This window comes from Bradyrhizobium oligotrophicum S58 (assembly GCF_000344805.1).
Lineage (GTDB): Bacteria > Pseudomonadota > Alphaproteobacteria > Rhizobiales > Xanthobacteraceae > Bradyrhizobium > Bradyrhizobium oligotrophicum.
The window spans coordinates 7040965-7098149 of record NC_020453.1; the positions used below are offsets into that span (position 1 = coordinate 7040965).

General features: G+C 66.5%; 55 protein-coding genes (2 of these 55 only partly in view). 26 read left to right on the plus strand and 29 right to left on the minus strand.

The window, feature by feature from the left end; all coding sequences use genetic code 11:
• Window positions 1–1083, plus strand: the 3' portion of a protein-coding gene (locus tag S58_RS30565; protein WP_015669298.1) for an aspartate aminotransferase family protein. It extends 261 nt beyond the left edge of the window; only the last 1083 of its 1344 coding nucleotides appear in the window; its start codon lies beyond the left edge, outside the window; the stop codon is at window positions 1081–1083.
• A gap of 79 nt (window positions 1084–1162) precedes the next feature.
• Here S58_RS30565 and S58_RS30570 read toward each other — a convergent pair whose 3' ends face one another.
• A complete protein-coding gene (locus tag S58_RS30570; RefSeq protein WP_015669299.1) occupies window positions 1163–1888 on the minus strand; it encodes a Fic/DOC family protein in 726 nt (241 codons plus the stop codon).
• Window positions 1878–2141, minus strand: coding sequence for a hypothetical protein (locus tag S58_RS30575; RefSeq protein ID WP_015669300.1), 264 nt, complete (start codon window positions 2139–2141; stop codon window positions 1878–1880). The genes S58_RS30570 and S58_RS30575 overlap by 11 nt, the downstream gene beginning before the upstream one ends.
• A gap of 222 nt (window positions 2142–2363) precedes the next feature.
• On the opposite strand from S58_RS30575, the gene S58_RS30580 reads away from it, so the two are divergent.
• The 3 genes from S58_RS30580 to S58_RS30590 all read left to right on the plus strand — a co-directional run bounded on the left by S58_RS30580 (window position 2364) and on the right by S58_RS30590 (window position 5694).
• Window positions 2364–2915, plus strand: coding sequence for a phage holin family protein (locus S58_RS30580; RefSeq protein WP_015669301.1), 552 nt, complete (start codon window positions 2364–2366; stop codon window positions 2913–2915).
• Window positions 2916–3261: 346 nt separating this feature from the next.
• Complete coding sequence (locus S58_RS30585; RefSeq protein WP_015669302.1) at window positions 3262–4824, plus strand: EAL domain-containing protein; 1563 nt, start codon at window positions 3262–3264, stop codon at window positions 4822–4824.
• A gap of 15 nt (window positions 4825–4839) precedes the next feature.
• Window positions 4840–5694, plus strand: coding sequence for a TIGR01459 family HAD-type hydrolase (locus tag S58_RS30590; protein ID WP_015669303.1), 855 nt, complete (start codon window positions 4840–4842; stop codon window positions 5692–5694).
• 128 nt (window positions 5695–5822) lie between these two features.
• Here S58_RS30590 and S58_RS30595 read toward each other — a convergent pair whose 3' ends face one another.
• The gene (locus S58_RS30595; protein WP_015669304.1) at window positions 5823–6656 is read right to left on the minus strand and encodes an oxidoreductase; all 834 of its coding nucleotides are present in this window, start codon (window positions 6654–6656) and stop codon (window positions 5823–5825) included.
• A 52-nt stretch (window positions 6657–6708) separates the two neighbouring features.
• Between S58_RS30595 and S58_RS30600 the strand changes: the two genes are divergently transcribed.
• Window positions 6709–7338, plus strand: coding sequence for a TetR/AcrR family transcriptional regulator (locus S58_RS30600; protein WP_015669305.1), 630 nt, complete (start codon window positions 6709–6711; stop codon window positions 7336–7338).
• Between the two features lie 163 nt (window positions 7339–7501).
• Here S58_RS30600 and S58_RS30605 read toward each other — a convergent pair whose 3' ends face one another.
• Window positions 7502–7897 carry a response regulator gene (locus S58_RS30605; RefSeq protein WP_006613531.1) on the minus strand — a complete coding sequence of 132 codons (396 nt, stop codon included), beginning with the start codon at window positions 7895–7897 and terminating at the stop codon, window positions 7502–7504.
• Window positions 7898–8165: 268 nt separating this feature from the next.
• Here S58_RS30605 and S58_RS30610 point away from each other — a divergent pair, with 268 nt between their 5' ends.
• The 6 genes from S58_RS30610 to S58_RS30635 all read left to right on the plus strand — a co-directional run bounded on the left by S58_RS30610 (window position 8166) and on the right by S58_RS30635 (window position 16863).
• Window positions 8166–9146, plus strand: a complete 981-nt coding sequence (locus S58_RS30610; RefSeq protein WP_015669306.1) for a bifunctional riboflavin kinase/FAD synthetase — start codon at window positions 8166–8168, stop codon at window positions 9144–9146.
• Window positions 9147–9365: 219 nt separating this feature from the next.
• Complete coding sequence (ileS, locus tag S58_RS30615; protein ID WP_015669307.1) at window positions 9366–12365, plus strand: isoleucine--tRNA ligase; 3000 nt, start codon at window positions 9366–9368, stop codon at window positions 12363–12365.
• A 194-nt stretch (window positions 12366–12559) separates the two neighbouring features.
• The gene (gene lspA, locus S58_RS30620; protein WP_015669308.1) at window positions 12560–13057 is read left to right on the plus strand and encodes a signal peptidase II; all 498 of its coding nucleotides are present in this window, start codon (window positions 12560–12562) and stop codon (window positions 13055–13057) included.
• Window positions 13058–13227: 170 nt separating this feature from the next.
• The gene (locus S58_RS30625) at window positions 13228–13923 is read left to right on the plus strand and encodes a hypothetical protein (RefSeq protein ID WP_015669309.1); all 696 of its coding nucleotides are present in this window, start codon (window positions 13228–13230) and stop codon (window positions 13921–13923) included.
• A gap of 175 nt (window positions 13924–14098) precedes the next feature.
• Window positions 14099–15484 (plus strand): M16 family metallopeptidase, encoded by a 1386-nt coding sequence (locus tag S58_RS30630; protein ID WP_173424441.1) that lies wholly within the window; start codon window positions 14099–14101, stop codon window positions 15482–15484.
• An 8-nt stretch (window positions 15485–15492) separates the two neighbouring features.
• Window positions 15493–16863: a M16 family metallopeptidase gene (locus S58_RS30635; protein ID WP_042340323.1), complete on the plus strand. Its 1371-nt coding sequence runs from the start codon at window positions 15493–15495 to the stop codon at window positions 16861–16863.
• 67 nt (window positions 16864–16930) lie between these two features.
• Here the strand turns inward: S58_RS30635 and S58_RS30640 are convergent, their stop codons facing one another.
• The 4 genes from S58_RS30640 to S58_RS30655 form a co-directional block, all read right to left on the minus strand.
• The gene (locus tag S58_RS30640) at window positions 16931–17692 is read right to left on the minus strand and encodes an anti-sigma factor family protein (RefSeq protein WP_015669313.1); all 762 of its coding nucleotides are present in this window, start codon (window positions 17690–17692) and stop codon (window positions 16931–16933) included.
• 11 nt (window positions 17693–17703) lie between these two features.
• Window positions 17704–18231, minus strand: a complete 528-nt coding sequence (locus S58_RS30645) for an RNA polymerase sigma factor (RefSeq protein WP_015669314.1) — start codon at window positions 18229–18231, stop codon at window positions 17704–17706.
• A gap of 62 nt (window positions 18232–18293) precedes the next feature.
• A complete protein-coding gene (locus S58_RS30650; protein ID WP_015669315.1) occupies window positions 18294–19745 on the minus strand; it encodes a YncE family protein in 1452 nt (483 codons plus the stop codon).
• A 12-nt stretch (window positions 19746–19757) separates the two neighbouring features.
• Window positions 19758–20282, minus strand: a complete 525-nt coding sequence (locus tag S58_RS30655; protein ID WP_015669316.1) for a DUF305 domain-containing protein — start codon at window positions 20280–20282, stop codon at window positions 19758–19760.
• A gap of 1090 nt (window positions 20283–21372) precedes the next feature.
• Between S58_RS30655 and arfB the strand changes: the two genes are divergently transcribed.
• The 5 genes from arfB to S58_RS30680 all read left to right on the plus strand — a co-directional run bounded on the left by arfB (window position 21373) and on the right by S58_RS30680 (window position 24924).
• The gene (gene arfB, locus S58_RS30660) at window positions 21373–21789 is read left to right on the plus strand and encodes an alternative ribosome rescue aminoacyl-tRNA hydrolase ArfB (protein ID WP_015669317.1); all 417 of its coding nucleotides are present in this window, start codon (window positions 21373–21375) and stop codon (window positions 21787–21789) included.
• 218 nt (window positions 21790–22007) lie between these two features.
• Entirely contained in the window at window positions 22008–22325 is a 318-nt protein-coding gene (locus S58_RS30665; RefSeq protein WP_015669318.1) for a c-type cytochrome, read from the plus strand.
• Between the two features lies 1 nt (window position 22326).
• Window positions 22327–22722, plus strand: a complete 396-nt coding sequence (locus S58_RS30670; RefSeq protein ID WP_015669319.1) for a VOC family protein — start codon at window positions 22327–22329, stop codon at window positions 22720–22722.
• A gap of 48 nt (window positions 22723–22770) precedes the next feature.
• Window positions 22771–23319 carry a hypothetical protein gene (locus S58_RS30675; RefSeq protein ID WP_015669320.1) on the plus strand — a complete coding sequence of 183 codons (549 nt, stop codon included), beginning with the start codon at window positions 22771–22773 and terminating at the stop codon, window positions 23317–23319.
• A 36-nt stretch (window positions 23320–23355) separates the two neighbouring features.
• Window positions 23356–24924, plus strand: coding sequence for a GMC family oxidoreductase (locus S58_RS30680; protein WP_015669321.1), 1569 nt, complete (start codon window positions 23356–23358; stop codon window positions 24922–24924).
• A gap of 223 nt (window positions 24925–25147) precedes the next feature.
• On the opposite strand, the gene S58_RS30685 is transcribed toward S58_RS30680, so the two are convergent.
• Window positions 25148–25459, minus strand: a complete 312-nt coding sequence (locus S58_RS30685) for a ribbon-helix-helix domain-containing protein (protein ID WP_015669322.1) — start codon at window positions 25457–25459, stop codon at window positions 25148–25150.
• A gap of 207 nt (window positions 25460–25666) precedes the next feature.
• Between S58_RS30685 and mutL the strand changes: the two genes are divergently transcribed.
• Window positions 25667–27523, plus strand: a complete 1857-nt coding sequence (mutL, locus tag S58_RS30690; protein ID WP_015669323.1) for a DNA mismatch repair endonuclease MutL — start codon at window positions 25667–25669, stop codon at window positions 27521–27523.
• A gap of 224 nt (window positions 27524–27747) precedes the next feature.
• Here mutL and rsmD read toward each other — a convergent pair whose 3' ends face one another.
• Together rsmD and S58_RS30700 are read right to left on the minus strand one after the other, a co-directional pair.
• Window positions 27748–28302: a 16S rRNA (guanine(966)-N(2))-methyltransferase RsmD gene (rsmD, locus tag S58_RS30695; protein WP_015669324.1), complete on the minus strand. Its 555-nt coding sequence runs from the start codon at window positions 28300–28302 to the stop codon at window positions 27748–27750.
• 9 nt (window positions 28303–28311) lie between these two features.
• Window positions 28312–30519: a pseudouridine synthase gene (locus S58_RS30700; protein ID WP_015669325.1), complete on the minus strand. Its 2208-nt coding sequence runs from the start codon at window positions 30517–30519 to the stop codon at window positions 28312–28314.
• Between the two features lie 131 nt (window positions 30520–30650).
• Between S58_RS30700 and S58_RS30705 the strand changes: the two genes are divergently transcribed.
• Window positions 30651–31097 (plus strand): nucleoside deaminase, encoded by a 447-nt coding sequence (locus S58_RS30705; RefSeq protein ID WP_015669326.1) that lies wholly within the window; start codon window positions 30651–30653, stop codon window positions 31095–31097.
• A 3-nt stretch (window positions 31098–31100) separates the two neighbouring features.
• Here the strand turns inward: S58_RS30705 and S58_RS30710 are convergent, their stop codons facing one another.
• The 8 genes from S58_RS30710 to S58_RS30745 all read right to left on the minus strand — a co-directional run bounded on the left by S58_RS30710 (window position 31101) and on the right by S58_RS30745 (window position 40187).
• The gene (locus S58_RS30710) at window positions 31101–32351 is read right to left on the minus strand and encodes a cytochrome P450 (protein ID WP_015669327.1); all 1251 of its coding nucleotides are present in this window, start codon (window positions 32349–32351) and stop codon (window positions 31101–31103) included.
• A gap of 62 nt (window positions 32352–32413) precedes the next feature.
• Window positions 32414–33127, minus strand: a complete 714-nt coding sequence (locus S58_RS30715) for a class I SAM-dependent methyltransferase (protein WP_015669328.1) — start codon at window positions 33125–33127, stop codon at window positions 32414–32416.
• Window positions 33124–33615, minus strand: a complete 492-nt coding sequence (locus S58_RS30720; protein ID WP_015669329.1) for a hypothetical protein — start codon at window positions 33613–33615, stop codon at window positions 33124–33126. The genes S58_RS30715 and S58_RS30720 overlap by 4 nt, the downstream gene beginning before the upstream one ends.
• 52 nt (window positions 33616–33667) lie before the next feature.
• Window positions 33668–36895, minus strand: a complete 3228-nt coding sequence (locus tag S58_RS30725) for an adenylate/guanylate cyclase domain-containing protein (protein WP_015669330.1) — start codon at window positions 36893–36895, stop codon at window positions 33668–33670.
• A 131-nt stretch (window positions 36896–37026) separates the two neighbouring features.
• Entirely contained in the window at window positions 37027–38310 is a 1284-nt protein-coding gene (gene purD / locus S58_RS30730; protein ID WP_015669331.1) for a phosphoribosylamine--glycine ligase, read from the minus strand.
• Between the two features lie 72 nt (window positions 38311–38382).
• On the minus strand, window positions 38383–38697 hold the full coding sequence (locus S58_RS30735) for a transcriptional regulator (RefSeq protein ID WP_015669332.1): 315 nt from the start codon (window positions 38695–38697) through the stop codon (window positions 38383–38385).
• A gap of 4 nt (window positions 38698–38701) precedes the next feature.
• Window positions 38702–39250 carry a hypothetical protein gene (locus tag S58_RS30740; protein ID WP_015669333.1) on the minus strand — a complete coding sequence of 183 codons (549 nt, stop codon included), beginning with the start codon at window positions 39248–39250 and terminating at the stop codon, window positions 38702–38704.
• 13 nt (window positions 39251–39263) lie between these two features.
• Window positions 39264–40187 (minus strand): alpha/beta hydrolase, encoded by a 924-nt coding sequence (locus S58_RS30745; RefSeq protein ID WP_042341032.1) that lies wholly within the window; start codon window positions 40185–40187, stop codon window positions 39264–39266.
• A gap of 197 nt (window positions 40188–40384) precedes the next feature.
• Between S58_RS30745 and xseA the strand changes: the two genes are divergently transcribed.
• Entirely contained in the window at window positions 40385–42001 is a 1617-nt protein-coding gene (gene xseA, locus S58_RS30750) for an exodeoxyribonuclease VII large subunit (RefSeq protein ID WP_015669335.1), read from the plus strand.
• A gap of 7 nt (window positions 42002–42008) precedes the next feature.
• Here xseA and S58_RS30755 read toward each other — a convergent pair whose 3' ends face one another.
• Window positions 42009–42839, minus strand: coding sequence for a dienelactone hydrolase family protein (locus S58_RS30755; RefSeq protein ID WP_015669336.1), 831 nt, complete (start codon window positions 42837–42839; stop codon window positions 42009–42011).
• Window positions 42840–43093: 254 nt separating this feature from the next.
• Between S58_RS30755 and S58_RS30760 the strand changes: the two genes are divergently transcribed.
• Window positions 43094–43321, plus strand: coding sequence for a DUF2093 domain-containing protein (locus tag S58_RS30760; RefSeq protein WP_015669337.1), 228 nt, complete (start codon window positions 43094–43096; stop codon window positions 43319–43321).
• Here the strand turns inward: S58_RS30760 and lpxK are convergent.
• From lpxK to S58_RS30790, 6 genes are all read right to left on the minus strand, one after another.
• Window positions 43318–44325, minus strand: coding sequence for a tetraacyldisaccharide 4'-kinase (gene lpxK, locus S58_RS30765; RefSeq protein ID WP_015669338.1), 1008 nt, complete (start codon window positions 44323–44325; stop codon window positions 43318–43320). The two genes, S58_RS30760 and lpxK, sit on opposite strands and share 4 nt — an antisense overlap.
• Window positions 44318–45625 (minus strand): 3-deoxy-D-manno-octulosonic acid transferase, encoded by a 1308-nt coding sequence (locus S58_RS30770; protein WP_015669339.1) that lies wholly within the window; start codon window positions 45623–45625, stop codon window positions 44318–44320. Before S58_RS30770 ends, lpxK begins: the two co-directional genes overlap by 8 nt.
• Window positions 45618–46358 carry a lysophospholipid acyltransferase family protein gene (locus S58_RS30775; RefSeq protein ID WP_015669340.1) on the minus strand — a complete coding sequence of 247 codons (741 nt, stop codon included), beginning with the start codon at window positions 46356–46358 and terminating at the stop codon, window positions 45618–45620. Before S58_RS30775 ends, S58_RS30770 begins: the two co-directional genes overlap by 8 nt.
• 17 nt (window positions 46359–46375) lie before the next feature.
• A complete protein-coding gene (locus S58_RS30780; RefSeq protein WP_015669341.1) occupies window positions 46376–46615 on the minus strand; it encodes a DUF4170 domain-containing protein in 240 nt (79 codons plus the stop codon).
• 61 nt (window positions 46616–46676) lie between these two features.
• Entirely contained in the window at window positions 46677–47423 is a 747-nt protein-coding gene (locus tag S58_RS30785; protein WP_083938841.1) for a 3'(2'),5'-bisphosphate nucleotidase CysQ, read from the minus strand.
• 49 nt (window positions 47424–47472) lie between these two features.
• Entirely contained in the window at window positions 47473–48867 is a 1395-nt protein-coding gene (locus S58_RS30790) for a TldD/PmbA family protein (protein WP_042341033.1), read from the minus strand.
• 283 nt (window positions 48868–49150) lie between these two features.
• Here S58_RS30790 and S58_RS30795 point away from each other — a divergent pair, with 283 nt between their 5' ends.
• Window positions 49151–49675, plus strand: coding sequence for a DUF6101 family protein (locus S58_RS30795; RefSeq protein WP_042340326.1), 525 nt, complete (start codon window positions 49151–49153; stop codon window positions 49673–49675).
• Here the strand turns inward: S58_RS30795 and ubiA are convergent, their stop codons facing one another.
• The 3 genes from ubiA to S58_RS30810 form a co-directional block, all read right to left on the minus strand.
• The gene (gene ubiA / locus S58_RS30800; protein WP_015669345.1) at window positions 49676–50608 is read right to left on the minus strand and encodes a 4-hydroxybenzoate octaprenyltransferase; all 933 of its coding nucleotides are present in this window, start codon (window positions 50606–50608) and stop codon (window positions 49676–49678) included. It lies immediately after the preceding gene.
• A complete protein-coding gene (locus S58_RS30805; protein WP_015669346.1) occupies window positions 50605–51267 on the minus strand; it encodes a hypothetical protein in 663 nt (220 codons plus the stop codon). The genes ubiA and S58_RS30805 overlap by 4 nt, the downstream gene beginning before the upstream one ends.
• A 218-nt stretch (window positions 51268–51485) precedes the next feature.
• Window positions 51486–52055, minus strand: a complete 570-nt coding sequence (locus tag S58_RS30810) for a hypothetical protein (protein WP_244440669.1) — start codon at window positions 52053–52055, stop codon at window positions 51486–51488.
• 176 nt (window positions 52056–52231) lie between these two features.
• Here S58_RS30810 and S58_RS30815 point away from each other — a divergent pair, with 176 nt between their 5' ends.
• From S58_RS30815 to S58_RS30835, 5 genes are all read left to right on the plus strand, one after another.
• Window positions 52232–52987, plus strand: coding sequence for a 16S rRNA (uracil(1498)-N(3))-methyltransferase (locus S58_RS30815; RefSeq protein WP_015669348.1), 756 nt, complete (start codon window positions 52232–52234; stop codon window positions 52985–52987).
• A 120-nt stretch (window positions 52988–53107) separates the two neighbouring features.
• Window positions 53108–54268 (plus strand): ATP phosphoribosyltransferase regulatory subunit, encoded by a 1161-nt coding sequence (locus tag S58_RS30820; RefSeq protein ID WP_015669349.1) that lies wholly within the window; start codon window positions 53108–53110, stop codon window positions 54266–54268.
• The gene (gene hisG, locus S58_RS30825) at window positions 54265–55242 is read left to right on the plus strand and encodes an ATP phosphoribosyltransferase (RefSeq protein ID WP_015669350.1); all 978 of its coding nucleotides are present in this window, start codon (window positions 54265–54267) and stop codon (window positions 55240–55242) included. Before S58_RS30820 ends, hisG begins: the two co-directional genes overlap by 4 nt.
• 70 nt (window positions 55243–55312) lie before the next feature.
• Window positions 55313–56356 carry a glycosyltransferase family 2 protein gene (locus S58_RS30830; RefSeq protein WP_015669351.1) on the plus strand — a complete coding sequence of 348 codons (1044 nt, stop codon included), beginning with the start codon at window positions 55313–55315 and terminating at the stop codon, window positions 56354–56356.
• A protein-coding gene (locus S58_RS30835; protein ID WP_015669352.1) for a ChbG/HpnK family deacetylase crosses the window boundary here: on the plus strand, window positions 56353–57185 show its 5' portion. It continues 10 nt past the right edge of the window; only the first 833 of its 843 coding nucleotides appear in the window; the start codon lies at window positions 56353–56355; the stop codon falls past the right edge of the window. The genes S58_RS30830 and S58_RS30835 overlap by 4 nt, the downstream gene beginning before the upstream one ends.

Below are 57185 nucleotides of genomic sequence, written 5' to 3' on the forward strand. Positions count from 1 at the left end.
TTCCAGTTCGGCATTCCGCAGGCGTTCGAGCTCGCGACCCGCATCGCCGACCTCGCGCCATCAGGCCTCGATCACGTGTTCTTCTGCAACTCCGGCTCGGAGGCTGCCGACACCGCGCTGAAGATGGCGCTCGCCTATCACCAGATCAACGGCCAGGGCAGCCGCACCCGCCTGATCGGCCGCGTGCGCGGCTATCACGGCGTCGGCTTCGGCGGCACCTCGGTCGGCGGCATCGTCAACAACCGCAAGCTGTTCGGCACCCTGCTGACCGGCGTCGACCACATCCCGGCCACCTATGACCGCGACAAGCAGGCCTTCACCAAGGGCGAGCCGGAATACGGCGCGCACTTCGCCGAGGAGCTGGAAAACCTCGTCGCCCTGCACGGCGCCAACACCATCGCCGCCGTCATCGTCGAGCCGATGGCCGGCTCCACCGGCGTGATCCCGGCGCCGAAGGGCTATCTCAAGCGTCTGCGCGAGATCACCCAGAAGCACGGCATCCTCCTGATCTTCGACGAGGTCATCACCGGCTTCGGCCGCCTCGGCTATGCCTTCGCCGCCGAGCGCTACGGCGTGACGCCGGACCTGCTGACCTTCGCCAAGGGCGTCACCAATGGCGCGGCGCCGATGGGCGGCGTGCTGGTGCGCGACACCATCCATGACGCCTTCATGAGCGGCCCGGAGCACATGGTCGAGTTCACCCATGGCTACACCTACTCGGCGCACCCGATCGCCTGCGCGGCCGGTCTCGCCACGCTCGACATCTATCGCGACGACAAGCTGTTCGAGCACGCCCGCGCGATCGAGCCGAAATTCGCCGATGCCGTGATGAGCCTGAAGGGCCTGCCCAACGTGCTCGACATCCGCACCGTGGGCCTCACCGCCGGCATCGATCTCGCCTCGCTGCCCGACGCAGCCGGCAAGCGCGGCTACTCCGCGATGGAGACCGCCTTCCACGACAACGACCTGATGCTGCGCATCGCCGGCGACACCCTGGCGCTGACCCCGCCTCTGATCATCAGCGAGGATCAGATCGGCGAGATCATCGAGAAGGTCGGCAAGGTGATCAAGGCCGTGGCGTAAGCCGCACGCGGAAACCGGATCAGCAACAATGGAAGTGGCGGCCCTGCGGCCGCCATTTTCTTTTGGATGGCTTGTCGTCTCAGGAGGCCGGGCCTTTGCGCTTGAGCTCCTGCGCCTCATAGCGAGCCTCAAGAGCCGGGTCTCCGGTGGGACCAGCGACCGCATCGGCGTTGCCGCCATCGAGACCGGGCGCCGCCTTGATGGCGGTGACCAGGTCGTCCTTGCCCGTAATTTTTCGGATGAAAGGTTTGAGATACATATCGAGCTTCCCCTGATTAGGAGCTTCGATCTCTCGAGCCAGCGCCGCGAGGTACTGCTCCTTGTCGGTCGCGGACCAGTCGATGCCAAAGCCGGCTCGCCGCGCAAGTTCCGCGTGAATCAACATGATCGTGCGTCCATTGCCGTCTAGAAACGGATGACCGTAGGCAAGATAGCCCATTATCTCGCCGGGCTTTTCGGCCATGAACGGCTTGTCCTGTCCCTTTACGAGTGCGTGGTCCACCGCACGGCGAATGTCTTTCGGGTGGGCGAACAGCACCGTACCCTTGTTGACGAAGATCGTCGGAGCATTCGTGAGACGATCTTCGCCTGCCCAGGGAAAGACAGCCTCGAATAGTGTCTTGTGGGTCTGCAGGACGTCAGCGTAAGTCAGAAACGAGCGACTTTCGAGATATCGCAATCCGGCATCGATTCCGGTCAGAAAGGAATTGTGCTGGAGGCGCTGAACGAGCGCGCGGTCCTTAGCCTTCGCGAGGTTGCGCAAGTAGCCACGAGTCTCGAAGTCCCCGAAAGGATCAAAGGTCACGGACGGTTTCGCGCAGGTAGCGGGCCTGAAGCCGGACAGCCTGAACGCGATCAAGAATGCCGGCGCGTTGCAACGCTACGATCGTGTTCTCGATGGAGTCGAAATCGATGTCATCGCCGGACAGGCGTGTGACATGGTGAGCAAAGAGATCGTTCGAGGACACAACGACCGCGACATTCTTGGTCCTTGCGAGCCTCTGAATCACGCCGGCGGTATAGCCTGGCTTGGTTGTGGTGACACGTCGGATGGACATGGATTCTCCTCTGGTCACTATAGTATCGGAAGCACCGAAAATCCATTCAGCTAAGGCATTGACTTTCGTTGACCGGGGCACGCCGGCGCTAGCCGCGGCAAGCGGCAACCGGCTGCCCGAACACCCGTCCCCGCGCCCCGTTATCGGGAACCTTCGCAAATCCTCCACGTTCATCCCGCGAGCCGGCGGTTCGCGCGCGGCGAGGGATGTTGGAGGACGCGCATGCTCGCACCGCCAGGAGAGCTGTTGCGATTGGGGCTCGAGCAGCGGCTGAACCGCGTCAAGCGCGCCACGCAATCCTACATGCGTGATCGCGCACGGCAGGCCACGGGCACGATGACGTCCTATGCCGTCGCCGCCGGGTTGTTCGCGACAGCGGGCATCTTCCTGATCGGCGCCTGCATCGTCGGACTGACGGCCTTGTTCCGCTGGGTGGAAATGTCCTACGGCCTGTTCACGGCGTTCGCCGTGGTCGGCGGCCTCCTGGTCGCGCTGGCGTTGGTCTGCGCGGCCATTGCGGCGATCAAGCTGCGACGGCCCGCGCCGCATTATCCGTCGCTCGGCAGCCGGCTGCGTGTCGCGATCGCTGCGCCGGTGGCCAAAGAACCCGACGCCGACGAGATCGATCCGGATACGATTCCGCTCGCGCCCTCGGCGACGTCGATGAACCACACGCGCGGGCTCGGACGCGTCAACGTGCCGGTCGGTGTCGCCGTCGCGGCGCTGCTGCTCGGCGTCGCAGCCTTGCGCCGGCGGCAGAATCGGGACGCGTGACACATCCGCATGTTCCGCATGTGATGCCGACATGACGTATCCACCATCAATCGATCTGCGACGAAGTATCTGAGCTGATCAGTTTCCCGGGGCGGCCTCGTTCTACGACGCAGCCACTTTGTCGAAACGTTTATGTGTCGAAACGTTTCACGCCCCGGCGTGAGCCGCGTCACCGTTGTTCTACGGTATGCGCCACTACGATGACACTCCGCCTTTTGACGAGAAATTGCGTAAATGACACGCGCCGGGGAAATCGTCGGGCTCCCCCGGTATTTGAATCCTGACGACTATCCTCGCGAATCAACAGAAGTGGTAAGGTTGCGTTCGGTTGGGAGCGTCGCGCAGCATGATCCGTATCTCCACGATTTTCATCGCCGTCTGCATGGTTCTGGTCGCGGCATCGCTCGGCCTGATCCTGTATTCGGTGGCCGGCATCAGTGGCTCGGAATCCGCGATCGTGGCGCTGGCCGCCCTGACCTTCCTGATTCTGTACAACGCCGTCTCGATGCGGCTGCGCGACCGCTCCGACGTCGGCAGCCAGATCGCCGATCTCTCGCGTGGCACCGCCGACCTCGCGCGTCAGGTCGCCGAATTCGGCCGGCGGCTGTCGGCGGTCGAGGGGCGCGTGGTGTCGTCGAGCTCGGTCAGTGCCGATCGCCTGCATGGCGTGATCGGCGAGATCAACGAGCTCGGCGGGCTGATGAAGCAGCTCGCCGTCACCGTCGCCCAGCATGAGGACCTGATCGCAGCCATCCCGCCGGCGACGGCAGGAGCCGCGGCGGCAACTGACGTTCGCGAAACCGTTCACCCGACCCCCGCCGCTGCTCCGGACATGAAGGCCGCCCCGTCGAGCGGCCTCGACATCAAGGGGCCCGAGGCCCCCGCGGCAATCAGCTCGGGCGCCGTAGCGGCGCCCGCCCCTGCCACGAGACCGACGGTCGCGCCGACGGTGAATGCCGCACCGGCGATGTCCCCGATCGCGGCACCATCAGCGCCGCGCAGCCCGCCGCAGATCCTCGCGGCCGTCAAAGGCGCGATCGAGGACAACCGCCTCGACATCTACCTGCAGCCGCTGGTGACGCTGCCCCAGCGCAAGGTCCGGTTCTACGAAGCGGTGACGCGGCTGCGCGACGACCGCGACCAGGTGGTCGCGGCCGAGGACTTCATCGGCATCGCCGAAGCGGCCGGCCTGGTCGGACGGATCGACCACATGGTCCTGCTTCGCTGCGTGCAGGTGCTGCGCCGCCTGATGGTCCGCAACAAGGAGGTCGGGATCTTCTGCAACATCTCGTCGGCGACCCTGAGCAGTCCGGCGAATTTTGCGCAGTGTCTCGATTTCCTCGAAGCGAATCGCGCGCTGGCGCCGTCCTTCGTTCTCGAGTTCAAGCAGTCGACGTTGCGCGGCCTGGGTCCGACCGAGACCGAGCACCTCGCGGCATTGGCCCAGCGCGGCTACCGCTTCTCGATCGACCATGTCACCGACCTCAGGTTCGAGCCGCGCGAGCTCGCCGATCGCGGCGTCCGCTTCATCAAGGTGCCGGCCGCGCTGCTGCTCGACCCCAAGCAGAGCTCGGTGTCCGACATCCATCCGACCGACCTCTCCGATCTGCTGGGCCGGTTCGGCATCGACCTGATCGCCGAGCGGATCGAGGGCGAGAACAGCGTCGTCGACCTGCTCGACTACGACGTCCGCTTCGGCCAGGGCTTCCTGTTCGCGCCGCCCCGCCCATTGCGACCCGAGAGCGCATCTGCTACCGGCGATGCCGCTGCCGGCGCCCCAGGCGGGCAGGACCTCAAGATTCAGGACCCCAATGCCGCCGGCCACACCACACTCGATGCGTCGAACACCAACGCTCCGACGCGCAGCGGCAACGCCGCTTTGGCCCGCCGCATCGCCGGGACCATCTGACGTCAGACGCCTGCCATGACCGGACTGCACTTCGAACAGCGGCTGCGCGATCTGGTCGGCCGCAAGCAGGTGCTGCTGAGCGACATCTGGGGCGTGGTCCATAACGGGCTGGAGTCGTTCCCCGAGGCCTGCGAGGCGCTGCATCGCTTTCGCCACGAAGGCGGTACGGTGATCCTGATCACCAATGCGCCGCGGCCGGCCGATTCGGTGCAGCGCCAGCTGCGCAAGCTCGGCGTCGCCGACGAGGTCTACAGCGCCATCGTCTCCTCCGGCGACCTGACCCGGCACTACGTGGCCGACCATCCCGGCGGCAAGGTGTTCTGGCTCGGCCCCGAGCGCGACAATTCCATCCATCGCGGTCTCGACGTGGCGCTGTCGCCGCTGGAGGACGCCTCCTACATCATCTGCACCGGCCTCTATGACGACGAGACCGAGACCGCCGAAGATTACCGGCCGATGCTGCTGCGCGCGCGCGAGCGCAAGCTGCCGCTGATCTGCGCCAATCCCGACATCGTGGTCGAGCGCGGCGACCGGCTGATCTACTGCGCTGGCGCCATCGCCGAGCTCTACCGCGAGCTCGGCGGCGAGGTGATCTTCTACGGCAAGCCACACCGGCCGATCTACGACCGCGCCATGATGCTGGCCGAGCAGCACGCCGGCCGGCCGATTGCGCGTGAAGAGGTGCTGGCGATCGGCGATTCCGTTCGTACTGATCTGGCCGGCGCGCACGGCTTCGGCATCGACTGCCTGTTCGTGACCCGCGGCATCCATTCCGAGGAGTTCGCCGGCGTCGAGCAGCTCGACCCCGCCTCGGTCAAGGAGCTGTTCGGCCACCCGCCCCGCGCCCTGATGCGCGAATTGAAGTGGTGAAATTGGGGAAATGACGCGCTGCCTGATCTGACTGCGTCAGAGCCGCCGTCCTTACCCGGCAGCCCGTCAGGACCGAACTCAGACGCGCAATTGCGCATGTCGGTCGATGCTGTCGCATCGCCCCGTTGTCACGTGGCAAAGCCGGTGGAGCGCGAGACGGCCTCCCAGGTTGCAATGCCCGCTTTCATCTGATCGAGCTTCTCCAGCACAAGGCCCAGCGCATCCTCGCCGAGGAACAGGCGGGTCGGCGGATTTTCGGCCTCGACCAGCCGCAGCAGGGCTTGTGCCGCTTTGTCAGGGTCGCCGGGCTGATTGCCGCTCTTGGCCTGCCGTGCGGCACGAATCGGGTCCATGATCGCATCGTAATCGGGAATGCTGCGCGGGGTTCGGTCCATCGAGCGGCCGGCCCAGTCGGTGCGGAACTGCCCCGGTGCGAGGACGGTCACGCGGATGCCGAAGGACGCCAGCTCTTTGCTCAGGGCTTCCGAGATCCCGTCCAGAGCGAACTTGCTGCCGCAATAGAAGGCGATTCCCGGCATGGTGATGAAACCGCCCATCGAGGTGATGTTGACGATATGTCCCCGTCGCCGCTCGCGCATGCCTGGCAGCACCGCCTTCATCATCGCCACCGGTCCGAACACATTGGCGGCGAACTGGCGCTGCAGATCGTCCATCGACGATTCCTCCAGCACGCCTTCGTGGCCGTAACCGGCATTGTTGACCAGCACATCGACCGGGCCGACGTCCCGTTCGGCCTTCTGCACCGCGTCCAGGATCGCGGCATAATGGGTAACGTCGAGCTGGAGCGGGAAGGCCCGCTCAGACGTGCGGAAGGCGTCCGCGTCTTTGGCCCGGCGCACGGTGCCGATCACGCGATGGCCGGCCGCCAGGGCGCCCGCAGCGAAGGCGCGCCCAAGGCCGGAGCTGACGCCCGTGATGAGGAATGTCTTGGTCTCTGTCATTGCAAGGCTCACAAGGCTATTGGTTTCGATTTATATCATGATATAATCTTCCATGGCCCGTGACAAGATCCGTCCTGACACCACCAAGCGGCCCATGCGGGAGCGCGTTCTCGATGCCGCCGAACACCTGTTGTCGCAGGGAAGCGCCGCGTTCTCGATGCGAGAGCTTGCCGATGCAGCGGGGGTAAGCTTTGCCACCCCGTTCAATCAGTTCGGCAGCAAGAGCGCGATCATGCTGGCGCTGTCGGCGCGGCGCATCACCCTGATGCACGAGCGGCTCGCGCAGGCCGACCTTCCCGATGCCGCCGCCGCCCGCGTCCTGGCCACTGTCGACATCGCGGCTTCCGTCATGCTGATGGCGCCGACCGTCAACCGCGCCGTCATGGGGGCAATCAGCGCCCCAAGCGACGCGCCTGGCGATGTGTCGTCACGTTCGAGTGCCTTGTGGGCTGCGGCCCTGGGGAGTGGGAACCGGCTTGCGGCGGCAACGCGCGTCCTTGCATTGTCCACGCTCCCGGATCAGCTCGCCGTCGCATTTCGCGGTGTGCTATCGTTCTGGACCGCAGGAGAATTGGCCGATCCGGCGCTGGGCCGGCGTGCACGCGCAGCAGCCGCGGCGGTCATGCTGGGATTTGTCGAGCACGACGGCCGCGAAGAGCTTTTGGTGCTGTTGCAGAACTGACGTGCAGCAGGCCCATGCAACGAAACGCCCGGCTTGCCGTCGGCGGCCGCCCCGAATCCTGACAGGCAGCGCAAGCTCCTGATCCACGAACCGGACTGTCGAATAGAAAAATGCCCGGCCATTCAGCCGGGCATCGGGGACCTTGCCGGTGACGAGGATTGAATCAGGCCGTCGCCATGTCCGGGAAGACGGCGTCGATCTTGGTCTTCAAGGTCGCCGCGTTGAACGGCTTGACGATATAGTTGTTCACGCCGGCCTTCTTGGCCGCGATCACGTTCTCGGTCTTGGATTCCGCCGTGATCATGATGAACGGCGTGGTCGCCAGGTTCGGATCGGCGCGGACCTCGCGGAGCAGGTCATAGCCGGTCATCGGCTCCATGTTCCAATCGGAGATCACGAGGCCGTATTTCTTGGCGCGCATCTTGTTGAGCGCCATCGAGCCGTCGCTGGCATCGTCGATGTCCTCGAACCCGATCTGCTTCAGAAGATTCCTGATGATACGGATCATGGTGCTGTAATCGTCGACGACGAGCACCGGCATCGTCAAATCAACCGCCATTCTTGACTCCCCCAGACGCGAACACAACGCGCAGACTGTTACCGAAAGGCTCTTGCGGCACAGGTCTCGACGACCCTGCCATCCGCTCCAAGCTGTAGCATCAGCCGTTAAACAGCGCGTTAACTGCCCCGCGGCTGCATGTCGCTATTGCTGCACTGCATGAAGCTCGGAACCCCTTTGGCTTGACTTCGCGGAGCCGGCCGCCCACGGTCGAGCGGACCACCCGCCGGTCGGCGAGTTTACGAAATCTGCGAGATATTTCCGTAACATGCCTGCTTTTTCGATCATCCGCGATTCCACGCCGCCGTCCGACATCCTCAAGGGCGCGGTGGTGGCGATGGGCAATTTCGACGGCGTCCATCTCGGCCACAGGGCCGTGATCGGGGCGGCGATCGAGATGGGCAAGACCCATGGGCGCCCGGCCCTGGCGCTCACCTTTGAACCCCACCCGCGGCGCTTCTTCAGCCCGAATACGCCGCAGTTCCGGCTGACCGACGAGACCGCCAAGCTGCGGCTGCTGGCTGGAATGGGGCTGGCCGGCGCGGTGGTCATGACCTTTGACAAGGGCCGCGCCCAGACCACGGCGCAGGATTTCATTCACCGTGACCTGATTGGACGGCTCGGCGTGTCCGGGATTGCGGTCGGCTACGACTTCCATTTCGGCAAGGGCCGGGTCGGCTCGCCCAGCCTGCTCGCCAACGAGGCGCCGAAGCTCGGCATCGAGGTCGACGTCCAGGCCCATGTCGACATCGACGAGCGGCCGGTGTCCTCGACCGCGATCCGCGAGGCGCTGGCCGAGGGCCAGGTCACGGAGGCGACCGCCATGCTCGGCGGCCCCTGGTTCGTGACCTCGGAGGTGATCCACGGCGAGAAGCGCGGCCGCGATCTCGGCTATCCCACCGCCAACATGCGGCTCGACCGCGATTGCGGCCTGCGCCACGGCATCTACGCCGTCAGGGTCGGCCGCGGCCGCGGCACTGAGCGGGTGCTGATCGACGGCGTCGCCAATTTCGGCCGCCGGCCGACCTTCGACAATGGCGCGCCGCTGCTGGAAACCTTCCTGTTCGATTTCAAGGACAGCCTGTATGGCGAGGTCCTCGATGTCGCCTTCATCGGCTTCATCCGCGAGGAGGCCAAATTCACCTCGATCGAGGCTCTGATCCGGCAGATGGACGACGACAGTGCCCAGGCGCGCGCCCTGCTCGCGGCCAATCCCGGCCTCTTCCCCCGGCTCGGCGAGATCGGATAGGCCCTCACCAGGCCGGCCCGCACGATCACTTTGCGATTTCGCAGGCTCCCTGCTATGAGGGAGCCCCATGTTGATACGGCGCATCATCGGCATTAGCGGCCCGGCTTCCGCCTGAGCTTTTCGAGCTCGGCGCAAGACCGGGATGTCTCTGCTCGTTCCGCCGCCCGCGATCCTAACATCGCGCCTCCGCGCCCCATCTCTCAGACAGCCAGATCCACGATGTCCGAAAAGCCGCAAAAGTCCGACGCTCCTGATTATTCAAAAACCCTCTATCTGCCGCAGACGGAATTCCCGATGCGCGCCGGCCTGCCGCAGCGCGAGCCGGAGCTGCTGAAATATTGGAGTGACATCGACCTCTACGGCAAGCTGCGCGAGACCGCCAAGAGCAGGCCGAAATTCGTCCTGCATGACGGCCCGCCCTACGCCAACGGCAATATCCATATCGGGCACGCGCTGAACAAGATCCTCAAGGACGTCGTGACCAAGAGCCAGCAGATGCTCGGCCACGATTCCAACTACGTGCCGGGCTGGGACTGCCACGGCCTGCCGATCGAGTGGAAGATCGAGGAGGAGAACTATCGCAAGAAGGGCAAGACCAAGCCCGACTTCCGCGATAGCACCGCCATGGTCGCGTTCCGCAAGGAGTGCCGCGCCTATGCCGAGCATTGGCTCAACGTGCAGCGCGAGGAGTTCAAGCGTCTCGGCGTGATCGGCGACTGGGACCATCCCTACGCCACCATGACCTATCCGGCCGAGGCGCAGATCGCGCGCGAGCTGATGAAGTTCGCCGCCAACGGCACGCTGTATCGCGGCTCCAAGCCGGTGATGTGGAGCGTCGTCGAAAAGACCGCGCTGGCCGAGGCCGAGGTCGAGTATGAGGACTATCAGTCCGACACGGTGTGGGTGAAGTTTCCGGTGACCTCGCCGGCGCATGGCGCGCTGGCCGGCGCGTCGGTGGTGATCTGGACCACCACGCCCTGGACGCTGCCCGGCAACCGCGCCATCTCGTTCTCGCCGAAGATCGCCTATGGCCTCTATGAGGTCACCGACGCGCCCGCCGACAATTGGGCGAAGACCGGCGACAAGCTCATTCTCGCCGACGCGCTCGCCGACAGCGTGTTCAAGCAGGCGCGCGTCACGAGCTACAACAAGCTGCGCGACATCCCCGGCGACACGCTGGATGCGGTCGAATGCGCGCATCCGTTCAAGGGTCTCGCCGGCGGCTACAATTTCGTCGTGCCGCTGCTGCCGGGCGATCACGTCACCGACGACACCGGCACCGGCTTCGTGCATACCGCCCCCGGCCACGGCCGCGAGGATTTTGACGTCTGGATGGCCAATGCCCGCGAGCTCGATGGCAGGGGCATCGCGACCACGATCCCCTACACCGTCGACGAGAACGGCGCGCTGACCGATCACGCCCCGGGCTTCACCGGCAAGCGCGTCATCAACGACAAGGGCGAGAAGGGCGACGCCAACGAGGCCGTCATCAAGGCGCTGACCGACGCGGGCATGCTGCTCGCGCGCGGCCGGCTCAAGCATCAATACCCGCATTCCTGGCGCTCCAAGAAGCCGGTGATCTTCCGCAACACGCCGCAATGGTTCATCGCGATGGACAAGGACATTGCCGACGACGGCAAGTCCAAGTCCGGCGACACTCTGCGCGCCCGCGCGCTGCGCGCAATCTCGGTCACGCAATGGGTGCCGGCCGCCGGCCAGAACCGCATCAACGGCATGATCGCCAACCGCCCGGACTGGGTGATCTCGCGTCAGCGCGCCTGGGGCGTGCCGATCGCGGTGTTCGTGCGCGAGACCGGCGACGGCTCGGCCGAGATCCTGCAGGACGAGACCGTCAACACCCGCATCGCCGACGCGTTTGAGAAGGAAGGCGCCGACGCGTGGTATGCCGACGGCGCGCGCGAGCGCTTCCTCGGGTCACGCGCCAACGAGGACTGGAAGAAGGTCGACGACATCTGCGACGTCTGGTTCGATTCCGGCTCGACCCACGCCTTCGTGCTCGAAGACCCCGTGCACTTCCCCGGCCTCGCCGGCATCAAGCGCAAGGTCGATGGCGGCCGGGACACGGTGATGTACCTGGAAGGCAGTGACCAGCATCGCGGCTGGTTCCACTCGTCGCTGCTGGAGAGCTGCGGCACCCGCGGCCGCGCGCCGTATGACGTCGTGCTGACGCACGGCTTCACGCTCGACGAGAACGGCCGCAAGATGTCGAAGTCGCTGGGCAACACGATCGAGCCGCAGAAGGTGATCAAGGATTCCGGCGCCGACATCCTGCGCCTGTGGGTGTGCGCGACCGACTATGCCGACGACCAGCGCATCGGCCCGGAGATCCTCAAGAACACCATCGAGACCTATCGCAAGCTGCGCAACTCGATCCGCTGGATGCTCGGCACGCTGCATCACTACAAGCGCAGCGACGCGGTCGCGTTGGCCGACATGCCGGAGCTGGAGCGGCTGATGCTGCATCAGCTCGGCCAGCATGCCGAGGTCATCGGCCGTGCCTATGCCGCGTTCGACTACAAGACCGTGATCTCCTCGCTGGCGGCGTTCATGAACACCGAGCTGTCGGCGTTCTATTTCGACATCCGCAAGGACACGCTGTATTGCGATCCGCCGTCCTCGGTGGCGCGCAAGGCGGCGCTGACCGCGATCGACCTGATCTGCGACGCCATCCTGAAATGGCTGGCGCCGGTGCTGTCCTTCACCACCGACGAGGCGTGGCGGATGTACCGGCCGGACGCCGAGCCGTCGGTGCATCTGACGCTGTTCCCGGACGCGATGGACGGTTATCGCGACGACGCGCTCGCCGCGAAATGGGAGACCATCCGCAACGTCAGGCGCGTCGTCACCGGCGCGCTGGAGCTCGCCCGCGCCGCCAAGACCATCGGCTCCTCGCTCGAGGCGTCGCCGATCATCTACGTCGCCGACCGCGCGCTGATTGGCACGCTGTTCGACACGGACTTGGCCGAGGTCTGCATCACCTCGAACTACGAGGTCCGCGAGGGCGATGCGCCGGCGGAGGCCTTCCGGCTCGATGCGGTGCCGGGCGTGGCCGTGGTCGTGGAGAAAGCCGTGGGCAGGAAGTGCGCCCGCTCCTGGAAGATCCTGGAGAGCGTCGGCGAGGACGCCGAATACCCCGACGTCTCCCCCCGCGACGCCCACGCGCTGCGGGAGTGGAAGGCGCTGGGGGTGGGTGTGTGAGTCGCGCTGCCGCGACATCCAAAAGTGTCGTCCCCGCGCACGCGGGGACCCATAACCACCGATCGTCCTGGTAGACAAAGACAGATGACTCCGAGCCTTTTTCAGCAACTGGCCCTCCGCGGTATGGGTCCCCGCGTTCGCGGGGACGACAGCTGTGATTGTGGCCCCCTGCGCGCCTCCCTCACCGGCCAGCAATGACCTCCCGCCTCCGCCTCGGCCTCATCGCGGGCTTCGCCACCCTGGTCATCGACCAGGCCTGCAAGCTGTGGCTGCTGTATGTGTTCGACCTGCCCAGCCGCGGCACGGTCAGGGTCACGCCGTTCTTCGACCTCTATCTGGCCTGGAACATCGGCATCAGCTTCGGCTGGCTGCAGAACGACAGCGCGCTCGCGCAATATGCGCTGATGGCGGTGAAGGCGGTGGCGGTGGTGCTGCTGGCGGTCTGGATGGCGCGCTCGGAAACCAAGCTGGCGACGGCGGCGCTCGGCATGATCATCGGCGGCGCCATCGGCAACGGCATCGACCGGCTGGCCTACGGCGCGGTGGTCGATTTCGCGCTGTTCCACGTCCAGATCGGCGGCACCGTTTACAATTGGTACATCTTCAACCTGGCCGATGTGGCCATCGTTGCCGGGGTGGCGGGCCTGCTGTATGACTCCTTCTTCGGGACTCATGCCGCAAAAGCGCCCTGATCCGGGTCGATACCGGCCGGTGCGCCCTGGAGCCAAGGGCCTGAGGTTCTTCACATTTTCGGGATCGGCCCGGTGACCGGGCGGCCCGTGTGCGGCGAGGGTCCAAATCAGTGGGGTCGCAGCCGGTTCGTCGGAACACGAGCACTGGACAAGCGAGGACAGGGAAAGCCATGCGCAAGACCGAAGTCAGCGGCCGGATCGTGACCAGCGCGGCCATTCGCACCCTGCGGCTGTCCGCCGTCGCGCTCGGCATCGGCGTCATCATGGCCGCGGGCGTCGCCCGCGCCCAGGAGGACGAGGAGGACGACAAGACCTTCGAAGAGAAGATCATCGACAATCTGATGCGCGGCATCGGCGGCACCAACATGGAAACGCCGACGATCAATTACCGCGAGCGCTCGCCGCTGGTCGTACCACCCAAGATCGACCTGCCCCCGCCGGCCTCCGAGGCCAAGGCGACCGCGCCGAACTGGCCGAAGGACCCTGACGAGCAGCAACGCCGCGCCGCCGCCGCTGCGCGCAAAAAGGACAACAAGGACCCCGTCAACGCGGCCCGTCCGCTGACCCCCGCCGAAATGAAGATGGGACGGACCGCGGCGGCGAAGCAGACCGAGCCGGTGCAGCCGGGTGTCACCAACAATCCGATGCTCAGCCCGGCGCAGCTCGGCTTCAAGGGCGGCCTGTTCGGAATGTTCAAGGGCAACGACAAGGAGGAGACGAAGTTCACCTCCGAGCCACAGCGCGAAAGCCTGACCCAGCCGCCTCCGGGCTATCAGACCCCCTCGCCCGGCTATGCCTACGGCACCGGCCCGCGGGAGCCGCTTGGCGCCAAGCAGATGGACATCATGACCGGCAAGGAACGGTAACGGCGGCTGCTCGCCCGAGTGCCCCCGGAATTGTCCGCCGCGCCGAAATTAGCGAAATTTAACGTCTTGCGGCGGCACCATCCCGTCGCTGTTTTGTGACGCCGGGCTCCGTCCCGCGCGGTGTAGCATGCTGCGCTCAAACCCGATCGCCCGTCCGCGGGCCTTCAGAAGGATCATGATGTCCTCGCACCGGTTCATTTCCGTCGCCGCCGCGCTCGTCTCCCTCACCTCGCTCACGGCCGGCGCTTCGGCGCAGACGACGTTCGCCTCCGAGCCGCCCGCCAGCTTCACCCTTCCGAACGGCCTGCAGGTCGTCGTGATCCAGGATCACCGCACCCCGGTGGTGACGCAGATGATCTGGTACAAGGTCGGCTCCGCCGACGAGACGCCCGGCAAGTCGGGGCTGGCGCACTTCCTCGAACATCTGATGTTCAAGGGCACCGAGAAGCATCCGGCCGGCGAGTTCTCCAAGACCGTGCTGAAGATCGGCGGCAACGAGAACGCCTTCACCTCGGTCGACTACACCGGCTACTTCCAGCGCGTGCCGCGCGATCAGCTGCCGAAGATGATGGAGTTCGAGGCCGACCGCATGACCGGCCTGGTGCTGAAGGACGAGAACGTGCTGCCCGAGCGTGATGTCGTGCTCGAAGAGTACAATATGCGCGTCGCCAACTCTCCGGAAGCCCGTCTCACCGAGCAGGTCATGGCGGCGCTGTACGTCAACCATCCCTATGGCCGGCCGGTGATCGGCTGGCGGCCCGAGATCGAGAAGCTCGGCCGCGAGGATGCGCTGGCGTTCTACCGCCGCTTCTACGCGCCCAACAATGCGATCCTGGTCATCGCCGGCGACACCGACGCGAGGGAAGTGCGCCCGCTGGTCGAGCAGACGTTCGCCAAGGTCCCCGCGCAGGCCGACATTCCCGCGCGCCGCCTGCGGCCGCAGGAGCCCGAGCCGGTCGCGCCGCGCACCGTGACGCTGTCGGACCCGCATGTCGAGCAGCCCTCGATGCGCCGTTTCTATCTGGTGCCATCGGCCACCACCGCCGCGCCCGGCGAGTCCGCCGCACTCGACGTGCTGGCGCAGCTGATGGGCGCCGGCAGCAACTCCTATCTCTATCGCGCACTGGTCATCGACAAGCCGCTCGCGGTCAACGCCAGTGCGTCCTATCAGGGCACGTCGCTCGATCCGAGCCAGTTCTCCGTCGCGGCGGCGCCGCGACCGGGCGTCGAGTTCGCCCAGGTCGAGGCCGTGGTCGACAGCGTCATCGCGGAGATCGCGCAGAACCCGGTCCCGGCCTCCGATCTCGAACGCGTCAAGACGCAGCTGATCGCGGAAGCGATCTACGCCAATGACAACCAGGCGACGATGGCGCGCTGGTATGGCGGCGGCCTCACCACGGGGCTGAGCATCGAGGACATAAGGAGCTGGCCTGATCGCATCCGCGCCGTGACCGCCGAGCAGGTGCGCGCGGCGGCGCAGAAATGGCTCGACAAGAAGCGCTCGGTCACCGGCTATCTGATCAAGGACAATGCCGCCAAGCGCGAGGAGAAGCGGTCGTGAGCAACACAATGATCTTCGCCCGCCGCTTTGCCTGCACGCTCGCTGTCGCCGCTGCTGCGCTCGCGCTCGCTCCGGCTGCAGACGCCGCCACCAAGATTCAGCGCCTGGTCTCGCCCGGCGGCATCGAAGCTTGGTTCGTGCAGGACGCCACCGTGCCCTTGATCGCGATGGAATACGCCTTCCAGGGCGGCGCCTCGCAGGACCCCATTGGCAAGCCCGGCGTCGGCAATCTCGTCGCCGATCTGCTCGACGAAGGCTCCGGTGATCTCGACTCCAAGACCTTCCATGAGCGGCTCGACCGCCGCGCCATCGAGCTCTCGTTCCAGGTCGCGCGCGACAATTTCCGCGGCTCGCTGCGCATGCTGCGCGACAACAAGGACGAGGCGTTCGAGCTGCTGCGGACCGCGCTGACCTCGCCGCATTTCGACAGCGCCGATGTCGAGCGCATCCGCTCCCAGGTGATCTCCGGCCTGCGCCGCGAGACCACCAATCCGAGCTCGCTGGCGGGACGCAAATTCCTCGAGCTCTCCTTCCCCAACCATCCCTATGGCCGGCCGGCCAACGGCACGCTGGAGAGCGTGCCGACGATCACCGTCGACGATCTCAAGGACTATGTCGGCCATGTGCTCGCCAAGGACACGCTGAAGGTCGCTGTCGTCGGCGACGTCGATCCGGCCACGCTCGGCAAGCTCCTGGACCAGACGTTCGGCAGCCTGCCGGCCAAGGCCACCTTGACGGCGGTGCCCGACGTCGTCGCGACCAAGCCGCCGCAGCGGGTGCTCGTGCCGCTCGACGTGCCGCAGACCGTGATCACCTTCGGCGGTCCCGGCATCCGCCGCCACGACCCGAACTTCATGGCGGCCTACGTCGTCAACCACATCCTCGGCGGCGGCGGTCTGTCGTCGCGGCTGTACAAGGAGGTGCGCGAGAAGCGCGGCCTGGCGTACTCGGTGTATGACGCGCTGCTGTGGATGGATCACTCGGCGCTGTTCATCGGCAACACGGCAACGCGCTTCGACCGCGCCGGCGAGACCATCGCGGCCGTCGAGGGCGAAATCCGCCGCATCGCCGACGAAGGCCCGACCCAGCAGGAGCTCGACGAGGCCAAGTCCTACATCAACGGCTCGCAGATGCTGGCGCTCGACACCTCCTCCAAGCTCGCGCAGGCGATGCTGCAATATCAGCTCGACAAGATGCCGATCGACTACATCGAGAAGCGCAGCGAGATCGTCAACGCAGTGACCCTGGACGACGCCAAGAAAGCGGCCAGGCAGCTCTGGAGCCAGGGCCTGCTGACGGCCGTCGTCGGCCGCACGCCACAGGCCGCCGCCGAGCCGGCCCAGGCGCCGGCTACGGCACCGATGACGAAGACGAACTGAGCGAGGCGGCACGGTCGCCTCGCCGTGCCAGCCACGCGCCTCCTCCCTCCTTTCGGCGCCTCGTGGGCTAGATGTCGCGCGACGTTTGTCTGCGCACATCATCCGCGAGCGGATGCAACCGTTCGGGCGACGCAGGGCCGACAAGGCTGAAGCCGAGCCCTTTGTCGGCCCAGGCGTAGCCGTTCAGCGTCCCATTCGTCTGGGGCGCCATCGGCATGTTCCGGTCCACGACCATGCGACGGGCAAGCATCACGAGGCGTGTGCCATGATCGTCGTCATACATGAACATCGCCGCCGGTCCGTGCGAGGTGGCAACCACGCGCCCGCCCATCAGGCGGAAGCCGGAGGCCGACAAATCAGGGATGGCGACCGCGCGGCCGAGGCGCTGCGTCGTCCAATCGATGAGCGCATCGCGGTCGGACGCCTTGATCTCGACGGGCCGCAGATGGTCGGGCGCGTAAACCGCGTAGCTTGCGCTTGCTTCCTCGGCGAGGGCAGCGATGCCTTCCGGCGACTGGATCACGCTGTGCAGTGACCATCCGCCGGCGCCGCCGACGCACAGCAGGACGGCCGCAGCCGCGGCGGCCATCCACCATGACACCCGGGCCGGACGCCGCTGACGCGCGATGATCCGGGTGAGATTGAGCTGCGGAGGAATGGGTTCGTCGGCGATCGGACCATATCCCACCTTCAGAAGCTCGCGCTGACGGCGATAGGCTGCCACGCGCCTGGCAACATCGGGGTGAGCATCGAGATAGGCGGCGACTTCGTCCTTGCGCCGAACGTCGAGCGTCTGGTCGACGAATGCGTGAAGCTCTTCCTCAGTCATTGGCCGCGTCATTACTTCACCCTCCGCAGAAAAGGCTTCGGCGGCTGCTCTGCAACGGTACCATCCATCAACTCGACCAGCCGGTCGCGCGCCCGTGACAGGCGGGACATGACAGTGCCGACGGGAATGCCGAGAACGTCGGCGGCTTGCGCGTAGGAGAGATCCTCGACGACGACGAGAAGCAGGACCGAGCGCTGCTCCTCGGGCAGTTGATCGACACAGCGCAGCATCTGCCGGACCTCTATCGTTCTGTCCTGGGTCGCCATATGGGACAGCTCGCCCCCCGGCGCCTCGTCAATCTCCACATGGACGGGACGTCGCTTCTGTCCGCGGAAGCGGTTGACCGCCAGATTATGCAGGATCGAAAACATCCAGCTCCGCGGATCGCCGTCGAGACGGCGCTGATGCCACCGGCTGACTGCACGCTCGAGGCAGTCCTGCACCAGATCGTCCGCAGCGGAGCGATCCCGGACGAGAGCTCGGGCATAGCGGCGCAACGCCGGAATCAGTGGCTCGATCAGGCGCACCATGTCATTCATGGCCGATCCCCTTCGGGAGGTCGCTGCCCGGCCGATGGCCCGGCCGGGTCAGACTGAGGTCGTTAGTGGCCTTGCACCTGGACGATCTTGCCGGGCTTGCCTGCCGCATTCTCGGCGATGACAAGATAGCGCCTCTCGTCCTTGACTTCGCTCTGCACGATCTGCCGGATCTGACCGGCGGCATTGACGATCGCCGACCCCGCCGGGTTGGTCATGAAGTTGGCGAGCGCCTGCAGCTCGCCATGGCCCTCGGGGGAGGGCGACAATGCCAGCATATATGGCTTCTTCGGCTCGAGACCCGTCACCGAGGCTTGAAGAACCTGGATCAGGCCCTGGTCGAACAGCGAGACGCTGGTCGGAGCCTGCTCTGCCGCCTTGCCCGCCGCCGCCAAGGTCAGATGAGCCGCCTGCCCGGCGACACCGAGCGGCTGCAGGTTATCGGTGCCTGCCCCTTCCGGAACGGCATTCGGAACATAGGTGATCGCCTGCGGCGCCTGGCCAATCGGAATGTTCGCAATGACCTTGTTGGTCAGCGTGTCGATCGCGGCCAGCGCGTCGGCATTCTCCAGTCCGACATAGACGCGGGTGCCGTCGCCGGACGGCCAGACGCCATGCGGCAGATTGCCGACTGGGATCGTCGCGACCTGCTCGAAATTGTCGGTGCGGAACACCTTCACCACATTCAGGCCGCCGACAGTCACATAGGCGAACGAGCCGTTGCCGTTGACCGCGAAATTGACGTGGTTGGTGATCGGACCGGTATTCAGGGTCTTGATCAGGTTGAACGGCGGCTGCGCATCGAAGACCTGCGTCTTGCCGATGTCCTTGAGCGTGAACCAGACCTGCTTGCCGTCGGCCGTCGCCGCGATGTTCGGGCAGAACGGGCTCTCCTGCTTCACGCGCGCGACGATCTGGTGATCGGCAACTGTGACAACATCGGTCTCTGGATTGAAGGACGAGCAGATGTAGCCGTACTTTCCGTCGGGCGAGAAGATCTGCATGCCGGGGCCGTTCGGCGTCCGGATGCGGGTCTTTTCCTCGAAGCTAGAGGCATTGAGCACCGAGACGTAGTCTTCGCCGCGGACCGTCACCCAGACTTCCTTGCCGTCCGGTGTGAAGAAGGCTTCGTGCGGCGAACGGCCAACATAGGTCGTGTGCTTGACGGCGTTGGTCGCCGTATCGATGAAGGTCACCGAGTTGGACCCGATCGAGACGATGGCGAGCGTCTTGTGGTCCGGCGAGAAGCCCATACCGTGGACGAGCACCTGCCCCCTGTAGAGCGGGCTGAAATTGACGGGCTGCGGATCGCCCAGGCGGATCACGCCGAGAAGCCTGTTGTCGACGGGATCGGTGACCGACACCGTGTTCGAGAACTGCTCGGCCGCATAGACCCGGTCGCGATGGCTGACGGCGATGTCAGGGGACGCTGCCGCCGGAGCCTGCCCCGCCCAGGCCGATGAGCACGCCAGGATCGTGCTTGCCAGCAGACCTGCGGTCAACAAACTACGCTTCATCTGTTCATGCTCCTATTTCGTGGCGGCGGGTCGGGGCATCGTCATGCCGTCTTTCGACATGGACGAATGGTTGTGCATGGCTGCCGGCGCCGATGCAGGCGCGGGCGCCATTTGCGTTGGCGCGGCCGTTTGGGTGGGCAGGGGCTGGCCGAGCGCAAGGCGCATGGCGTTGATCTCCTGCTGCTGCTCGACGACGATTTCCTGCGCAATGCGCCTGAGCTGCTCGTTCGTCCCGTAGCGGAGCTCGGCGAGCGCCATATCGATGGCGCCCTGATGATGGGGGATCATCATCGCGGCAAAATCGACGTCGACGTCACCGGTGGGCTTGACGTCCATGCCCGCCATCATCTTGTCCATCGCCGCATTGTTCTCGGCGATAAACGGCGCCTCGGCCGCAATCGCGGCGTCTGCCGGCACCGGAGCTGCCTTGGCATCCGCATGGCCCGTCTGTGCCCGGCTGCACAGCGGGCTGACGGCAAAGCCGAGCGCGGCGGCCAGCGCGAGAGCGCTCGCGCGCGGCAGAAATGAAACAGACATGCGGTCCAGCTCCAGATGCGAAAATGACGGTCATCGGGGTGGACGTGCGCGGAGAGGGGTTATTCCATCGCGCTCGCAAAATTTCGGCTTGGCACGACGATGTGGCCTCTCATCCTCCGCAAGACACGGTCGGTCGGCGAGCCATCTGCCTCGGCTTTTGGGCCAATCGCCCCGCTATTCACCGAGCAGGCCGCCCGCATCGCGGGCATAATACGTCGGTGCGTCGGCCGGCATGGCGGAGGGCCAACTCGAGTTCCAGGTCCGCAAACCCATCCATAACTTCTGATAAAAATAAACCGCTTGCGCATTTTCGGAAATCGTGATTGTATCCGCCCATCCCGCCTCACCGCAGAGGGGCGTTGCGCGCGATCGTCACGACACGCGAGGTGGGGATGCGATGGCCGCTGATGTGCCGCAGCGTGGGGGAACCTGCGCCGACGAACGGCATGTTGCGGACGTGAAGTCGCAGCGTCCTGATACCCCGACGCTGGTATCAACCTGGCGCAATGCCAACGCATTGCGCTGGGGATGGTGGCCAACAAGCCCGGCGCACCAGGGAGACTGCGTATAAGCGTGAAGACCGTCGCGCAGGGAATGCCGGATGATCGGCACCACCTGTGGTACCTGCCGCCTGCATTTTTTTCGCAGGCGGGCCATGGGTGAGGCCTTCACCCGGCATTCCCTGCGCCCTCTGCATTTCAAGAGGGACGAACGGATCGGACAGCTCGGGCGCAATGCGCCGCGAGACTGTACTGACATGTCCCCGACATGCCGCGTACCTCAAATTCCATCGGCTGTTTGAACCGCGAATCCGCCTCACCTCCGCTGTCGTCCCGAACAAGCCGCGACGCGCAAAGCGCGGCGTGGCGCCGATCCGGGACCCATACGCCGTGCCGGCTGTGACGTGGAAGGTGTCAACGAGCAGCCGGCCACAAACCACTCCCCGGGGTTATGGATCCCGGCGTTCGCCGGGATGACAGTGGAGATTTTGGCATGCGTCCCGGGCCGACCGCCGATTGTTCGTCCCCGCGCGCGCCGGCTCTAAACCCGCTATGGTGCACGCGAAAACATCGATTCCACCTGGTGCCCCATGCTGCGGATTTCCCGCGACCTTGCCATCGACGAGAACGACATCGAGATCTCGTTCGTCCGCGCCTCCGGCCCCGGCGGCCAGAACGTCAACAAGCTGTCGACATCGGCGCAGCTGCGTTTCGACACCAGCCGCATCACGCTGCCCGAAGATGCGGCCGAGCGACTGGCGCGGCTGGCCGGCCAGCGCATGACCAAGAACGGCGTCATCGTGATCCAGGCCGAGCGCTTCCGCACCCAGGAGCGCAACAAGGCCGATGCCATCGAGCGACTGACCACGCTGCTGCGCGAAGCCATGGTGCGGCCCAAGGCGCGGCGGCCGACCAAGCCGACCTTCGGCTCCAAGCAGCGACGGCTCGAAGGCAAGAAGCGCCGCGGCGACGTCAAGGCCGGCCGCGGCGGCCGCTTCGACGATTAGTCCGAAGCGCTGACATATCCAACGACGCGCGCCGCCATGCGCACGCTTTGTTCTCGCTGAAACAGCCCGCTACTACCACGCCCCATCCCCTGCGACCTACGCTCGGAAAAAATTGCGAGCGAGGATCGATGTCGGGACGGCGTGCGGCGCAATATGCGCGTCTTGTTTGCGGGTCATTCGTCGGCGCGGTGCTGAGCACGGCGACCGCATCAGCGCAAATGGCGCTGCCCTCGCCGAAGCCGGCCGACGGCGCGACCTTGTTCAAGCAGCAATGCGGTGTCTGCCATACGCTGAGCAGCAGCGAGCCGATGCGACAGGGGCCGCCGCTGTCGAAAGTCGTCGGCCGCCGCGCCGGTTCGGTCGACGGCTTCCGCTATTCGGCCGGCTTCGCCAAGGCCGACTTCACCTGGGACGAGGCCAGGCTCGACGCCTGGCTGACCAATCCGCAAGAGCTGATCCCCGGCGCCGTGATGGCCTATCGCCAGGCCAAGCCCGAATTGCGCGCCGCGATCATCAACTATCTGAAGGACAATTGAGATGGCCAAGCCCGTACATTCCATGATCCGCGTGCTCGACGAGGCCAAGGCGCTCGACTTCTACAAGCGCGCCTTCGGGCTGGAGATCGCCGACAACCTTCGCTTCGACGGCTTTGCGCTGATCTATCTGCGCCATCCCTCCTCGCCGTTCGAGGTCGAGCTCACCGTCAACTACGATCGCAAGGAGCCGTATACGCTCGGCGACGGCTACGGCCATCTCGCGGTCGTGGTCGACGATCTCGATGCCGAGCATGCCCGCTTCGAGCGCGAGAACCTGGCGCCCGGCCCGCTGCGCGACTTCAAGCACAATGGCGCGACGCTGGCGCGCTTCTTCTTCGTCAGCGATCCCGACGGCTACAAGATCGAGGTCATCCAGCGCGGCGGCCGCTTCGGCTAGCCGCAGAACGACGCAAATACATAAACAAAAAACCCACGGAGGATACCCATGAGAGAAGTCGATCGCCGCAACAAATACGACCGCCGCGTCTTTCTCAGGGGCGCGGCCGCGACCGTGCCGGCCGCAGCCGTCGCCTCCGCGACCGGACTCGGCGTCACCGACGCCTGGGCCGAGGATGCCAAGGCGCTGACGCCGGCGACCCTGAAGACGCTGGTGAAGGTCGCGCGCGACATCTATCCGCACGACTTCCTCGCCGACCGCTATTACATCACCGCGGTCATGCCGTGGGATGGCAAGGCCGCGGAGGACGCCGCGGTCAAGGCGATGATCAATGACGGGATCGCCCGGCTCGACCAGGATGCGCGCGACCGCCACAAGGTGCCGTATGCGCAGGTGCCGTGGGAGACCGACCGCGTCGCGCTGCTCCAGGGCATCGAGCAGACCACCTTCTTCAAGACCATCCGCGGCGACCTCGTGGTGTCGCTCTACAATCAGAAAGAGCTCTGGCCGAAGTTCGGCTACGAGGGCTCCTCCGCCGAGCATGGCGGCTACATCAACCGTGGCTTCTCCGACATCGACTGGCTGCCGAAAGCCTGACGCCGGCGAACAACAGAAAACACGGAGGACACCACCATGGCAAAATTCGATCAGAACGATTCGAGCGTCGTCGTCATCATCGGCTCGGGGGCCGGCGGCGGCACCTTGGGCAACGAGCTCGCACAGAAGGGCATCAAGGTCGTCATTCTCGAAGCCGGCAATCGCTACGAGATTCCCGACTTCATCAACGACGAATGGGAGAGCTTCACCCAGCTCGCCTGGACCGACATGCGCACGACCTCAGGCACCTGGCGCGTCGCCAAGGACTTCGCCAATCTGCCGGCCTGGATCGTCAAGGCGGTCGGCGGCTCGACGGTGCACTGGGCCGGCGCCTCGCTGCGCTTCGACGAGCACGAGTTCAAGGCCCGCACCACCTATGGCGGCGTGCCCGGCACGAGCCTCCACGATTGGCCGGTGACGCTCGCCGAGATGGAGCCATGGTACGCCAAGGCCGAGTTCAAAATGGGCGTGACGCGCACCAACGACATCCCGGGTCTGCCCGGCAACAACAACTTCAAGGTCCTCGAGGCCGGCGCCCGCAAGCTCGGCTACAAGACCGTGCACACCGGCAACATGGCGATCAACTCGCAGCCGCGCGACGGCCGCGGCGCCTGCCAGCAGATCGGCTTCTGCTTCCAGGGCTGCAAGTCCGGTGCGAAATGGTCGACCTTGTACACCGAGATTCCGAAGGGCGAGGCCACCGGCAATCTCGAGGTGCGCTCGGGCAGCATGGCGATCAAGATCGAGCATGACGCCTCGGGCAAGGTGACCGGCGTGGTCTATGCCGACGGCCAGGGCAAGATGCAGCTGCAGAAGGCCCGCATCGTCGCCGTCGCCGGCAACTCGATCGAGAGCCCGCGGCTGCTGCTCAACAGCGCCTCCAACCTGTTCCCGGACGGCCTCGCCAACTCCTCGGGCCAGGTCGGGCGCAACTACATGCGGCACATGACCGGCAGCGTCTATGCGACGTTCGAGAACCCCGTGCACATGTATCGCGGCACCACAATGGCCGGCATCGTCCGCGACGAGGCCGCGTTCAATCCGAAGCGCGGCTTCGTCGGCGGCTACGAGATGGAGACCTTGTCGCTCGGCCTTCCGTTCATGGCGGCGTTCCTCAATCCCGGCGCCTGGGGCCGCAGCTTCACCGCGGCGATGGAGACTTATCCGCGCATGGCCGGCATGTGGCTGGTCGGAGAGGACATGCCGCAGGAGACCAACCGCATCACGCTCGACCCTGCCGCCAAGGACAAGTTCGGCATGCCGGTGGCATCAGTGCATTTCGACGATCACCCCAACGACGTCGCGATGCGCGCCCACGCCTACAGACAGGGTTCGGCGATCTACGAAGCGGTCGGCGCCACCGTGACCTATCCGACCACGCCCTATCCCTCGACGCACAATCTCGGCACCAACCGGATGAGCGAGAAGGCCAAGGACGGCGTCGTCAACAAGTTCGGCCAGACCCACGACGTCAAGAACCTGTTCGTGTCGGACGGCAGCCAGTTCACGACAGGTGCGGCGTGCAATCCGACGCTGACGATCGTGGCGCTGGCGATCCGCCAGGCCGACTACATCGCCGGCGCGATGCAGAAGAAGGAGATCTAGAGCTGAAAGGCTGAGTGGCGTGAACCTCACGCGCCGCAAAGACGGTCAGTGCCTCCCCCGCTTGCGGGGGAGGTCGCATCGCATCGAAGATGCGATGCGGGTGGGGGAACGCTCAGCAAAGACTACTCATGAAGGGCGCGTAGCCAAGACTACCCGTGTGGCGCCCTCACCCCGCCCTCCCCCGCTTGCGGGGGAGGGAGACGAGAGAGCGCGTTCGTGGCGACTATTCAGCCGCATCCATGATCGCGGCCGCGGTAAAGTCCGGCAGCGCGGCGGTGGCCTTCGCCCGGTAGATCAGACAGGAGCAGCGCAGCAGCGACGCGAAATTCTTCACCTCGCCGTGATGGTCGAGCACCTCGGCATAGAGCGTGGTCACGAACTTGGCGAGGCTCATGCCTTCCTTGGCGGCGATCTCCTCGAGCGTGTCCCAGAACGCCATTTCGAGCCGGATCGACGTGCTATGGCCGCCGATCCGCAAACTGCGGGTCTGCGACTCGTAATCGCGCTGAGGCTGGTGTGCGAACAGACGGCACATGGGCTTCCTCCGGCAGATTGTGATTTTCGGGAAACGATATACTGGCCCCGCCCGCCTCACAATCCCGTTGGAGAACGCGGCTTTCGCCTGCCGCACTGCATGAAAAAGGCTATTCTCCCGGCCACATATGTGGCGCCGCGGCAGCGTGGCTCCGCGCCGCCTTGGCGGCTACAACAGCGCATCCGAATCTTTGCGACAGACCACCTCATGCCCGTCCGCCAGCTTCCCGAACAGATCATCAACCGCATCGCCGCCGGCGAGGTGGTCGAGCGGCCCGCGAGCGTGGTCAAGGAACTGGTCGAGAACGCGATCGACGCCGGTGCCAGCCGCATCGACATCTTCACCGATGGCGGCGGCCGGCGGAAGATCGCCATCACCGACGATGGCGGCGGCATGACTGCCGCCGATCTCGCCCTCGCGGTCGAGCGCCACGCGACGTCGAAGCTCGACGACGAGGACCTGCTGCAGATCCGTACGCTCGGGTTCCGCGGCGAGGCGCTGCCGTCGATCGGCTCGGTGGCGCGGCTGTCGATCACGACGCGGCACAAGAGCGAGCCGCATGCCTGGTCGCTTGCGGTCGATTGCGGCGTGAGATCCGACATCGTGCCGGCCGCGCTGAATCAAGGCACCCGCGTCGAGGTCGCAGATCTCTTCCACGCCACGCCGGCGCGGCTGAAGTTCCTCAAGACCGACCGCACCGAGGCCGAAGCGATCCGCGAGGTGGTGCGGCGCCTCGCCATGGCGCGGCCCGACATCGCCTTCACCCTGGCCGGCGAGGAGCGCGCGCCGGTGACGTGGACGGCAGCCTTGCCCGGCGCCCCCGGCCAGTTGACGCGGCTCGGCGACATCCTGGGCGCCGACTTCCGCAGCCATGCGATCGCGGTGCGAAGCGAGCGCGACGGAGTGGCCGTCGAAGGCTTCGCCGCAGCGCCGGCGCTGACGCGCGCCAATGCGCTCGGACAATATCTGTTCGTCAATGGCCGCCCGGTGCGCGACAAGCTGATCGTCGGCGCGGTGCGCGCGGCCTATGCCGACTATCTGCCGCGCGACCGCCATCCGGTGGTGGCGCTGTTCGTCACGCTCGATCCCCGCGAGGTCGACGCCAATGTGCATCCGGCGAAGACCGAGGTGCGCTTCCGCAATGCCGGCCTGGTGCGCGCATTGATCATCCACGCGCTGAAGGAAGGCCTCGCGCGCGAGGGCCGACGTACCGCCGCCAATGATGGCGGCGCGACGATCGCCGCATTCCGTCCGGCGTTCACGCCGCCGCCGCGACCCAATCCTGGCCCGATGAATTGGGACTGGCAGCGCTCGCCATCGGCGCCGGTGATGCCGCATTTCGGCGGCTCGTTCCCGTCGGCTGCGCCCTCACCTGATCCAGGCTCGTTCGGGCTCGCGGAATCCTCGCAAGCGGCGTTCGACGTCGGCGCGCCGCGCGCCGATCTGCGCCTGCACGAGCAGCCGGCCGCGCCCGACCTGCTCGACCGTCCGCTGGGTGCCGCACGCACGCAGATCCACGACACCTACATCGTGGCGCAGACGCGCGACGGCCTCGTCATCGTCGATCAGCACGCCGCGCATGAGCGCATCGTCTATGAGCGGCTGAAGGCCTCGCTATCGGCGCATGGCGTGCAGCGGCAGATCCTCTTGATCCCCGACATCGTCGAGTTCGACGAAGCCACCGTCGAGACGCTGCTCGCGCGGACCGATGAGCTCGCCTCGTTCGGGCTTGCCATCGAGTCGTTCGGCCCCGGCGCGGTCGCGGTGCGAGAGACGCCGTCGCTGCTCGGCAAGATCAATGCGGCGGGGCTCTTGCGCGACCTCGCCGAGCACATGGAGGAATGGGGCGAGGCGCTGCCGCTGGAGCGCCGGCTGATGCATGTGGCCGCCACCATGGCCTGCCACGGCTCGGTCCGCGCCGGCCGCCGCCTCAAGCCGGAGGAGATGAACGCGCTGCTCCGCGAGATGGAGGAGACGCCGAACTCCGGCCAGTGCAACCACGGCCGCCCGACCTATGTCGAGCTCAAGCTCGCGGATGTGGAGAAGCTGTTCGGGCGGAGGTAGCGACGACGACCTGGCGATCGACGAGGAGTGGCACGACGGCAGATACAAACGAGCTGTCGTCCCGGGTAAGCCGTAGCGGCGCAAAGCGCCGCGGAGGCGCCGACCCGGGACCCATACGCCGCAGCAGAAGTGGGGGAAAAGATCGACGTGGCGAGCAGCACGCGTCCCAACGTGACCCTGTGGTTATGGGCCCCTGCGTTCGCAGGGGCGATACTGAGCAAGGATCAAGCGCCGCGGAGAAAGACGAACTCGGTGTCGTCATAGGCGCGGCGTTCGAGCTCTTCGAAACCGTCGGGCGCTTTGAACGCGGCAGCCTTGGCCTCCTCGACCACCAGCAGCGCCGATGGCACGAGCCAGCCGCCGTCACGCAGCGAGGCCAACGCCTTCTCGGCCAGGCCCCTGCCATAGGGCGGATCGAGAAACACCAGCGAGAACGGCTCGACCGGATGCGCCGGGCCGGGATCGGTGGCATCGCGGCGATAGACCTTGGTGACACCGCCGAGCCCGAGCGCCTCGACATTGTTGCGCAGCAGCGCCCGCGCCTCAGCGCCGTTGTCGACGAACAGCGTGAACGCCGCGCCGCGCGACACCGCCTCGATGCCGAGCGCGCCGGTGCCGGCAAACAGATCGAGCACGCGGGCGCCCTCGATCGGTTCGTCATAGGCGTGGACGAGAATATTGAACAGCGCCTCGCGCAGCCGGTCCTGGGTCGGCCGGATGTCGCGCGAAGCGGGCGAAGCGATGTTGCGGCCCTTCAGCCGACCACCGACGACACGCATCGCCGAGCCCTACTCATCCCGCGGCGTGATATCGCGCTTGCCGTGATAGCCGCGCTTCGGCCGCCGCGGCGGCCCGTAGCCAGCCGAATCGGCCTCATTGCGCGCACGCGCCTCGTCGCTGCCGGTGCGCTGCACCAGCACGCGCCGGCCCTTGCGATCCGCCACGACTTCGCGCTTCGGCTTGGGCTTCGGATCCGGCAGCGGCTCGCGATCGCCCTTGCCCGTCGGCGCCGGACCGAGATCCGCGCCCGACTGCGCGACGACCTTCTCGCCGAGCTGCTCGCGCAGCACCCGCGTCTTGACCTCCTGGACCTCGCCCTCGGGCAGCTCCAGCAACTGGAACGGACCATAGGACACGCGGATCAGGCGGTTCACCTCAAGACCGAGATGGCCGAGCACATTGCGCACCTCGCGGTTCTTGCCCTCGCGGATCGCGACCACCAGCCAGACATTGGCGCCCTGGTCACGCTCCAAGGTGGCCTCGATCGGCCCGTATTTGACGCCGTCGACCTCGACGCCTTCGCGCAGCTGATCGAGCTGCGCCTGGGTCACCTCGCCATGGGCGCGGACGCGATAGCGCCGCATCCAGCCGGTGTCCGGCAGTTCGAGCACGCGCGCCAGGCCGCCGTCATTGGTGAGCAGCAGCAGGCCCTCGGTGTTGAAGTCGAGCCGGCCGATCGAGATCAGCCGCGGCAGCCCTTCGGGCAGATTGTCGAACACCGTCGGGCGGCCCTCGGGGTCGCTGTGCGTCGTCATCAGGCCGCGCGGCTTGTGGTACAAAAACAGCCGCGTGCGCTCGCGCTCCGGCAACGGCGCGCCGTCGATCTGGATGACGTCGCTCTCGGTGACGTCGAGCGCCGGCGAATTGATGATGCGGCCGTTCACGCTGACGCGGCCCTGCGTGACCATCTCCTCGGCATCGCGGCGCGAGGCGAGCCCTGCGCGGGCCAGCACCTTGGCGATGCGCTCGCCAGTCTTGCCGGGCTTGGGCGCCTCGTCGGGCACGACGCGCTTGCTGCGCTTGTCGGTCTCAGGCTTGCGCTCACGATAGGCGCCGCGGCCGCCGAACGCCGGACGCTTGGCGAAGACCTTGCTGTCGTCCTCATTGTCGCGGCGCGGCCGATCGCCGAACTCACCGCCGCGGCGCTCGCTGCGCGGATGCTCCTGCCAGTCGGTACGGCCCTCGGGACGGCGACGCGGCTTGTCGAAGCCGCGGTCGTCGCCGCGATCACGCGGGCGATCGAATTTGGGCTTGTCGAAACCTGGCCGGTCGAACTTCGGACGATCCTCGCGCGGACGGTCGGATCGCGGCCGGTCGAAGCTGCGTGCGCCGTCGCGCGGCGGACGCGCGCTGCGCTCCGGACGATCGCCATCCGCACCGCGCTTCTGCCAGGGCTTGGTGTCACCACGCGCCGGACGATCGCCGAATTCCTTGCGCGGACCACGCGGTCCGGCCCCGAACTTGCGCTCGCCACGATCGCCTTCGGCGCCACGCGAGAACTTCCGCTCACCACCGAACTTGCGCTCCGGCCGATCACCCGTGCGCGGCGGACGGTCGCCGAAGCTGCGCTCGGTGCGCGGACGGTCGCCGCGATCGCGGGCGCCTTCGCCGCGCGGCGTGTAGGGTCGCTTGTCGCCGTCGCGCTCGCGCGGGGCGTAAGGCTTGCGCTCGCCGAACTTGCGCTCGGACGATCGTCCCGCCGGACGGGCCTCATCGCGATTGGCGCGCGGCGTATAAGGACGCTTTTCGCCGCCGCGCTCATCCCGGTCGAACTTCGGCCGGTCGCCGCGCGGCTTGAAGGCACGCTTTTCACCATCACCGTCCCGTGCGGGACGAGAGCTGAACGGCCGATCGCCGCGCGGCCGCTCATCGCGGTTGAAGCGCGGCTTGTCGCCGGAGGCACTGGCACCATACGGCTTGGCACCATAGGATTTGGCACCCTGGGGCTTGTCACCGTAGGACCTGCGCGGCGCATCGCCGTCCTCACGGCGGCGCGGCGGACGGCCCTCGTCGAAGGAGCGCTTGCCCCTGCCGCCGCCTTCCTTGGCGCCGAAGTCCTTGGCTCCGAACTCCTTGGGCCCGGAACCGCGCTTGGCGAACTTCTTGTCAGGGCCGCGCGCGGCACCCGAGCGTCCCTTGCCGCCCTCGGACCGCGCCCGCGGGGCCCGGTCGCGGCTGCCGCGGGAATCGTTGTCTTTGTCGGTGGTACGGGGCATGAAGGTCTCGCTTCGAGGTGCAGGACGCGGGGTGATACGCGCGCTCTGAGCAGCGCATGTCACGCGGGAAATCGGTGTCCGGTTTTGCTGAAGGGCGATGCAGTAGCAGACTTGGGCGGGTATGACGAGCCATGAACGGCCCTTCTTTCATGGATTTGGCGTTGAAAGTGGCCGAATCGGCCGCAATTTCCGGCGAGGTGCCGATCGGCTGCGTCGTGGTGCGGGATAATGTGGTCATCGCCACCGCCGCCAACCGCACTTTGACCGACCGGGACCCGACCGCCCATGCCGAAGTCCTGGCGCTGCGGCAGGCCGCCCAGGCGATCGGCAGCGAGCGGCTGGTCGACTGCGACCTCTACGTGACGCTCGAGCCTTGCACGATGTGCGCCGGTGCCATCTCTTTCGCCCGGATCCGCCGACTTTACTACGGGGCGGCCGATCCCAAGGGCGGCGCGGTCGAGTCCGGTGTCCGCTTCTTCGCCGCGCCGACCTGTCATCACGCGCCGGAGGTCTATTCCGCCGTCGGCGAGCAGCAGGCGGCGCAGATGCTGAAGGCGTTCTTCAAGGCGCGGCGGTGATGCCTACTCAGCCGCCGCGTCGAACGATGCGCGAAAGGCAATGCGGACGGGGAGCCTGGAGACGCCGCTCATGAACGGAGACTGCACGCGACGGACGCGTCCGGCCCGCTCGATCCGCTCGGTGCGACGCAGCAGCTCGGCGAACATCGCGCGCATCTGCATCCGCGCCAGCTGCAAGCCCATGCAGACGTGCGGACCACGGCCGAAGGCGATATGCGGGTTCGGACTGCGATCGATCAGGAACGCGCCGGCGCTCTCGAATACGGACTCGTCGCGATTGGCGGAGTGGAAGAACAGAGCCAGCGCGTCGCCTTCGCGAATGGGCTGGCCCGCGACCTCGGTGTCGCCGAGCGCGGTCCGCATGAAATGGCGCACCGGCGTGGTCCAGCGCAACATCTCCTCGATGGCGCTGTCGAGCAGGTCCGGCTCGGCGCGCAGCCTCGCGAACTGATCGGGGGCTGCGAGCAGCGCTTCCAGGCCGCCGCCCAATGCGAGCGCCGTGGTATCGTGGCCGGCGGTCACAAGCAGGATGAAGTAGGAGATCAACTCGTAGTGCGGCATCGCTGCACCGTGCGGTTCGGCCCGCGCGATCAGGCTGGTGAGATCGTCGCGCGGATAGGCGAGGCGATCGGCGACGACGGCTTCGAAATAGTCGCGCAGCGCCAGCATGGCCATGCGCATGGTGTCACCGGGCGACTCGGCAAGCCGCCGCTGCGGATCCTCGGCGCCCACGAAGGCCTGGGCAAGCCTTGCGAGCCGCGCGTCATCGGCTTCGGGCGTGCCCAGCATGCGGCCGATCACCCGGAACGTGAACGGCAGCGCGACGTCGGCGGCGAAATCGATGGGGCCGCTGCATGCAGCAATGCGATCGATGATCTCCGCCGCCCATCGCGCCAGCCAGGTTTCCAGCTCGCGCAAGGCCGGTGGCGCAAACGCTCCCTGGATGATCGCGCGATAGACAGCGTGATCGGGCGGATCCATCTCGGTCAGGCTGCGCACGAGCTGCGGCTTGCCGGTGACCCGCTGCAGCACGGCCTCGGAGGTCTCGCTGGCGAGATAGGTACGCGGTCCTGCTGCGAATTGTCCGCTTCGCGTCTCGATCGAAACGATGTCAGCGTAGCGGGTGACGGCCCAGAACGGCCGCACGTCCGGACGCTCGACCCAATGCAGCGGCGCCTCCCTGCGCAGCAGCGCGCAGGCCCGCTCCAGTCGCGACGGGCTGGCGTGCCCCCGGGAAGAGATCAGCACTTCCACGGCGCGCTCGATAGCGGCGCTACGTCGATCGGCTTTCGAAGATGGCAGCGGGGCCGCTGGCATCAGTGCGACGGAGCCGCCATCGGCCATGCGGCCTCTGGCCTGCGCCGCACCAGGAGAGTGAACTCCTTCATGCCGTAGTTGCCGATGACCTCGACCTGCGCGGCAAGGTCATGTTCGCAGTAGGCGGTCCAGACGTCCGGCGTTGTCCGATAAAGGCGCGCGGCTGCCGGATCGCCGTCCATCTCGTCGTCTGCAGCGCGCATGAAGTTGACGCTGAAGCCGCGCCGGCTGGTCGCGAACATGCGCTGCAACATCGCCTTGACGTAATCTTCCCAGGCGTCGCGCGAATAGCCGACATTCACGTTCATGATGCCCGAAGCGACCGAATAATCGGCCATGCGCGGACTTTCCGCTGCCACGACAAAACGTCGCTGCGGACCGGAAAAGCGCCGACGCGCCCGGCCGATCATGGCCCGCGACAGGTCGACGCCGAGATAGTCGATCACGCAGGACGGGAAGCGCGCGGCCAGAAACGGCACCAGCGCGCCGTAGCCGCAGCCGATGTCGTTGAGGCTGAACGGCGCCGACGCATCGCACAGCTTCATCAGCTGTACGAAGCGAAGGCCCTGCGTCGCCTCACACGACCAGTCGACGCCACGCGGCGTCGCACCGTGACGCGCGACGCACGCCGTGTAGTAGGCATCGACGTCGGAGCAGATGGCATCGAGCGAAGGAGCCTCGTATCCGACGACGTGGCCCGCGGCCCCGCTCATTTCTTGCGTTTCTCAACCCGTCTTGTCCGAGCCGTCTCAGCCGCCTGCTTGCGTGCTTCGCGACCAGGCGTCGTCGGGATCGAGATGATGACGTGCGTGTCCAGAGAGAAAATGATCGGACGGCCCTGCGTGACGGTGACGCGGGGGTCTTCTGCCGCGGAGTGACAGACGATCGAGACAGGCAGCGGCCTTTCGCATTCGAGGTCATCCTTGAACGCCTGGATCACACGATCATGCCCGTTCACGGACGCGATGTCTGACGGATAGGTCTTGAGGAAATCGAGGAATTTGTACCAGCGCCGCCGCTCGGACCAATCGGAGGGCACGATGCCCAGCAGAGCAAATGACTGCTGCAGACCATGCGCCCGCGAGAAGACACCGAATTCCCTTTGCAGCTCAACCATTTCGGCCAAGGCCTCAGCATCGAACCGCCTGTTCAATTGCACGACAATATCGAGCGTCGTGCTGTCCTTGATCATTGCGCCCATATTTCCATCCCCTAATCAAATGATCACCTTAAACAGCGGTACTTTGCGTGAGTCACCTCGCACGTTCAAGGGCAGATCGCAGCTCCATCAACAGAGGTTGGTAAAGTCCGGCAGCCGAAACATCTAACAGGCGCTCCGACCGTTCTAACAAGTCGCGCGCCTCCCCGTCATCGCGAAGCGCAGAGCTCGATGCGCGAATGAGACCGCGCAGCAGCGATCCCTGTAGCTCGGCGATACGATCGGTGCGAAGCCGTCCGAGATCGATCGCTTGCTGGGAGACGTCGAGCGCCTCGTCGAGGCGGCCGGCCCGGAACAGCAGATCGGCATAGCCGGCGAGCATGCGCGCCTCGAAATCCAGCGCCGCCTTGACCCGACGCGCGAAGGCTATCGTCTCGTGCAGCCTGTCGACGGCGGCGGCCAGATCGTCCGCCACCGCGTCCGAAAGGCTGAGCCCGAAAAGCGACAGAACGCGAATGTAGGGCATGTCCGATTGTTCGGCGACGTCGGCCACGCAGGCGGCGTGCCGGCGCAGCAGATCGCCATGACCGCGCGCCCAGGCCATCTCGACCGACGCGAAATGCGGGATGAAGCGCACCACGGGCGCCATCTCGGCGTCGGCTTGCAACAGCTCGGCGACGAGCGGCTCAGCTTCGGCAAAGCGCCCGAACTGAACCAGGATGCGCGCCTTCAGGCATTTGATCCAGTACCCGATGTCGAAACCGAGAAGCTGATTGGGGTTCAGGCCCAAGGTGACGTTGCTGTCGAAACCGCCATGTTCCGCGATCGCGGCATGTGCCGTCTCGACGGCACTCAATGCCTCATTCAGGCGCCCCGACATGAAGAACGCCTGTGCGAGCATCGCATTGACCGTCGCGTAGGGGCCGATGTCGCCGTCCTCGGACGTCAGCTTGACCGCGTTCTGCACCAGGTTGACGTAGTCGTCGACCGCACCGGTCGAGGCTAGCACCCGCCCGTAGGCACCGATCACGAGCGGCTCATGCATCTTGTCGGAGGAACGGGCATAACGCATCGCCTCCTCGGCAAACGGCCTGACCTCCTCGGCGGAGATGCCCTCACGCCATCCGCAGTTGAGAATCTGAGCGCTCGCCAGCGCGCGCATGCGGTCGACGTGCTCCGATTGCGGCAGCGTCTGCAGCATGGACCGGGCTTTCCTCCACAGCCGCAGCGACTCCGCGGTGTTGGTGCGGCCGATCCAGCGCGCGGCGCGCTGCAGGTGCTCGACCGCCTGCATGGTCTGGCCGGCGAATTCGTAATGCGAGGCGATCAGGGCGGCGAACTCGTCCTGGCTGCCCCAATCGAGCGCCTCGATCGCCTTGGCCACGGCCACGTGCACGCTGCTCAGCCGCGAGCGCAGCTGCATCGAATAGGCCACCTCCTGAATCAGCGGATGGCGGAAAGCGAGCACGCCCATGTCGAACGGCGGCAGGTCGTAGAGGAGATCGGCGTTGCGCAACTGAGCGAGCGCGTCGAACAGCTCCGCGTCGGCAAGACCCGTCACCGGCCTCAGCACCGCGAGCGCCACCGAGCGGCCGATCACGGCCGCCGTCTCCAGCACGTTCTTGGCGGTCTCGCTGAGGCGATCGATGCGCGCGGCCACGACGGCGTGCACCGTCGGCGGCAGCGGAATGGCGCCGATGCCGCCCTTGAGCCGATAGGCACCGCGCTCACCTTCGACCCCGCCGCTCTCGGAGACCGCACTGGCCAGCTCCTCGAGAAAGAACGGATTGCCCTGCGCACGCTCGACGATGTCGCCGGCCAGCGCCTCCAGCGAAGGATCGTCGCCGAACACGCCGCGCAGCAGTTCGCGCGTCTCAGCGGAGGCGAGCGGCACGATGTGCAGTTCGTGAAAAGCGGCCCGCTGCATGAAGGACGCCGCGAAGCCGGGCCTGTAGTTCACGACCAGCAGCGTCTTGGTGCCGATCGTGGCCTCCGCGAGCGCCTCGACGAACTCCTCGCTCGCCTCGTCGACCCAATGCAGGTCCTCGATCATGATCACGGCGGCTGCATCGGCCGGCGCCGAGCGGAACAGCGTCTTGAACACGTTCAGCAGGCGGGTCTTGAACACGCCGGGATCGAGCCGGAGCGCGGGCCGTGTCGGATCGGCGAGGCTCATGAAATCCAGCAGCAGGACCAGCGCCGTGTCCGGAATCCCGATCGCTTCGAGCTTTTCGACCACGCGCTGCCGTGACACCTCGACCGGTTCCTTGGCCCTGATGCCGAAGAAGTCGCGCAGCAGTTCGAGCACCGGCTGGAACGGCGTGGCGCGACCATGTGCCAGAACGCGGGCTTCGTAGACGCGAATGCCCTGGCGGCGGCAGCTCTCGGCGAACTCGAAGCACAGCCGGCTCTTGCCGATGCCGGCATCGCCGACGATCCCGACGACGGTGCCCCTCGCCGCCAGTACGTTCTCGAGCTCTCGTTCGAGCACCTTGAGCTGAGCGTTGCGCCCGATCAGTGGCAGCAGCCGCTGCCCGCTGCGGAAGACATCGCTCGCCGGCGCATTGAGGCGGCCGATCAGCTTGTAGATCGCAACCGGCGTGGCGATCCCGCGCACGGTGTGGGTGCCGAGCGACTCGGCCTCCACGAATTGCCTGGCCCCGGTATAGGTCTCCTTGCTGATCAGGATCGCCCCCGGCTCGGCCATGTGCTCGAGACGGTTGGCCAGATGAACGTTGGCCCCGGCCGCGTCATAGGTCTGGTACATGCTGTTTTCGACGACCTGGACGATCACCTCGCCGGTGTGCAGGCCAACGCGGACCTGCAGATGGGGATCGGCCAGACGGGCGATCGAGTCCTGCATCGCCAGCGCACCGAGACAGCCGCGGACCGCGTGATCCTCATGCGGCACCGGCGCACCGAACAGCGCCATGACGCCGTCGCCCTGCGTCTTGTTGACGACGCCGTCATAGCGGTGCACCGCCTCCTTCATCAGGTTGAGCACCGGATCGAGCCGCTGCATCGCGAGTTCGGGATCGCCGAGACTGTCGATCAGTTGCGTCGAACCACGAATGTCGGCGAACAGGATGGTGAGGCGCTTACGCTCGCCGCCCTTGCTGCTCAGGGTGCGCAGCACGCGCTGGGCGGTCTGATCGGGCGGGGCCAGCCGCCCCGGCAGCGGCGAGCCACATTGGCCGCAGAAGCGATTCGTCAGGCCGTTCGTATGGTTGCACGCCTCGCATTTGAGGCCGAGCGGCTCGCCGCAGAGTTCGCACGTGGCCCTCCCCGGCTGGTTCTGCTTTCCGCACCGCGCGCATTCCATGGCCACCCCGTTCCACGACGGAACTGATTCATGCCATCACAGGCATGAGAGTATGGAACTGCCACAATTTTCGCGGGAAACATAGCCTGAAGCACAGACCGGGAGCCGTAACGAAATCGAGAACCCTCGATTCAGCCGTTGCCGCGCTCCTGCGCCAGCGCCTGTGATGCGATGTCGCGCCGACAGAAGCCGTCCGCCCACCGGATGCGATCGACGGCCTGATAGGCCCGCGCCTGCGCCTCGGTGACGGTCTTGCCGGACGCACAGACGTTGAGGACGCGTCCTCCACTGGCCAGAATGGCGCCGTCCTTTGCGACCGTGCCCGCGTGAAAGATTTCCACACCCTCGATCGCGGCCGCCTCGTCGAGGCCTTCGATCACGCTGCCCTTGCTGTAATCGCCGGGATAGCCCTTCGCCGCCATGACCACGGTCACGGCCGCCTCGGGAAACCAGCGCACATCGAAGTTCTTCAACTGTCCATCACATGCCGCCAACAGGGCCGGCACCAGATCGGACATCATGCGCAACATCAGCACCTGACATTCCGGGTCGCCGAACCGCACATTGTATTCGAACAGCTTCGGGCCCTGGGCCGTCAGCATCAGACCGGCATAGAGAATGCCTTTGAACGGCGTGCCGCGCGCGTTCATCCCGGCGATGGTCGGCAGGATGATCCTATTCATGATCTGGTCATGAATCTCCTGCGTCACGAACGGCGTCGGCGAATAGGCGCCCATCCCGCCCGTGTTGGGGCCCTGATCGTGATCGAACACGCGCTTGTGGTCCTGGGCCGACGCCAGCGGAATCGCGGTCTCGCCGTCGCACAGCGCGAAAAAAGAAACCTCGCGGCCTTCGAGAAACTCCTCGATGACGACTTCGGTGCCGGCGACGCCGAAGCCGCCGTCGAACATCATCCTGACGGCGTCCTCGGCCTCGGTCAGGGTCTTCGCCACCACCACGCCCTTGCCGGCCGCCAGGCCGTCCGCCTTCACGACGATCGGCGCGCCATGCTCACGGACATAGGCCAGCGCTTCCGGCGCATTGTCGAAGCGGCTATAGGCCCCGGTAGGAATGCCGTATTCGGCGCACAGATCCTTGGTGAAGCCCTTGGAGCCTTCCAGCTGGGCGGCGAGCTTGCGCGGGCCGAAAATCTTGATCCCGGCCGCCTCGACATCGTCGACCAAGCCGGCCGCGAGCGGCGTCTCCGGGCCGACCACCACCAGATCGACCTTGTTCGCCTTGCAGAACGCGATCACCGCGACATGGTCAGTCACGTCCAGCGCGACACACTCAGCCTCCTTGGCGATCCCTGCATTGCCTGGGGCGCACCACAGCTTGGTGAGCAGCGGGGAGCCGGCAATCTTCCAGGCGAGAGCGTGTTCGCGGCCGCCGGAACCAATGAGGAGAATGTGCATAGTCGATGCCGTCGCAGGGGATGTGGGTCAATTTGGAGGCCCCAATTGCCCGGCCCTCGCAGCAGAGTCAAATCAGGGCTCGGCCGGTTTTGCGGCCGCCCCGGCAATGATCTCCTGCAGGCCCGCCACATGACGGGCAAAGGCGGCGCGCCCTGAGGCCGCTGCGGTCACCGTCGTCTGCGGCTTCTTGCCGACGAAGGCCTTGTCCACGGTGACGTAGCCGGCGCGCGCCAGCGTGTCGATATGGGCGCCGAGATTGCCGTCGGTCGCCCCCGTCAGCTTCTTCAGCCGGGCGAATTCGAGGCCCGTGCCTGCAGGCAGTGCATTCAGGGCCGCCATGATCTTGAGCCGCAACGGCTGGTGGATGATCTCGTCGAGCTCCGCCAAGCCGTCAGCCCCGCCGCATCCACAACCCGCCGAGGATTAGGCCGCCGCCATTGACGAACGCCATCCACAGCGGAAACGCCGCGCCGATGCCGACATAGCCGATCAGGGTCAAGGCGGTGACGCAGAGCCCGAAGATCGTGAACGCGATACCGAACCACAATCCTGCGAGGCCGTAGAACAGCATGAAATAGATCGGCCAGAACGCGCCCATCTCACGCGGCCCGAAATGGCCGATCACCTGAACGAAAAAGCCGAACGCAAAGAACATCAGGAAGGCGAGCAGCGCCCTGAGATCGAAGCTGCGCATTCCCGAACGCGCCTTTTCCGCCGCGCCCAACGCGACGGAGCCGGCGAGACCGAGCACATAGACCGACGGCCACGCCTTGTCCGCGTAATGGGGTGTCAGGTAGGTGACGAGATTGCCGGCGAAGACCAGCGCCCCCCACAGGATCATCAGCAGGCTGGAGAGCCGGTAGATCTGAGACTGGCGCACGCGCCTGGTGACATCCTCGATGTCATCGAGCGCACGCGCGGCTTCCAGGCTGTCGATCATGCGGATGAAACCCTCAACGCGTGGCCACGTCCTCGGCGATCGCGCCGACGGCCTGCGGCGCCGACACGATCTCCATGTGATTGACGCCTGCGATCAGCTTGACGTCAACAGTGGGCGCAACCGCATGCACGGCGTCGGCATATTTGTCGGCGAGCATCAGCTCATCGTCGGCGCCGGCAATCAGGGTCACCGGGTGCTTCGCCGCGGCGAGATCGGACTTGTAGCTACGGGTCGCGAAATTGCGCAGCAGCCGATAGCTGTAGGTGGAAGCGACATACTTCTCGGAGTTTGGCCGAACGGCGAAGGCGAGCGCGGGCAATGCCTCGCAGCACGGCAGGCCGAGTCGACCGAGCACGCCGAGCGCCAGAATGCGCGGAATATCGGGGCTGGCCCAGCCGCCTGAATTCTCCCGATTGGTCGGCGCATCATAGCCCAGATAGGGCGAGAGCAGGACGGTGCGCGCGAACAGGTCCTGGATCGGCGCGCTCGCCGCGCGCAACGCGAAGCCACCGCCGGCCGAATGCCCGAGCAGCACGATCGGCAGCGCCGGCGCCGTTTTCCTGACCTCCGCCACGAGATCGCCGAGGTCGTCTTCGAGCTGGCCGAGATAGCCGATGTCGCCGCGGGTGCCGGAGCCGCCATGGCCGCGAATGTCAGGCGCGAAGGTATCGATGCCGCGAGTGGCCAGCGCGTCGGCCAGGGCATGCACGGCGACGCTCGAGCCGGATGACCCGTGGACCACGATGGCGACCTTGCCGACCGGCGTCGCCCGGGCCGGATAATGGCGATAGGCGAGCTCGGTGCCGTCGCGGGCGCTGAAGCGCTGCAGGGCCGGCATCGTGCTGCGATCGACGCGCCCGACGGTCTCGGAGATCGACTTCAGCTCGGGCGGGCGCACCAGCGGCGTCGCGATCATTGCGGTCAGAACCAGCGCCAGCACCCCGGCGACAGCCAATCCCCAGCGAACGGCGCGAAACGCGATCTTGATGCTCCGCCACATGGTCTCCCCCCGTTTCCCGACTTTATCTAGAGTACTCTGTATTACAGAGTTATAGAAAAGGCAACGGCTTGATTGGCGATCCCCGGGGAAAGCCCCTACCTTGGCGGCTGCTCCCAAACCCGAATCAGCCAGCGATGCCGCCTGCGGAAGCCCTGCCCAACGCGCCCGAATTCACCGTCACCGAGCTGTCCTCCGCGCTGAAACGCTCGGTCGAGGACCAGTTCGGGCATGTGCGCGTGCGCGGCGAGATCACCGGTTTTCGCGGACCGCATTCCTCGGGCCATTGCTATTTCGCGCTCAAAGACGAGAGCGCCAAGATCGAGGCGGTGATCTGGAAAGGCGTGCACGGCCGCATGCGCTTCAAGCCCCAGGAGGGGCTCGAGGTCATCGCGACCGGCAAGCTCACGACCTACCCGAACTCGTCCAAGTACCAGATCGTCATCGAGGCGCTGGAGCCGGCCGGCATCGGCGCGCTGATGGCGCTGATGGAGGAGCGCAAGAAGAAGCTCGCGGCCGAGGGCCTGTTCGACGCCGCACGGAAGCAGCTGCTGCCCTGGCTGCCGGAGGTGATCGGCGTCGTCACCTCGCCCACCGGCGCCGTCATCCGCGACATTCTGCACCGGCTCGAGGACCGCTTTCCCCGCCGCGTGCTGGTCTGGCCGGTCAAGGTGCAGGGCGAAGGCTCGGCCGAGCAGGTCGCGGCCGCGATCCGTGGCTTCAACGCCCTGCCCGAGGATGGGCCCATTCCCCGTCCCGACGTGCTGATCGTCGCGCGCGGCGGCGGCTCGCTGGAGGATCTCTGGTCGTTCAACGAGGAGATCGTCGTCCGCGCCGCGGCCGAAAGCATGATCCCGCTGATCTCGGCGGTCGGCCACGAGACCGACGTCACCTTGATCGACTTCGCCGCCGACAAGCGGGCGCCGACGCCAACCGCAGCTGCGGAAATGGCGGTCCCGGTGCGCAGCGAGCTGATGCTGGAGGTGGCGAGCCTCGCCCGCCGCGTCGGCGTCTGCTGGCAGCGCGGCCTGGAGAGCCGGCGCAACGAGCTGCGCGCAGCCGCCCGCGCGCTGCCGGATGCAACGGAGCTGCTCGCGATCCCGAGGCAGCGGCTGGATTCGGCGGCATCAACGCTTCCCCGCGCGCTCAAGACCAACACCCATGTGCATTTCCGTCGCTTCGCCGCTGCGAGCGCCAAGCTGACCTTAGGCGTCCTTCACGCGCAGATCGCGCAGGCCGACCATCGCCTCGTCGTGTCCTCCGAGCGGCTGTCGCTGTCGTCGCGCGCTTTGTTGCACCGGCGGCGCGAGCGGTTCGAAACGCTCGACGCGCGCTTCAAGGCGTCGCGCGTCGCCTATGCGCAGGCCAAGCGCCAGGCCATCAGCCGCGAGCGCGAGCGTGCGGAGCGGCTGGCCGAGCGCGCCGGACGCGCGCTGACGACCTCGATCTCCCGCTTGTCGGCGCGGGTCGATCACGCCGGCCAGCTGCTGGCGGCATTGTCCTATCGCAGCGTGCTGGCGCGCGGCTTCGCCCTGGTGCGCGATGAGGCCGGTCATCCGCTGCATCATGCGGCAAGCATCGGTCCGGGCGCCACGCTGTCCATCGAATTTGCCGACGGCGCGGTCGCGGCAACCGCCGGTGCGGGACGCCCCGCCCCCGCAGCGGCGCCGGCGACGCCCAAGCTCGCGCGCGAAACCAAGCCGGCGCCATCGAAGCGCACGCCGGATCCTGCCGATCAGGGCAATCTGTTCTGACGAAGCCTCAACGCGCGAGCCAGTCGGACACCAGCTTCTGGGCGTCGGCGCGGGCATCGGGATCGGAGCCGACATGGCCGCGCTCGGGCGCTGCCGCATCGGCGCCAGCCACCTGATGCAGCGGAAGATCGATCCGATCGAAATCATGATAGGCGCCGGGATAGACGACGATGCGCGTCAGCGCGCTGCGGCCGCGCGCGCCGTCGATCATCTGCCGGCACGCTGGCGGCGAATAGACATCATCCAGACCGCCGATCAGGACCAGGGTGGGAACGCGTGCGCTCCAGCCGAGGCCGGACGAGGCGCGGCAATCCGGATAGAAAGCCACGGCAGAGCGGAAGTCGGGCAAGACATGCTCGGGCAATTGCGGACGAACGGCCCAGAGTAGCGCGCTCGCACCGCTCGCCCACCCCATCAGGCTGACGCGGTCGGGCATCGCCCAGGATTGCTGGGTCAGCCATTTCTGGGCGGCGACGATGTCGGCGACGCGCTCGCGCCGGCCGCTGATGCGACGCTCCTTCACGCGGCATTGCGGGCCGAGCCCGCGCGAGCCGTAGCTGTCCGGCAACAGCACGGCCTTGCCGTCCTTGACCAACTCCTGGGCCCAGTCGCGATAGCGCGGCAAGACCGGCTCGGAGCGGCCGGCAAGGCCGCCGCAGCCATGCAGCCCGATCACGGTCGGAAACGGTCCCGCGCCGCCGGGCCGATAGAGCTGCGCGTGCAGCACGTAGCCGCCCGAGGGGATCTCGATTGCAACAGGCGTCGGTAACGGCTCCGCGGCGGCCATGGGCGTGGCCGCGCAGAGCAAGGCGACGAAAACGGTGATGAGGGAGCGCATCAAGCCAGCCGGGCGGAACGAGCGGCGGACGTCTCGCGTCCCCACGCCAACTTTCGCACACCCTCCGGCAACCACGTTAGCGAATGTTGGCATCAAAATCCGCTGCATTGGGCGTAGCTAGCACGGACTTTCCGGCCGCCGCATCACAAATCGGTGGGTTTGCGGCAGGGACAGGCCCCCCTATCTATGCTACGAAACCACCAGAATTGGCGTGTCGTGCGCTGTGCGGCGCGCGGGGATTGGAGATCGCGGACGTGCTCAACAAGTTTGCTCCCTCGGGCCAGGGCGAAGCACAGGTGCAGTATCTGGATGGCGACTTCCGCGTGATTTCACCTGGAAGCTATGTGCGTTGCGCCGTGACCGACGCGCGGATACCGCTCGACGAGCTGAAATATTGGAGCGTCGATCTGCAGGAAGCCTATGCGCTGCCGACCGCCGTGCTGCAGCGGCATTATCCCGGCGCGTTGAAGGCGAGCGGCTAGCGCTTCCGCGCGGCAGACAGCCGTTGCGCGACGAAGCCGCGGAAGGCCGGGGGATCGCTGAATTGCAGCGTCACCGGAAATGCTGATACCCCAAGGTCGGACCGGCTAGGCTTGCTGCCGCTGAGACGCGCGAGATCCTTCTCGGTCGTGACCACGGTCAAACCTTGGCGCCTCGCCTGCTGGGTCAGGGAGGCGATTTCATCCGGCGAAAACGGATGATGATCGGGAAATGCCCGCTCGACCTTGATCTCGAGCCCGCTGGCGCGAAGCGTCCTGAAGAATCGCCCGGGATCGCCGATCCCGGCAAAGGCGAGGATCGGCCGCGCTGCAAGCGCCGCGACGACCTGCGCATCCGGCTGCAGCCGGGCCCTGAATACCGGCTTTCCCAACGCCGCCACGCGGGCTGCGACAGCCTCGCCTGCATCGCCGCTGCCGACCATGACCAATGCGTCGGTGCGGTCCAGCTGCGGCGACAGCGGCGCGCGTAAGGGGCCGGCTGGAAACACCCGGGCATTGCCGAGCCCGCGCGCGCCGTCGATCACGATCAGCGCGAGATCCTTGGCGATCGACGGATTCTGAAAGCCGTCATCCATCACGATCACGCTGGCGCCCTGCGCCTTGGCCAGCCCGATACCTTCGGCCCGCGCGCGCGACACCACCACGGGCACACGGGCGGCCATCATCAGCGGCTCGTCGCCGACATCGGCGGCCTCGTGAGTTGCGGGATCGACCAGCACCGGCCCACGCAGCCGGCCGCCATAGCCACGGCTCAGCACGACCGGCCGCTCACCGAATTCGCGCAGCAGGCCGCAGAGGGCCAACACGGTCGGCGTCTTGCCGGCGCCGCCGACATGGAAATTGCCGACGCAGATCACCGGCAGGCCGGCGTCGATCCCTGCCTGTTGCATGCGGCGCGCCGCGACGGCGCCGTACAGCTTCGAGAGCGGAGACAACAGACGCGATTGCCAGGAGGGTGGCCGATGCCAGAAGGCCGGCTCACGCATCTCTGGCAGCCCCCATCTCCAGCCTGACCTGCAGCAGATACGGCTCGAGCGCCGACAGCGTCCGCTCCAGCGCGCCGCCGAGCTGATCGACGACGCGCGAGCTCGCGGCGACCAGGCTGTTGCAGGCGTCGGGATCGGCGAGCAGCTGCCTGAGCTGGCGGATCAGCGCCTCCTGGTCGTGGGCGAGCCGCGCGCCGGCGGCCTTGTCGAGCGCCTCGTACACCTCGGCAAAATTGAAGACGTGCGGGCCATGCACGATGGCCGCGCCGAGCTTGACAGCTTCGATCGGGTTCTGGCCGCCGTGCTCGACCAGCGAGCCGCCCATGAACACGATCGGCGCCAGCCGATAGAACAACCCGAGCTCGCCCATTGTATCCGCGACGTAGACGTCGGTGGTCGCCAGCGGCTGATCCTCGCGCGAGCGCAAGCCGGCCTGCAATCCTGCACCGGCGACGAGCTCAGCGACCGCAGGACCGCGATGCGGATGTCGCGGCACGATCACGGTGAGCAGCGACGGGAAGGAGCCGGCCAGGGCCTTGTGGGCCGCAATCAGGATCTCGTCCTCGCCCGGATGCGTCGACGCCGCGACGATCACCGGACGCCCCCGCGTCATCGCGATCAGCCGATCGAGCTTGGTCGGATCGGCCGGCGGCGCCGGAACGTCGAGCTTGAGATTGCCGGTGGTCATCACGTTGCGGGCACCGAGCGCGGAAAACCGGTCGGCATCGGCCTGCGACTGCGCGAGGCAGATGTCGAAACGGCCGAGCAGCGCGGAGATCGTGCCCGCCATCCGGCGCCAGCGCGGGAACGAGCGCGGCGACATGCGGCCATTGATGACCACCATCGGCACCCGCCGCGAGGCCCCGGCCAGGATCAAATTGGGCCAGAGGTCGGATTCGATGAACAGTCCGAGCGAGGGGCGCCAGTGATCGAGAAAGCGCTCCACGAAGCGCGGCGTGTCATAGGGCACGTATTGGTGGATCACGTCGGGCGGGAAGCGTTTCGCCACGATCGCAGCCGACGTCACGGTGCCCGAGGTGATCAGGATGCGGATGTTCAGCGCACGCAGCCGCTCGATCAGCGCGGCGGCGGCCAGCACCTCGCCGACGCTGGCCCCATGGATCCACACCAGCGGCCCCAGCGGACGCGTGTCGTGGCTCAGGCCACGCCGCTCGTCGGTCCGCTCCGGATCCTCCTTGCCGTGCTTGAGGCGCTGCCTGATCAGGGCCGGCGCAAGCGGCGATGCCGCCGAGGACAACCCGCGGTAGACACGCAGGGCCATCGGCAGCGGGCTAGCCACTGGAGGCTCCCGATGTCACCGGCGGGGGACAGGCATCGGGCCGGCCGACGATCTCGTAGGCCCGGCGCATGCATTCGTTCAGCGTGGCCTCGAGGTCGAGGCGCGCCTGCTCCATCATCGCGGCGTCGGCATCACGCGGCACGTTGATTTCCTTGATTCCCACCAAAGCGCCGCGGCCGAATGGCAAATTGATGGTGGTGCTGTCCCAGTTCTTCAGACGGACGAAGCGGCTCGTGACCATTGCGAAGGGCATGATCGGGCGTCCTGACTCACGCGCGAGCATGATGATGCCGAGACCCGCAATCCGCGCGCGCTTCGGCACATCGGCGGTCGATGCAACATTATAGTTGTCTTCCAGCGCCCGCACCATCTCCTTGAACGCCCCCACCCCGCCTTTCCGGTGGAAGGAGGAGCCATGATCGCCCGAACCGCGGATGGTTCCGATGCCGAGCCGCTCGGCTGCGATCGCGTTGAACTCACCGTCGCGATGCCGCGAGATCAGCACCTTGGCGCGGTAGCTCGGCTTGTTCTTGATGAAGGGTGTCAGCAGATGCTGGCCGTGCCAGAACGCGAAGATCGCCGGCATCTGCGGCTCGACGATGTCGTAGACCTCGGGCGGCTCGTAGGTGAAGCGGTTGGTCAACCACACCAGACGCAGGTACTCGGCTGCGAGGAACCCGACGGCGCGCTGGAACCAGCCGCTGCGCAGCGTATTGCGGATCAGATGTTTCAAGTGACGGGCTTTGCGTCTTACTTCGGGTCCTGACCGGGATCGAGCAGCCGGTGCAGGTGAACGATGAAATAGCGCATGTGGGCGTTGTCGACCGTCATCTGCGCCTTGGCTCGCCAGGCAGCGTGGGCCGCCGCATAGTTCGGATACACGCCCACGATGTCGACCTTGTCGAGATCCTTGAATTCGTTCTTTTCGAGGTTGATGAGCTCGCCGCCGATCACGAGGTGAAGGAGCTGCTGCGAGGCGCTATCTGTCATCGGTATCGTTTCCTAATCAACGCGCCTTGCGGGCGGCCTGGCGGCGCGGTCCGAGGGGCAATCAGCTCTGCGGCAAACGGCGAAATTGGCTGACGATGTCAGCATGTCGGTCGCGTCCCGCTGCTACCAGCACCCCATGGGCCACGTCCGGACGATTATAGAGGATCGCCTCGCCCGACAATGCGCTCATTTTACCACCCGCTTCCTGCACGATCAAATGAGCCGCCGCAAGATCCCAATCGCGGCTTTGCCCGCCTGCAAAAGCGGCATCGAGTTCGCCATGCGCGACACGGCACAGGCGTAGCGCCAGCGATCCGATTCGCGGATGGAGCTCGATTCGCGTGGAATCCGGAGCCAGCCGCTCAACCAGCGGTTTTGGGCCGGCCACCCGCGAGAAGTCGAGCCCCGTCCCGGTCGCGGCGTGAACCAGCTCGCCGTTGAGCGTGGTGCCGCTTCCCTGCGCGGCGAAGAAGAACTCGTTGCTGACGGGGACATGGACCGCGGCAAGAATCGGCGCACCATGCTCGACCAGCGCGACGCTCACGCACCAGTCGGTGCGACCACCGAGATAGGAACGGGTGCCGTCGATCGGATCGACGATCCAGACCCGCGACCGGTCCAGCCGCGCCGGATCATCGACGCTCTCTTCGGACAGCCAGCCATACGCGGGGGTCGCCGATCTCAGCCGGCGTTCGAGCAGCGCATTGACGGCCATGTCGGCTTCGGACACCGGGGACGACGCTCCCTTGGTCCATTTGCGCAGCTCGGTGCCGAACATCGCGTGCGCCAGCTCGCCGGCTTCGCGCACTGCCTCCTTCAGAAGCGCGGCATCTGCCGCCAGGCTCGTGTCGCCGATCTCACCGTCCGCCAAGCGTCAATCCTTCGATGCGCACGGTGGGCGCATTGACCCCATAACGGAATTCCAGATCGCTGGCCGGGGTCATCGACTTGAAGATCTCGAACAGGTGCCCGGCGATCGTCACTTCGCTCACCGCATAGCCGATCTCGCCATTCTCGATCCAGAAGCCGGAGGCGCCCCGGCTGTAGTCACCGGTGACGCCGTTGACGCCGGAGCCGATCAGGTCGGTGACGTAGAAGCCCTGCTTGATGTCCGAGATGAGCTCCTTGGCGGTGACCACGCCGGCTTCGAGATGGAGATTGAACGGGCCCGGCGACGGCGAGGACGACACGCCGCGATGGGCATGGCCTGTCGTCACCATGCCAAGCTCGCGGGCGGTGCCCGAATCCAAGAGCCACGTCGTCAGGACGCCATCGTCGACCAGCGCCGTCTTCTTGACCTTGACGCCTTCGGCGTCGAAGGGCTGCGAGCGCAGGCCGCGCAGGCGCAGCGGATCATCGATGATGCGGATGCCGTTGGCAAACAGCTGCGCGCCGAGCTTGTCCTTCAGGAAGCTGGTCTTGCGCGCGATCGAGGCACCGTTGATGGCGCCAACGAGATGGCCAACGAGCGAGCCGGACACACGGGGATCGAACACCACCGGCACCTGGCACGTGGCGACCTTGCGCGGATTGGCGCGTGCCACCGCCCGCTCGCCGGCGCTGCGCCCAACTGCGACCGGCGCCAGCAGATCGGCGCCATGAGGTGCTGCGGTGTAGTCGTAGTCGCGCTCCATGCCGGTGCCTTCACCGGAGATCGCCGTCGTCGAGATGCTCTGGCTCGAGCGTAGATACGCGCCGTGAAAGCCGCTGCTCGTCACCAGCACCATGCCGCCGATGCCGGCCGAGGCCGATGCGCCGCCGGACTTGGTAACGCCTTTCACGCCGAGCGCGGCAGCCTCCGCCTCCTGCGCACGGCGCTCCAACTCCGCGGTCGAAGGGATTTGAGGATCGAGCAGATCGAGCTCGGGAATGTCGCGCGCCAGCAGCTCGGGATCGGCGAGACCGACATATTTGTCGTCGGGCGCCACCCGCGCCATCGCCACCGCCCGCTCGGCCAGCCGTGCCACGCCGTCGCCACTGACGTCGTTGGTCGACACCACCGCCTGGCGCTTGCCCACGAGCACCCGCAGGCCGACATCGTCGCCCTCCGAACGTTCGGATTCTTCGACACGTCCGTCGCGTACCTCGACGCCTTGGGAGATGCCGCGCACCGCAACCGCATCGGCGGCATCGGCGCCGGCCTTGCGCGCGGCCTCGACCAGGCGCTCGGCGAGCGTTCTGAGGGCGGACTGATCGAGCAGATCTGATTGCACGGATTTCGACGATGCAGAGGCTGAAGGGGAAGAGGTCACGAACACGATCCGATCGATGTCAGGTGGCGGCGAAGACGGCTCAATCCAAACGAAATGTGGCCTGGACACGCCGACTTCAAGCAGGACGGCAGATGGCACATCGGATTGTCGGCAAATCGGCAAGGTCTCGTCAATCATGCGGGGCAAGCGGTTGTCAATCATGACGGTAAGAGGATCATGCGTGACGTCTGATTAACCAGCCTTCTTAAGGCGATACGGGCGAGGCGCGTGGCAAGGTCTCACGCATCGACCGGGAAAATAATCCCGGCGGGGAGACCAGGCCGTGAGGCGTCAAACAGCAACAGGCGGAAGCAATTCCGCTGGGTCGGGCCGCGTCCTGCGGCTCGACCCTCTTTCCCTGCCCGTCTCGTACAGCGCGCACGACACCCGTGCCGATGGTGGGATCCGGCAGATCGAATTGCACCGGGAACGCGTGGTCCTGCGCCGTGCCGTCAGCGGCATGCGGATGGCCGTGAACGTCCGGGTCAGTGATTTCCTCGGCATCGCGCTCCGCGAAGTCGACGACACGCAGGTGATGCTGGTGCTCGTCCACCACGACCCGTCGCTCACCATCCCGCTCTGCGTCAGCGACGACCAGGACGAGATCGTTGCGGCCTGGGCGATGTGGAGCGAGACCTTCGCGCTGCCCCAGCTGCAGGACACCAGGCGCGAGGCCACGCCACGCCGCCGCCGCCGCAATGCGATCCGTTCGCGCCGTCCGCGCTTCCTGATGCGACGCCGCGTCGGACATTTGCTCAATCCCGCTTCCGTCCATCATGGCGAGCGCGAGATCATCGCGCGCAACTGATCAGCTCGCGCGCAGCGCTGCATCGGCCAGCAGGCCGGCAAACAACAGCAGCCCCGCGTCGCGGTTCGACTTGAACACCCGCAGGCACAGCGCCGGATCGGCGATGTCGAGCCGGCGGATCTGCCAGCCGAGATGCACGGCGAAACAGGCGAGCCCGAGCCAGGCCGCAACGTGCACATGAGCCGTGACGAACGCCCCTGCAATCAAGGCGACGGCAAGCGCATAGAAGATCACCAGCGCCAGATGCGTGCGGTCGGCGAACAGCCGCGCCGTCGACTTGATGCCGATGAGCGCATCGTCTTCCGCGTCCTGATGCGCGTAGATCGTGTCATATCCGATCACCCAGCATATCGAGCCGGCGTAGAGCAGCAGAGCGGTGGCGTCGATGCGGCCGAACGCGACGGCTGATCCCATCAGCGCGCCCCAGGAGAAGGCGAGCCCAAGGACCGTCTGCGGCCACCAGGTGATTCGCTTCATGAACGGGTAGATCGCGACGATGAGCAGCGAGGCGATGCCGGTGGCAATCGCAAAGCGGTTGAACTGCAGCAGCACTGCGAGGCCGATCAGGGCCTGGGCCACCAGGAAGGCCAGCGCCTGCTTCACGCCCACCTGCCCGGCGGGAATCGGCCGGGAGCGCGTGCGCTCCACCTTGGCGTCGAGATCGCGATCGGTGATGTCGTTCCAGGTGCAGCCGGCGCCACGCATCGCGAAGGCGCCGATGAAATAAAGCCCGATCCAGGCCGGCAACATCGCCAGGTTTCGCGACATCCCCGCCGCCAGCGCCGCCGACCACCAGCACGGCATCAGCAGCAGCCAGGATCCGATCGGACGATCATAGCGGGCGAGCCGCAGATACGGACGCGACCAGACCGGCGCCAGCGTGTCGACCCAATTGCCGGTCGCGTCAGCAACGCGGACGGCGCTGTCGCTCATCGGGTGAGAACGTTGCCGGTCATCGTATCGAACGCTGAGCCGCCCTTCTTGCCCGTATTGGTGGCTTCGGGCAGTGAGGCCGACGAGCCGAGGACGTCACTGAGGCTGGGCGCGGCCGGGTTGCCCCGCGCCTTCATCTGCTCAGCCGCCGTACAGACCTTCGTCTGGATGTTTTCGGTGCCCTTGTGGTTGGTCTTCAGCTGCTCGGCGATCTGGCCGGGAATGCCGCATCGCGCCGAGTTGGTCTCGACGTATTTGATCATCTTGATCTCGGCCTGGCTGAAGTTCCTGAACAGCTTGCAGGCCTCGTCCGGGGTGGCATGTTTCTGACTTGCCGCCTGGATCAATTTACCGCGACGCTCGGCTTCCTCGCGCAGCGGGGCGAAATCCTTCATGCAGCTGTCCGACGGGCCGGCCTGCTGCGGCGGTGCGAAGCCGCCTCCGCCGCCTCCGAAGGCCGCCGGACCGGCGCTGGGGAACGCATTCGCGGGCGCCGCCATCGGCGGCGGCGCGTTGCCGTTGATGGGCGGAAACGGCGACGCGCTGGTCTGGGTCTGGCCCGGCAGCGGCGCGGGAAACGAGCTTTGCGCCGATGCAGGCCCGGCTGAGAGCAGGACGGCAGCGACGACGAACGGCAGGACGGGGTGGCGGATGATCAAGGCTGGTTCTCCGGCAAGACCAAGAATCCTCAACACTTCCGGACGAAAGCGCGATCCGATCCGTGGCTTTTACGATTCTCGTCCGCCCAGCACAACCGCGGAGTTGATCACGTCCGCGGCGGAGAGACGCAGCCGGAGTTCCAAGTGGCTGAACCGCCCCGCCATTGATTTGCAGTCCCAGCTCCAAGCCGGAAATTCGTTCCTCTAGGGCTCCACGATCAAGAAGGCCCCATCGATCCAGCCACGGGTGCTGATGAGCCGATGCCCGGCATGGGCGCGACGTTCCACGTCACGGTACAGACCTTGCGCATCACCGCCAGGGTGTTCTCGTGATTCGCCTTCAGCTGATCGGTGATCTTGGAAGGGATGCCGCACGACGAGGCATGCGCGACCGCGTAGTCGATCATCTTCGTCTGGGCGAGCTCGTAGTCATGCACCAGCTGGCAGGCCTCGCCGGGCGTAAAGCGGCGCTCGGTCGCAACCTTCAGCAGCTTGGCGCGGCGGGCGGTCTCGTCGCGCAGCGGCGTGAAGTCCTTCAGGCAGCTTTGGGGAGGGCGAAAGCCGCCCATCGTCGCCGTTGCGGCTCCGCCGGGCGCCACCGGCTCCGCCTTTGGCGACGCGCTGATGCTCTTGTCGTCAGCCCGGGACGGCCCGGCCGATATCGCCACGACGAGCGCGGCGAGGGCCCACAGAGCCCAAGTCGAATGTTTGCAGATCACGGCTGTTCTCCTCGCCAGAGCTCGGGGCAGAGGCTCGGTGCAAAGGTTCGGGGCCAAGGCTTCCGGCATCGTCCGGAACTCCGCCGGAATGGACGATCGCCAATTCGGCTGCGATTCAACCGGTAAAATCTGTCGACAGAACGGCCAAAACGGGCCATCGCCGGTGCAGCCCCGAGCACGACGCCGGCTTCCCGGCCGACGCCCGGTCCGGTAAGCAACGTCCGTCCCTCGCACTGCTTTGCGCCATGCCCGACTATGACTTCACCGCCCCGCGCCTGTTCGTCGATGCGCCCCTGATCGAGGGCGGCGCCGTCGCGCTCGACCGCAGCCAGAGCAATTATCTCGGCAATGTGCTGCGCCTCGGCGCCGGGGATCATGTTCTGATCTTCAACGGCCGCGATGGCGAATGGCAGGCTGCGATCGAGGGCCGCAAGCGGCCCGACGGGCTGACGATCCGACAAAGGGTCCGACCGCAGGATCGGCTTGCCGACATCGCCTATGTGTTCGCACCGCTCAAGCACGCGCGCCTCGACTACATGGTGCAGAAGGCCGTCGAGATGGGCGCCGCGACGCTCACGCCGGTCCTCACCCGCCACACCCAGGTGTCGCGGGTGAATGGCGAGCGCATGCGCGCCAATGTGATCGAGGCCGCCGAGCAATGCGGCATCCTGAGCCTGGCCGAGGTCAAGGACCCGGTGCCGCTGGAGCGCTTCATCCGTGAGCGCCCCGGCTCGCGGATGCTGGTGTTCTGCGACGAGGCGGCCGAGATCGCCGATCCCTTGCAGGCCCTGCGGGGCGGCAGTGCCGGGGGCGCCGGCATCGACCTCCTGATCGGGCCCGAAGGCGGCTTCGCCGCCGATGAGCGCGAACTGCTGCTGCGGCAGCCGCACGTGACCCGGCTGGCGCTCGGGCCGCGGATCCTGCGCGCCGATACCGCGGGCGTCGCGGCGCTCGCCCTGGTGCAGGCGACGCTCGGCGATTGGGGCAGCCGGGCAGGTTAAGCCATTGCGCCAATTCTGGCCTAGCTTCGGCCATTCACGGTCGAAACCGCTGGCCGGCCATGCTAAGGGGCTGCCGCCGCTCCCCATGGCGGCCGCATCCCTTATTGGAACCAAATCGACATGACCGGACCCGCTCCAACCGGACCCGCTGCGTGGGCGGACACGCTGCTGCAGTCGTTCGTCGACGCCGGCTATGACCGCGCCGAGCCAGCCATCCTGCAGCCGGCCGAACCTTTCCTGGACCTGTCCGGAGAGGACATCCGCAAGAGCCTGTATCTGACCGCGGATGCCGGCGGCGAGGAGCTCTGCCTGCGCCCCGACCTGACCATTCCGGTCGCCCGCGACTATCTCGGCTCGGCCCGCGCCGGCCAGCCGGCCGGCTTCAGCTATCTCGGCCCCGTATTTCGCTACCGTGGCGGCCGCCCGAGCGAGTTCCTGCAGGCCGGCATCGAATCGTTCGGCCGCAAGGATCGTCCCGCCGCGGATGCGGAGATGCTGGCGCTGGCGATCGAGGCGACCGCGGCCGCCGGCGTTGCCGACATCGACATCCGCACCGGGGACGTCGCGCTGTTCACGGCCCTGATCGACGCGCTCAATCTCTATCCCGTGTGGCGCCGCCGGCTGATCAAGGACTTCAACCGCAAGCGCACCCTGGCGCAGGACCTGGAGCGGCTGGCGATCGCGGCGGTGGCGCCGCGCAACGAATATGAGGGCGTGCTCGCCGCGCTGGCCGGCTCTGATCGCAAGGCCGCGCTCGCCCTGGTGACCGACCTGATGTCGATCGCAGGCGCGACCGCGGTCGGCGGCCGCACCGTGGCGGAGATCGCCGATCGCTTCCTGGAGCAGTCGACGCTGAAGAGCGGCGCATTGCCGCGCGACGCGCTCAACCTGATCAAGCGATTCCTTGCCATCGGCGGCAACCCGACGGAGGCGGTGAAACAGCTCCGCGCGCTCGCCGCCGACGCCAAGCTCGACATCACCGCAGCCATCGACGCGCTGGAAGCCCGCGCCGGCTTCATGGCGGCGCGCGGCATCGACCTCGGCCGGGTCCGCTTCGCCACCTCCTTCGGTCGCGGCCTCGACTACTACACCGGCTTCGAGTTTGAGCTGCATCATCTGGGCAATGGCGATGAGCCGCTGGTCGCCGGCGGCCGTTACGACGGACTGTTGACCCAGCTCGGCGCGGCCGAATCCATTCCGGCCGTCGGCTTCTCGATCTGGATCGAGCGACTGGCCCAGAGCAGCGCCGCGGGCAACGCCGCGCGCGGGAGAACATCATGAGCGGCCCCCTCGTCCTCGCCGTTCCCTCCAAGGGCCGCCTGCAGGAGAATGCGGAAGCGTTCTTCGGCCGCGCCGGGCTGAACCTGTCCAAGCCGGGCGGCGCGCGCGACTATCGCGGCACCATTTCCGGTCTCGACAATGTCGAGATCGCCTATCTCTCTGCGAGTGAGATCGCCTCGCAATTGGCGCGCGGCACCGTGCATCTCGGCGTCACCGGCGAAGATCTGGTGCGCGAGAGCATCACCGACGCCGACAAGCGCGTGCTGCTGATCGATACGCTCGGCTTCGGCGGCGCCAATGTCGTGGTTGCCGTGCCGCAGGCGTGGATCGACGTCCGCACCATGGCCGATCTCGACGACGTCACCACCGGCTTCCGCGCCCAGCACAATCGGCGCATGCGCGTCGCGACCAAGTACATCAACCTGACGCGCAGCTTCTTCGCTGCCCATGGCATCGTCGACTACCGCATCGTCGAGAGCGCCGGCGCGACCGAGGGCGCGCCTGCGGTCGGCGCTGCCGAGCTGATCGTCGACATCACCAGCACCGGCTCGACGCTCGCGGCCAACGGGCTGAAGGTGCTGGACGACGGCGTGATCCTGCGCAGCCAGGCCAATCTGGTCGCCTCACGCGACGCCGACTGGTGGGACGGGCCGCGCGAGAGCGCCCGGATCATTCTCGACCACATCCATGCCCGTGCCCGCGCCAGCAAATACCGCGAGGTCCGCACCCGCTTCAAAGGGTGCGACGCAGCAATGCTCACCGAGGCGCACAACCGGTTCGGCGTCGTGGCACCGTTCGGCGGCCCGACCTCGTCGGGCATGCTGACCCTGCACTGCCCGCCGGCGCAGATTTACGCGCTCGGCAGCTTTCTGCGCGAGCATGGCGCTGAAACCGTCTCGGTCGCCTCGCTCGACTATGTGCTCGATCGTGAGAATCCGCTGTTTGCCCGTCTCGAGGCCTTCCTGCGATCATAAATCGCCGTTCATCGTAGCGACAGGCTGGTACGGCTACCATATGTTGGTAGGAGAACGAGGACGCTGAGCAATGCTGGGTACCGACGTGTCGGATCTGACCACGACTGCGGCCGACGCCGCGTCGCAGGGACTGTCGATCGTTATCCCCCTCTACAATGAGGGCGCGGGACTGACGTCGCTGCACGAGCGGCTGAACGGCCTTGCCAGCACCTTGCGGCAGCGCTTCGGCCTCGCCTGTGAGCTGGTCTATGTCGACGATGGCAGCCGCGACAACACGCTTGCGATCGCCCGCACTCTTCAGGCGGATGCGCTCGACGTCCAGGTCGTGTCGCTGTCGCGCAATTTCGGCAAGGAGGCCGCGCTGATGGCGGGCCTCGATCATGCCCGGCGCGGCGCCGTGCTGTTCATGGATGGCGACGGCCAGCATCCGCCGGCGCTGGTCGAGCAGCTCGTCTCGCACTGGATCAAGGACGGCTACGACGTCGTCTACACCGCGAAGGCGCACCGCGACAACGAGCCGTTCCTGCGCCGCGTGGCGGTTCGCGGCTTCTATTCCCTCATCAATTGGGGCGCGCGCCAGAAGATCCCGGAGGATGCCGGCGACTTCCGCCTGCTGTCGCCGCGCGCGGTGGCGGCGCTGCGGCAGCTGCCCGAGCGCAACCGCTTCTTCAAGGGATTGGCGAGCTGGATCGGCTTCCGCCAGATCCGCGTCGACTACGAGCCCGCGGCCCGCGCCCATGGCGTCACCACCTTCAACGTCACCAGCCTGCTCGGCCTGTCGATCGAAGGCCTGACCTCGTTCTCGGTCGCGCCGCTGCGCTTTGCCAGCCTGCTCGGGATCCTGCTCGCGTCGGGCGCGTTCCTGTTCGGCCTCTCCATCCTCTGGGAGACCTTCACCACCGGCAAGTCCGTGCCCGGCTATCCCTCGCTGATGGTCGGCCTGATGACGATCGGCGGCGTGCAGCTGATCATGATCGGCATCATGGGCGAGTACATCGGCAAGATCCTGTCCGAGCTGAAGGCACGTCCGATCTACTTCGTCGCCGAGCACAGCGAGAAGCGCGCAAAGCTCGAGGCGCGGAGCGACGGCGCCGAGAGGAATGCCGCCGAATGAGCGAGGCGCCGCACCGGCGCATCTGGCTGTGCGCCGACGACTACGGCATCAGTCCCGGGGTCAACAGCGCGATCCGCGACCTGATCGCACGCGGCCGGCTCAACGCGACCTCGGTGATGACCGTGGGCACGGCGATCGGCCGCGACGAGGTGACGGAGCTGACCAAGGTCGCTGCCGACAGTCCGCGCTGCGCCATCGGCCTGCACGTGACCCTGACCGCGCCGTTCCGGCCGCTGACGATGCACTTCCGTCCCTCTGAAGGCGGCATGTTTCCTCCCTTTCCCAGGCTGTTGCGGGCCGGACTGACCCGCCGGCTCGATCCCGAGATCATCCGCGCCGAGGTGATGGTTCAGTTGGCGACGTTCGGCGAGCTGTTCGGCCGCACGCCCGATTTCGTCGACGGCCACCAGCATGCGCAGCTCTATCCGCAGGTCCGCGAGGGCTTTCTCGCCGCCGTCAAGGAAGCCGCACCGTCGGCCTGGGTCCGCCAGGGCGGCCGCAAGGGACCGTGGCTGCCGCGGCTGACGGCGCCGAAGGCACTGCTACTGGATGTGCTCAGCGCGCAATTCCGCAGCCAGGCCCGGCGCGCCGACATCGCTTTCAATCCCGCGTTCGCCGGCGCCTATGACTTCACCAAGGCCTCGGATTTCGCGGCGTTGATGGACGGCTTCCTCGACGAGCTTCCGGAGCACGGACTGGTGATGTGCCATCCCGGCTTCGTCGACGACGTCCTGATCGAGCTCGATCCTTTGACGGTGCAACGCGAGCACGAGCACGCTTATCTCGCCGGGGAGCACTTCCCCAGCCTGCTGGACCGCCGCCGGGTGAC

Coding starts and splice junctions, on each gene's coding strand:
- S58_RS30575 (WP_015669300.1), bottom strand. CDS start 2,141: ATGTCCATCCGACGTGTCACCACAACCAAGCCAGGCTATACCGCCGGC.
- S58_RS30580 (WP_015669301.1), top strand. CDS start 2,364: ATGCTCGCACCGCCAGGAGAGCTGTTGCGATTGGGGCTCGAGCAGCGG.
- S58_RS30585 (WP_015669302.1), top strand. CDS start 3,262: ATGATCCGTATCTCCACGATTTTCATCGCCGTCTGCATGGTTCTGGTC.
- S58_RS30590 (WP_015669303.1), top strand. CDS start 4,840: ATGACCGGACTGCACTTCGAACAGCGGCTGCGCGATCTGGTCGGCCGC.
- S58_RS30595 (WP_015669304.1), bottom strand. CDS start 6,656: ATGACAGAGACCAAGACATTCCTCATCACGGGCGTCAGCTCCGGCCTT.
- S58_RS30600 (WP_015669305.1), top strand. CDS start 6,709: ATGGCCCGTGACAAGATCCGTCCTGACACCACCAAGCGGCCCATGCGG.
- S58_RS30605 (WP_006613531.1), bottom strand. CDS start 7,897: ATGGCGGTTGATTTGACGATGCCGGTGCTCGTCGTCGACGATTACAGC.
- S58_RS30610 (WP_015669306.1), top strand. CDS start 8,166: ATGCCTGCTTTTTCGATCATCCGCGATTCCACGCCGCCGTCCGACATC.
- ileS (WP_015669307.1), top strand. CDS start 9,366: ATGTCCGAAAAGCCGCAAAAGTCCGACGCTCCTGATTATTCAAAAACC.
- lspA (WP_015669308.1), top strand. CDS start 12,560: ATGACCTCCCGCCTCCGCCTCGGCCTCATCGCGGGCTTCGCCACCCTG.
- S58_RS30625 (WP_015669309.1), top strand. CDS start 13,228: ATGCGCAAGACCGAAGTCAGCGGCCGGATCGTGACCAGCGCGGCCATT.
- S58_RS30630 (WP_173424441.1), top strand. CDS start 14,099: ATGATGTCCTCGCACCGGTTCATTTCCGTCGCCGCCGCGCTCGTCTCC.
- S58_RS30635 (WP_042340323.1), top strand. CDS start 15,493: ATGATCTTCGCCCGCCGCTTTGCCTGCACGCTCGCTGTCGCCGCTGCT.
- S58_RS30640 (WP_015669313.1), bottom strand. CDS start 17,692: ATGACTGAGGAAGAGCTTCACGCATTCGTCGACCAGACGCTCGACGTT.
- S58_RS30645 (WP_015669314.1), bottom strand. CDS start 18,231: ATGAATGACATGGTGCGCCTGATCGAGCCACTGATTCCGGCGTTGCGC.
- S58_RS30650 (WP_015669315.1), bottom strand. CDS start 19,745: ATGAAGCGTAGTTTGTTGACCGCAGGTCTGCTGGCAAGCACGATCCTG.
- S58_RS30655 (WP_015669316.1), bottom strand. CDS start 20,282: ATGTCTGTTTCATTTCTGCCGCGCGCGAGCGCTCTCGCGCTGGCCGCC.
- arfB (WP_015669317.1), top strand. CDS start 21,373: ATGCTGCGGATTTCCCGCGACCTTGCCATCGACGAGAACGACATCGAG.
- S58_RS30665 (WP_015669318.1), top strand. CDS start 22,008: ATGGCGCTGCCCTCGCCGAAGCCGGCCGACGGCGCGACCTTGTTCAAG.
- S58_RS30670 (WP_015669319.1), top strand. CDS start 22,327: ATGGCCAAGCCCGTACATTCCATGATCCGCGTGCTCGACGAGGCCAAG.
- S58_RS30675 (WP_015669320.1), top strand. CDS start 22,771: ATGAGAGAAGTCGATCGCCGCAACAAATACGACCGCCGCGTCTTTCTC.
- S58_RS30680 (WP_015669321.1), top strand. CDS start 23,356: ATGGCAAAATTCGATCAGAACGATTCGAGCGTCGTCGTCATCATCGGC.
- S58_RS30685 (WP_015669322.1), bottom strand. CDS start 25,459: ATGTGCCGTCTGTTCGCACACCAGCCTCAGCGCGATTACGAGTCGCAG.
- mutL (WP_015669323.1), top strand. CDS start 25,667: ATGCCCGTCCGCCAGCTTCCCGAACAGATCATCAACCGCATCGCCGCC.
- rsmD (WP_015669324.1), bottom strand. CDS start 28,302: ATGCGTGTCGTCGGTGGTCGGCTGAAGGGCCGCAACATCGCTTCGCCC.
- S58_RS30700 (WP_015669325.1), bottom strand. CDS start 30,519: ATGCCCCGTACCACCGACAAAGACAACGATTCCCGCGGCAGCCGCGAC.
- S58_RS30705 (WP_015669326.1), top strand. CDS start 30,651: ATGAACGGCCCTTCTTTCATGGATTTGGCGTTGAAAGTGGCCGAATCG.
- S58_RS30715 (WP_015669328.1), bottom strand. CDS start 33,127: ATGAGCGGGGCCGCGGGCCACGTCGTCGGATACGAGGCTCCTTCGCTC.
- S58_RS30720 (WP_015669329.1), bottom strand. CDS start 33,615: ATGGGCGCAATGATCAAGGACAGCACGACGCTCGATATTGTCGTGCAA.
- S58_RS30725 (WP_015669330.1), bottom strand. CDS start 36,895: ATGGAATGCGCGCGGTGCGGAAAGCAGAACCAGCCGGGGAGGGCCACG.
- purD (WP_015669331.1), bottom strand. CDS start 38,310: ATGCACATTCTCCTCATTGGTTCCGGCGGCCGCGAACACGCTCTCGCC.
- S58_RS30740 (WP_015669333.1), bottom strand. CDS start 39,250: ATGATCGACAGCCTGGAAGCCGCGCGTGCGCTCGATGACATCGAGGAT.
- xseA (WP_015669335.1), top strand. CDS start 40,385: ATGCCGCCTGCGGAAGCCCTGCCCAACGCGCCCGAATTCACCGTCACC.
- S58_RS30755 (WP_015669336.1), bottom strand. CDS start 42,839: ATGCGCTCCCTCATCACCGTTTTCGTCGCCTTGCTCTGCGCGGCCACG.
- lpxK (WP_015669338.1), bottom strand. CDS start 44,325: ATGCGTGAGCCGGCCTTCTGGCATCGGCCACCCTCCTGGCAATCGCGT.
- S58_RS30780 (WP_015669341.1), bottom strand. CDS start 46,615: ATGACAGATAGCGCCTCGCAGCAGCTCCTTCACCTCGTGATCGGCGGC.
- ubiA (WP_015669345.1), bottom strand. CDS start 50,608: ATGAGCGACAGCGCCGTCCGCGTTGCTGACGCGACCGGCAATTGGGTC.
- S58_RS30810 (WP_244440669.1), bottom strand. CDS start 52,055: ATGCCGGAAGCCTTGGCCCCGAACCTTTGCACCGAGCCTCTGCCCCGA.
- S58_RS30815 (WP_015669348.1), top strand. CDS start 52,232: ATGCCCGACTATGACTTCACCGCCCCGCGCCTGTTCGTCGATGCGCCC.
- S58_RS30820 (WP_015669349.1), top strand. CDS start 53,108: ATGACCGGACCCGCTCCAACCGGACCCGCTGCGTGGGCGGACACGCTG.
- hisG (WP_015669350.1), top strand. CDS start 54,265: ATGAGCGGCCCCCTCGTCCTCGCCGTTCCCTCCAAGGGCCGCCTGCAG.
- S58_RS30830 (WP_015669351.1), top strand. CDS start 55,313: ATGCTGGGTACCGACGTGTCGGATCTGACCACGACTGCGGCCGACGCC.